50 protein-coding genes and 1 other RNA gene (2 of these 51 running past the window's edge) are annotated in these 57,671 nt (G+C 53.0%); 46 read left to right on the forward strand and 5 right to left on the reverse strand.

Annotation, left to right across the window (positions count from 1 at the left end):
• The 29 genes from addB to rnpB form a co-directional block, all read left to right on the forward strand.
• A protein-coding gene (gene addB, locus ACE5KN_RS20420; RefSeq protein WP_375526847.1) for a helicase-exonuclease AddAB subunit AddB crosses the window boundary here: on the forward strand, positions 1–705 show its 3' end. 2,802 nt of this gene lie to the left of the window's left edge; the window shows 705 of its 3,507 coding nt (coding positions 2,803–3,507); the start codon falls outside the window, past its left edge; it ends in the stop codon at positions 703–705.
• Positions 705–4,709, forward strand: a complete 4,005-nt coding sequence (gene addA / locus ACE5KN_RS20425) for a helicase-exonuclease AddAB subunit AddA (RefSeq protein WP_375526848.1) — start codon at positions 705–707, stop codon at positions 4,707–4,709. Before addB ends, addA begins: the two co-directional genes overlap by 1 nt.
• 29 nt (positions 4,710–4,738) lie before the next feature.
• Positions 4,739–5,923 carry an exonuclease SbcCD subunit D gene (locus ACE5KN_RS20430; RefSeq protein WP_375526849.1) on the forward strand — a complete coding sequence of 395 codons (1,185 nt, stop codon included), beginning with the start codon at positions 4,739–4,741 and terminating at the stop codon, positions 5,921–5,923.
• On the forward strand, positions 5,920–9,342 hold the full coding sequence (locus tag ACE5KN_RS20435; RefSeq protein ID WP_375526850.1) for an AAA family ATPase: 3,423 nt from the start codon (positions 5,920–5,922) through the stop codon (positions 9,340–9,342). The genes ACE5KN_RS20430 and ACE5KN_RS20435 overlap by 4 nt, the downstream gene beginning before the upstream one ends.
• A 291-nt stretch (positions 9,343–9,633) precedes the next feature.
• Positions 9,634–10,152: a hypothetical protein gene (locus tag ACE5KN_RS20440; protein WP_375526851.1), complete on the forward strand. Its 519-nt coding sequence runs from the start codon at positions 9,634–9,636 to the stop codon at positions 10,150–10,152.
• Positions 10,153–10,266: 114 nt separating this feature from the next.
• A complete protein-coding gene (locus ACE5KN_RS20445; protein ID WP_375526852.1) occupies positions 10,267–10,632 on the forward strand; it encodes a histidine triad nucleotide-binding protein in 366 nt (121 codons plus the stop codon).
• A 109-nt stretch (positions 10,633–10,741) separates the two neighbouring features.
• Positions 10,742–10,915 carry a 30S ribosomal protein S21 gene (gene rpsU / locus ACE5KN_RS20450; RefSeq protein WP_005547957.1) on the forward strand — a complete coding sequence of 58 codons (174 nt, stop codon included), beginning with the start codon at positions 10,742–10,744 and terminating at the stop codon, positions 10,913–10,915.
• A 16-nt stretch (positions 10,916–10,931) separates the two neighbouring features.
• Positions 10,932–11,375 (forward strand): GatB/YqeY domain-containing protein, encoded by a 444-nt coding sequence (locus ACE5KN_RS20455; protein WP_375526853.1) that lies wholly within the window; start codon positions 10,932–10,934, stop codon positions 11,373–11,375.
• Between the two features lie 865 nt (positions 11,376–12,240).
• Positions 12,241–13,599, forward strand: coding sequence for an NfeD family protein (locus ACE5KN_RS20460; RefSeq protein WP_375526854.1), 1,359 nt, complete (start codon positions 12,241–12,243; stop codon positions 13,597–13,599).
• 38 nt (positions 13,600–13,637) lie between these two features.
• Entirely contained in the window at positions 13,638–14,642 is a 1,005-nt protein-coding gene (gene floA, locus ACE5KN_RS20465; RefSeq protein WP_375526855.1) for a flotillin-like protein FloA, read from the forward strand.
• 33 nt (positions 14,643–14,675) lie between these two features.
• A complete protein-coding gene (locus ACE5KN_RS20470) occupies positions 14,676–15,221 on the forward strand; it encodes a YqfB family membrane protein (protein WP_375526856.1) in 546 nt (181 codons plus the stop codon).
• Positions 15,222–15,591: 370 nt separating this feature from the next.
• Complete coding sequence (gene yqfC, locus ACE5KN_RS20475) at positions 15,592–15,885, forward strand: sporulation protein YqfC (protein ID WP_375526857.1); 294 nt, start codon at positions 15,592–15,594, stop codon at positions 15,883–15,885.
• Entirely contained in the window at positions 15,882–17,075 is a 1,194-nt protein-coding gene (gene yqfD, locus ACE5KN_RS20480) for a sporulation protein YqfD (RefSeq protein ID WP_375526858.1), read from the forward strand. Before yqfC ends, yqfD begins: the two co-directional genes overlap by 4 nt.
• A 6-nt stretch (positions 17,076–17,081) precedes the next feature.
• On the forward strand, positions 17,082–18,053 hold the full coding sequence (locus ACE5KN_RS20485) for a PhoH family protein (protein WP_375526859.1): 972 nt from the start codon (positions 17,082–17,084) through the stop codon (positions 18,051–18,053).
• Between the two features lie 15 nt (positions 18,054–18,068).
• Positions 18,069–20,312, forward strand: coding sequence for an HD family phosphohydrolase (locus ACE5KN_RS20490; protein WP_375526860.1), 2,244 nt, complete (start codon positions 18,069–18,071; stop codon positions 20,310–20,312).
• 35 nt (positions 20,313–20,347) lie between these two features.
• Positions 20,348–20,845 carry an rRNA maturation RNase YbeY gene (gene ybeY, locus ACE5KN_RS20495; protein ID WP_375526861.1) on the forward strand — a complete coding sequence of 166 codons (498 nt, stop codon included), beginning with the start codon at positions 20,348–20,350 and terminating at the stop codon, positions 20,843–20,845.
• Complete coding sequence (locus tag ACE5KN_RS20500) at positions 20,845–21,222, forward strand: diacylglycerol kinase family protein (RefSeq protein ID WP_375526862.1); 378 nt, start codon at positions 20,845–20,847, stop codon at positions 21,220–21,222. The genes ybeY and ACE5KN_RS20500 overlap by 1 nt, the downstream gene beginning before the upstream one ends.
• 50 nt (positions 21,223–21,272) lie before the next feature.
• Entirely contained in the window at positions 21,273–21,686 is a 414-nt protein-coding gene (locus tag ACE5KN_RS20505) for a cytidine deaminase (protein ID WP_375526863.1), read from the forward strand.
• Positions 21,687–21,764: 78 nt separating this feature from the next.
• Positions 21,765–22,667, forward strand: a complete 903-nt coding sequence (gene era, locus ACE5KN_RS20510; protein WP_375526864.1) for a GTPase Era — start codon at positions 21,765–21,767, stop codon at positions 22,665–22,667.
• 95 nt (positions 22,668–22,762) lie between these two features.
• Complete coding sequence (locus tag ACE5KN_RS20515; protein WP_375526865.1) at positions 22,763–22,900, forward strand: YqzL family protein; 138 nt, start codon at positions 22,763–22,765, stop codon at positions 22,898–22,900.
• A gap of 55 nt (positions 22,901–22,955) precedes the next feature.
• On the forward strand, positions 22,956–23,717 hold the full coding sequence (recO, locus tag ACE5KN_RS20520) for a DNA repair protein RecO (RefSeq protein WP_375526866.1): 762 nt from the start codon (positions 22,956–22,958) through the stop codon (positions 23,715–23,717).
• 360 nt (positions 23,718–24,077) lie between these two features.
• Positions 24,078–24,965, forward strand: coding sequence for a glycine--tRNA ligase subunit alpha (gene glyQ / locus ACE5KN_RS20525; protein ID WP_375526867.1), 888 nt, complete (start codon positions 24,078–24,080; stop codon positions 24,963–24,965).
• On the forward strand, positions 24,958–27,033 hold the full coding sequence (gene glyS, locus ACE5KN_RS20530) for a glycine--tRNA ligase subunit beta (RefSeq protein WP_375526868.1): 2,076 nt from the start codon (positions 24,958–24,960) through the stop codon (positions 27,031–27,033). Before glyQ ends, glyS begins: the two co-directional genes overlap by 8 nt.
• Positions 27,034–27,198: 165 nt before the next feature.
• Positions 27,199–27,669 (forward strand): YaiI/YqxD family protein, encoded by a 471-nt coding sequence (locus ACE5KN_RS20535; protein WP_375526869.1) that lies wholly within the window; start codon positions 27,199–27,201, stop codon positions 27,667–27,669.
• Positions 27,670–27,708: 39 nt separating this feature from the next.
• Entirely contained in the window at positions 27,709–29,529 is a 1,821-nt protein-coding gene (gene dnaG / locus ACE5KN_RS20540) for a DNA primase (protein WP_375526870.1), read from the forward strand.
• A gap of 40 nt (positions 29,530–29,569) precedes the next feature.
• Entirely contained in the window at positions 29,570–30,706 is a 1,137-nt protein-coding gene (gene rpoD / locus ACE5KN_RS20545) for an RNA polymerase sigma factor RpoD (RefSeq protein ID WP_375526871.1), read from the forward strand.
• Positions 30,707–30,935: 229 nt separating this feature from the next.
• On the forward strand, positions 30,936–31,694 hold the full coding sequence (locus ACE5KN_RS20550) for a tRNA (adenine(22)-N(1))-methyltransferase (RefSeq protein ID WP_375526872.1): 759 nt from the start codon (positions 30,936–30,938) through the stop codon (positions 31,692–31,694).
• Positions 31,670–32,785, forward strand: a complete 1,116-nt coding sequence (locus tag ACE5KN_RS20555) for a Nif3-like dinuclear metal center hexameric protein (protein ID WP_375526873.1) — start codon at positions 31,670–31,672, stop codon at positions 32,783–32,785. Before ACE5KN_RS20550 ends, ACE5KN_RS20555 begins: the two co-directional genes overlap by 25 nt.
• 87 nt (positions 32,786–32,872) lie before the next feature.
• Positions 32,873–33,272: RNase P RNA component class A (gene rnpB / locus ACE5KN_RS20560), an RNA gene on the forward strand.
• A 103-nt stretch (positions 33,273–33,375) separates the two neighbouring features.
• On the opposite strand, the gene ACE5KN_RS20565 is transcribed toward rnpB, so the two are convergent.
• Positions 33,376–34,584 carry an aminotransferase-like domain-containing protein gene (locus ACE5KN_RS20565; RefSeq protein ID WP_375526874.1) on the reverse strand — a complete coding sequence of 403 codons (1,209 nt, stop codon included), beginning with the start codon at positions 34,582–34,584 and terminating at the stop codon, positions 33,376–33,378.
• Positions 34,585–34,789: 205 nt separating this feature from the next.
• On the opposite strand from ACE5KN_RS20565, the gene pdxR reads away from it, so the two are divergent.
• Positions 34,790–36,259: a MocR-like pyridoxine biosynthesis transcription factor PdxR gene (gene pdxR, locus ACE5KN_RS20570; protein ID WP_375526875.1), complete on the forward strand. Its 1,470-nt coding sequence runs from the start codon at positions 34,790–34,792 to the stop codon at positions 36,257–36,259.
• An 8-nt stretch (positions 36,260–36,267) separates the two neighbouring features.
• On the opposite strand, the gene ACE5KN_RS20575 is transcribed toward pdxR, so the two are convergent.
• Entirely contained in the window at positions 36,268–38,169 is a 1,902-nt protein-coding gene (locus ACE5KN_RS20575) for a S8 family peptidase (RefSeq protein ID WP_375526876.1), read from the reverse strand.
• A 182-nt stretch (positions 38,170–38,351) separates the two neighbouring features.
• Here ACE5KN_RS20575 and ACE5KN_RS20580 point away from each other — a divergent pair, with 182 nt between their 5' ends.
• From ACE5KN_RS20580 to thiI, 6 genes are all read left to right on the forward strand, one after another.
• Positions 38,352–38,858: a YpuI family protein gene (locus tag ACE5KN_RS20580; protein ID WP_375526877.1), complete on the forward strand. Its 507-nt coding sequence runs from the start codon at positions 38,352–38,354 to the stop codon at positions 38,856–38,858.
• 146 nt (positions 38,859–39,004) lie between these two features.
• Entirely contained in the window at positions 39,005–39,235 is a 231-nt protein-coding gene (locus tag ACE5KN_RS20585; RefSeq protein ID WP_375526900.1) for a DUF1540 domain-containing protein, read from the forward strand.
• A gap of 51 nt (positions 39,236–39,286) precedes the next feature.
• Entirely contained in the window at positions 39,287–39,754 is a 468-nt protein-coding gene (locus tag ACE5KN_RS20590; protein ID WP_375526878.1) for a hypothetical protein, read from the forward strand.
• A gap of 179 nt (positions 39,755–39,933) precedes the next feature.
• Positions 39,934–40,614, forward strand: coding sequence for a lytic transglycosylase domain-containing protein (locus ACE5KN_RS20595; RefSeq protein ID WP_375526879.1), 681 nt, complete (start codon positions 39,934–39,936; stop codon positions 40,612–40,614).
• Positions 40,615–40,739: 125 nt separating this feature from the next.
• The gene (locus ACE5KN_RS20600; protein WP_375526880.1) at positions 40,740–41,888 is read left to right on the forward strand and encodes a cysteine desulfurase family protein; all 1,149 of its coding nucleotides are present in this window, start codon (positions 40,740–40,742) and stop codon (positions 41,886–41,888) included.
• Entirely contained in the window at positions 41,889–43,118 is a 1,230-nt protein-coding gene (gene thiI, locus ACE5KN_RS20605; RefSeq protein WP_375526881.1) for a tRNA uracil 4-sulfurtransferase ThiI, read from the forward strand. It abuts the gene before it with no gap.
• A 272-nt stretch (positions 43,119–43,390) separates the two neighbouring features.
• Here thiI and ACE5KN_RS20610 read toward each other — a convergent pair whose 3' ends face one another.
• Positions 43,391–44,092, reverse strand: coding sequence for a TerC family protein (locus ACE5KN_RS20610; RefSeq protein ID WP_375526882.1), 702 nt, complete (start codon positions 44,090–44,092; stop codon positions 43,391–43,393).
• Positions 44,093–44,262: 170 nt separating this feature from the next.
• On the opposite strand from ACE5KN_RS20610, the gene ACE5KN_RS20615 reads away from it, so the two are divergent.
• From ACE5KN_RS20615 to ACE5KN_RS20625, 3 genes are all read left to right on the forward strand, one after another.
• The gene (locus ACE5KN_RS20615) at positions 44,263–44,928 is read left to right on the forward strand and encodes a TerC family protein (protein WP_375526883.1); all 666 of its coding nucleotides are present in this window, start codon (positions 44,263–44,265) and stop codon (positions 44,926–44,928) included.
• 160 nt (positions 44,929–45,088) lie between these two features.
• Entirely contained in the window at positions 45,089–46,930 is a 1,842-nt protein-coding gene (gene typA / locus ACE5KN_RS20620; protein ID WP_375526884.1) for a translational GTPase TypA, read from the forward strand.
• A 197-nt stretch (positions 46,931–47,127) separates the two neighbouring features.
• The gene (locus ACE5KN_RS20625) at positions 47,128–48,210 is read left to right on the forward strand and encodes an LCP family protein (RefSeq protein ID WP_375526885.1); all 1,083 of its coding nucleotides are present in this window, start codon (positions 47,128–47,130) and stop codon (positions 48,208–48,210) included.
• 241 nt (positions 48,211–48,451) lie between these two features.
• On the opposite strand, the gene ACE5KN_RS20630 is transcribed toward ACE5KN_RS20625, so the two are convergent.
• On the reverse strand, positions 48,452–49,039 hold the full coding sequence (locus tag ACE5KN_RS20630; protein ID WP_375526886.1) for a YhcN/YlaJ family sporulation lipoprotein: 588 nt from the start codon (positions 49,037–49,039) through the stop codon (positions 48,452–48,454).
• 150 nt (positions 49,040–49,189) lie between these two features.
• On the opposite strand from ACE5KN_RS20630, the gene ACE5KN_RS20635 reads away from it, so the two are divergent.
• Positions 49,190–50,521, forward strand: coding sequence for a PhoH family protein (locus tag ACE5KN_RS20635; RefSeq protein ID WP_375526887.1), 1,332 nt, complete (start codon positions 49,190–49,192; stop codon positions 50,519–50,521).
• 215 nt (positions 50,522–50,736) lie between these two features.
• Here the strand turns inward: ACE5KN_RS20635 and ACE5KN_RS20640 are convergent, their stop codons facing one another.
• The gene (locus ACE5KN_RS20640; protein ID WP_375526888.1) at positions 50,737–51,819 is read right to left on the reverse strand and encodes a coiled-coil domain-containing protein; all 1,083 of its coding nucleotides are present in this window, start codon (positions 51,817–51,819) and stop codon (positions 50,737–50,739) included.
• Positions 51,820–52,138: 319 nt separating this feature from the next.
• Between ACE5KN_RS20640 and ACE5KN_RS20645 the strand changes: the two genes are divergently transcribed.
• The 6 genes from ACE5KN_RS20645 to ACE5KN_RS20670 all read left to right on the forward strand — a co-directional run.
• Complete coding sequence (locus ACE5KN_RS20645; protein ID WP_355322697.1) at positions 52,139–52,789, forward strand: RsfA family transcriptional regulator; 651 nt, start codon at positions 52,139–52,141, stop codon at positions 52,787–52,789.
• Positions 52,790–52,887: 98 nt separating this feature from the next.
• Positions 52,888–53,853: a ketopantoate reductase family protein gene (locus ACE5KN_RS20650; protein ID WP_375526889.1), complete on the forward strand. Its 966-nt coding sequence runs from the start codon at positions 52,888–52,890 to the stop codon at positions 53,851–53,853.
• Entirely contained in the window at positions 53,850–54,239 is a 390-nt protein-coding gene (locus tag ACE5KN_RS20655; protein ID WP_375526890.1) for a DUF3397 domain-containing protein, read from the forward strand. The genes ACE5KN_RS20650 and ACE5KN_RS20655 overlap by 4 nt, the downstream gene beginning before the upstream one ends.
• Before the next feature lie 151 nt (positions 54,240–54,390).
• Positions 54,391–56,088, forward strand: coding sequence for a peptide ABC transporter substrate-binding protein (locus ACE5KN_RS20660; protein ID WP_375526891.1), 1,698 nt, complete (start codon positions 54,391–54,393; stop codon positions 56,086–56,088).
• Between the two features lie 196 nt (positions 56,089–56,284).
• Positions 56,285–57,217, forward strand: a complete 933-nt coding sequence (locus ACE5KN_RS20665) for an ABC transporter permease (protein ID WP_355322689.1) — start codon at positions 56,285–56,287, stop codon at positions 57,215–57,217.
• A gap of 3 nt (positions 57,218–57,220) precedes the next feature.
• Positions 57,221–57,671 carry the beginning of an ABC transporter permease gene (locus tag ACE5KN_RS20670; RefSeq protein WP_375526892.1) on the forward strand. It continues 491 nt past the right edge of the window, so the window shows 451 of its 942 coding nt (coding positions 1–451); the start codon lies at positions 57,221–57,223; its stop codon lies off the right edge, out of view.

A 57,671-nucleotide genomic window follows, 5' to 3' on the forward strand; every position in this document is an offset into this window, starting at 1 on the left:
GAGAACGGCGTGGTGATGGAAGTGATCGGGCGAATTGACCGGGTCGATGTGGCGGAAGGAGAAGAGGGCCTGCTGTTGCGGGTCATTGACTATAAATCGAGCCATAAGGATTTGAAGCTGCACGAGGTGTATTACGGTCTTGCCCTGCAGATGCTGACTTATCTGGATGTGCTGCTGGAAGGAGCGGAGCAATGGCTGGGAGAGCCTGCTTATCCGGCCGGCACCCTGTATTTCCATGTGCATAATCCGCTGCTGCAATCCGCCAACGGCATGAGCGCCGGGCAGGCAGAGCAGGAGCTGCTGAAACGTTTCAAGATGAAGGGCCTGCTGCTGGCCGATCGTGACGTCATCGCCAAAATGGATGCGGAACTGGACAAAGGCCATTCGGCTATTTTGCCCGTTGCGGTCAAGGCGGATGGCGGTTTTTACAGCAGTGCGGCGGTGGCGAGTCCGGAGCAGTGGAAATCGCTGCTCTCCACCGTGCGCAGCAATATCCGAAATATCGGGACACGGATGACGGAAGGCGAGGTTGATATCGTTCCTTATCGCATCCTGCAGGAGACGGCCTGCGATTTTTGCTCCTACAGACCCGTATGCCAGTTCGACGACAGTCTGGAAGGGAGCAGGTATAAGCATTTGGCGAAGCCTGGAAAAGAACAGCTGTGGGACATGCTGGATAAAAATGAAGGAGGGAGGATGGAGTGATGCACATACCAAAACCGGAAGGCAGCTTCTGGAGCGACGAGCAGTGGCAGGCCATTGTGCAGTCCGGAGACGATATGCTGGTGGCAGCGGCGGCAGGCTCAGGCAAAACGGCAGTGCTGGTCGAACGAATTATCCGTAAAATCGCTGATCCGGAGCTGGGCTTCAGTGTAGACCGGCTGCTGGTGGCGACCTTTACGAAGGCTGCCGCTTCCGAAATGCGCCACAGAATCCGCGAGGCGCTGGAACGCGCGCTGGAGGACAATCCCGGAAGCGACCATTTGCGGCGTCAGCTGTCGCTGCTCGGCAGGGCGTCCATCACGACGCTTCACTCCTTCTGTATGGAGGTGATCCGGCGCCACTACCAGGCGATTCCGCTCGACCCCGGCTTCCGGATCATGAATGAGCATGAAACGGAGCTGATGCGGCAGGAGCTGCTGGAGGAGCTGTTCGAGGAGAAGTATGGCGAACACCCTGACGGCAGCGTCTTCCGTTTGATGGTGGACTGGTTCAGCGGAGAGCGGACCGATGACGCGGTATACGGGCTGGTGCAGCGTCTGTATGATTTCGCGCAGAGCCATCCCTGGCCGGAGCATTGGCTGCGGAAGACGGCTGCTGCTTTCCGTGTAAACAGCGTTGCCGAACTGGGGGCGACTTCCTGGGCCGCCAGCATCACCGCCGATGCGCGGCTTGAGCTGCGCGGCGTACACAGTCTGCTGGAGCAGGCACATGCCCTGGCCATGCTGCCGGGAGGCCCCGCGCCTTATGCCCAGACACTTGTGGACGAAATGCAAATGGTGGAAGGGCTTCAGTATTCGCTTGAGCATGAGCCCTGGGAACGGCTGTATGACACGTTTCAAACGGCAGCCTTCGGCAAGCTGAAGCCTGTCAAAAAGGATCAGACCGATGCAGAGCTGCAGGAGCGGGTCAAGTCGCTGCGGGAGCGGGCCAAGAAAGCTCTGACCGACCTGAAATCGTCCCTTTTCGGACGTCCGCCTGAGCAGTTTCTGACCGAGCTGAACGAGGCTGCTCCGCTGATGGAGGAGCTTGCGGAAACTGTTATTGCGTTCGGGGAGAGATTCCGCAGGGAAAAGCAAGGCAAGGGTCTTGTCGATTTCGGGGATCTGGAGCATTATTGTCTGCACATCTTGCGGCATCCGGATTCAACGCCGGGGCAGTTGCTTCCTTCGGATGCGGCGCTGGAGTATCAGGCGCGTTTTGACGAAGTGCTGCTGGACGAATATCAGGATACGAATACGGTGCAGGAGGACATCGTGCGCCTGCTGTCACGCTCGCAGCCCGGGAATCGTTTTATGGTCGGCGACGTCAAGCAGAGCATTTACCGTTTCAGATTGGCCGAGCCCGGCTTGTTCCTGGACAAGTACCGCCGTTTTGGCGAACTGGAAGAGCCTGGATTGCTGATTGATCTGGCGCGCAATTTCCGCAGCCGCCGCGAGGTGGTGGAGGCGGTCAATCTGCTGTTCCGCCAGATTATGAGCGCAGATGTGGCCGAGATTGATTACGATGCGCGGGCCGAGCTGGTGCACGGAGCGGATTTTCCGGAGGCTTCTGGAGAGAGCACGAATCCTTATCAGCCTGAGCTGATTCTGATTGATAAAGGAGCAGCGGGTCCCTCTGCTCAGACAGATGAAATCGAGGAGGGGACAGCCGCCCCGGAAGAAGAGCTGGCCGAGCTGGAAACGGCACAGCTGGAAGCGCGGCTGATCGCGGGCCGCATCCGGGAAATCGTCGGGGATACCGGACCTGCGCTGCAGGTATATGACAAGGGGCTCAAAACGATGCGGCCTGCCGGCTACGGCGATATTGTCATTTTGCTGCGTTCGGCGGCGGTATGGGCTCCGCTGCTGGTGGAGGAGCTGCGGCTGGCCGGCATTCCGGCGGCCGGGGAGCAGACGAAGGGTTTCTTCAAGGCAACCGAGGTCGAGGTGATGCTGTCCCTGCTGCACGTGATAGATAATCCGCGGCAGGACATCCCGCTGGCATCCGTGCTTCGTTCGCCCATTGTCGGCTTGACGGAGGACGAGCTGGCGCGGATCAGGGTGAAGCGCCCGGACGGCTCTTTTTATGACGCGGTTATGGCAGCTGCGGGCCGGAATGCCAAAGCGATTGTGGCGGCCACGGCGGAAGCGGCGGCCGCCGCAGAAGGCAGGCATGGCGCAGCGGAGAGCCATGAAGCGGCTGAATCCATGCAGAAGGCGGCGCAGGAGCAGGGAATCGACCCTGCTGAAACGAGAATGGTCGTGCTTTTGCAGCGTTTTCTGGACCAGCTTGAGGCTTGGAGACATGAGGCGGTTCAGGGCAGTCTCAGCGGCCTGATCTGGCGGGTGTATGAGGACACCGGTTATCTGGAGTGGAACGGGGGATTGCCCGGAGGCGTGCAGCGCCAGAACAATCTGAAGGCATTGTATGAACGTGCTCTTCAATACGAGCAGACGACAGCAAACCGGGGGCTGTTCCGTTTCCTGACGTTCATCTCCAGGCTGCGCGAAAACGGCCGGGATTTGGGGCCATCCGGTGTTACTGCGGAGCCTGAACAAGCTGTACGCATCATGACCATTCACAAAAGCAAGGGGCTGGAGTTTCCGGTTGTCTTCATCGCCGGAGCGGCTAAAATGTTCAACAGGCAGGACCTGAATATGCCGTTCCTTATGCATAAAGAGCTCGGCTTTGGTCCCAGATTCGTCGACAGCGGCAACAGGGTCAGTTATCCGACCTTGCCGAATCTGGCCATCCGCAGACGCTCGCAGCTTGAATTGCTCGCGGAGGAAATGCGCGTACTGTACGTTGCCTTAACGCGTCCGCGCGAGAAGATGATCATCACGGCAACCGTACGCAATGCCGCTGCGCAGGCGGCTTCCTGGGCCGGCATCAAGGACCGCCTGGAGGAGGTGCTGCCTGATTATCTGCTTGCTGCGGGCAGGAGCTATCTCGATTGGATCGGCCCGGCGCTGCTGCGCCATCCATCGGCTGCCGTTCTGCGCGAGGCTGCGGGTCTGCAGGAGGAGGAATATGAGCCTCTGAAGGCGAGTGAGGGAGAATGGATCATATCCTTGCACTCCAGGGATGCGGCGGCTGCAGGAGCGTTGGCGGGGCCCGTTCAGGAGGCAGAACTTATGCCGGACAGAAGCCGGCGCATGGAAGCGCTCAGACAGGCGGAGCCTGTACAGACTGAGGCGGCGGATCAGGCTGTCGAGTTGGCAAAGGACCTGTCCTGGACCTATCCGCATGCGATTGCGGGCCGGACGGCTGCCAATACGTCGGCAACGGAGCTGAAGCGGACTGTCGCTGGTGAGGAGCATCCTGCGGCGGAGTGGACGAATGTTCTAAGCGCGGTAAGCGGAGAACCGTCTGTACCGCAGCCTGCATTCGAAAGACTGCGGCTGCGCCGTCCGAAATTCATGGAAAACAAAGGGCTGAGTCCCACTGAGCGGGGGACGGTGTATCATACGCTGATGCTTCATCTTCCCCTTCATGGCAGCGTCGATGCCGATATCATTGAGCAAACGAAAGAACACTTGGTCCAGTCCGAAATCATAGCCCCGCAACATGCCGACATGATTGATACAGGCGAGATTGAGCGTTTCTTTGCCACCGGGCTCGGTCAACGGCTGCTCCGCTCCGCTTCCGTACAGAGGGAACTGCCTTTCAGCTACGGCTTGCCGGCTTCACAGCTGGCAAGCCGGAAGGCGCTGGACATTCACCGGCCGGGGATCTCCCTGGACAATGACACGAATCCGGCCGGACTGGAGGGAGATACGGTGCTGGTCAAGGGGATTGTCGATTGTCTCTTTGAGGATGAGCAGGGTCTCGTGCTGCTGGATTATAAAACAGACCGGATTTCGGAGTACCGGAATACGGTGGCTCTTGCCGAAATGTACCGTTTTCAGCTTGAATTGTATGCACGGGTGATGGAGGATATTCTTGGCCGGAAGATCGGGGAAAAATGGCTTTATTTCTTTGATTCGGGAGAATGCGTCCAGGTGTAAAGCTCACAAAACTTTAAGGAGGAAGAGAGATGAGGATTCTTCATACGGGCGACTGGCATCTGGGCAGAACGCTTGAAGGCCGCAGCAGGCTGAAGGAACAGGAAGCCTTTCTCGAGGAACTCGTGCGCATGGCTGAGGATCAGCAGGCGGATCTAGTCCTGATGGCAGGCGACGTCTATGATACGGTCAATCCGCCCGCAGCGGCGGAGCAGCTGTTTTATGAGGCTGCCGCGCGGCTGGCTGAAGGGGGGAGGCAGTTCGTTGCGATTGCAGGCAACCATGACCAGCCGGAACGGGTGTCGTCCGTGACTCCTCTCGTCCGCCAGCAAGGCATCAGACTGCTGGGGCTGCCCAGCCCGGATGCGGTGCGTATCACCGCGCCCAGAACAGGGGAGACGGCGGTTATCGCTGCGCTTCCCTATCCTTCGGAGGCGCGCCTGAACGAGCTGCTCAGCGAGGACGGGGACGAAGGTGTGCTCCGCGAGGCGTACAGCCGGCGGGTAGCCAGGCTGATGACACAGCTGGCTGCTTCCTTTCGTCCGGATACGGTCAATCTGGCGATGAGCCATATCTATGTGCTGGGGGGGCTGGAAACCGACTCCGAACGGCCCATTCAGGTAGGCGGAGCGTATACGGTCGATCCTTCGGCACTGGCCGTCGGGGCGCAGTATACCGCCCTGGGACATTTGCACCGGCCACAGTATGTGAAAGGGGAAGGAATCCTGCGCTACAGCGGTTCGCCGCTTGCCTACAGCTTCTCCGAGGCGGGACAAGCCAAGTCCGTGACGCTGATTGAAGCTGCTCCCGGTCAGCCTGTGCGCATTGAGGAGCTGCATCTCAGCAGCGGACGCCCGCTGGTGCGCTGGCGTGCCAGAGGAGGGCTGGAGGAAGTATATCGTTGGCTGGACGACGGGCTGGATGCGGATGCGTTCATCGATCTGGAAATAACGCTGACCGAGGCCATGTCAATTGGAGAAATCCAGCGGCTGCGCAAAAGCCGTGACGGGATTGTACATATCAGGCCGGTGTACCCGGAAATGGCCGCCGCCGAGCTGGAGCAGCAGCGCTCCGAGATCCCGCTGCACGAGCTGTTTCGCTCCTTTTACCAGCGCCAGACCGGAGGGGCCGAGCCGGATGACGGGCTTGTGCAGCTTTTCCTGGAGCTTGTCGAGGAAGACGGGGAGAACGACGGAACGGAGGAGCATGTGTCATGAAACCGATATTGCTGAAGGTGGCGGGGCTGCAAAGCTACAGGGAGCAGCAGGAAATCCGCTTCGAGGAGCTGACGGAAACGGGGTTGTTCGGCATTTTCGGGCCGACCGGGAGCGGGAAATCGACGCTGCTGGATGCCATTACGCTGGCGCTATACGGCAAGGTGGAGCGTGCCGCTGGCGGTACGCAGGGCATTATGAATCATGCGGAGGACACGCTGTCCGTCGCGTTTACATTTGAGCTGATGTCGGCAAAGGGGCCACAACGGTACCGGGTGGAACGCAGATTCAAGCGGACCTCGGGCGTGTCGGTCAGCAATTCGCTCAGCCGTTTTGTGGTGATCACCGATGAGGGCGAGCAGGTGATGGCGGACAAGCTGGCAGAGGTGACGCGCTGCGTTGAGGACGTCATCGGCCTGAAAATGGATGATTTCACGAGGGCTGTAGTGCTGCCCCAGGGCAAATTCGCCGAATTCCTGTCCCTTAAGGGAAGTGAGCGGCGACAAATGCTGCAGCGGCTGTTTCACCTGGAAAAGTATGGTGACCAGCTGGCGCAGAAGCTGAGCCGCAGAGTCAAGGACACGGATGTGGCCTTAAAATCGCTGGCGGCGGAGCAGCAGGGGCTGGGCAACGCCAGTGAAGATGCCCTGAAGGAGGCGGAGCTTCGGCTGCGGCTGGCAGTGGAGCATGCGCAGTCCTCACGCGTTCAGTTTGAGGCGGTATCGCGTGAGGCGGAAGCCATGTCGAAGATCCGCGACCTCGAAATGGAGCGGCAGCGCAGGACGGAGGAGCTGCGGGAGCTGGCCGTCCGCGAGCGTGAAATGGCTGCGCTTGAGAAGAAGCTGAAGCAGTCTGCCGCAGCCTGGGCGCTGCAGCCTGCGCTGGAGGACTGGAAGCAGGCTTCCGCGGAAGCGGTGGCACGCGAGTCCTCTGCCGCCGCCGCGTCTGCGCTGGCCCGTGAGGCTGAAGAGAAGACGGAGCAGGCTGTGCAGGCGGACGAGCAGGCAGGCCGGGAGCTGGCCGCTGAGGAGCCGCGCCTGCTGCTGCGGATCGACCAGCTTGAGCAGGCGCTGGAGCTGCAGAAGGAGACGGACGCGCTGCGGACGGGCCGCGATCAGCTTGCCGCCCTGCTTGCCGAGGCCGAGACGGAGCGTAAACGCCATGAGCAGGAGCTGCAGAAGGAGCGGGAGCTGCACAGCCGCGGGCTGAACCGGCAGAAGGAGCTGCAGGAGCAGCTCAAGCAGTCCGAGGTGAAGGCCGAGGAGCGGCGTCTGCTGCAGGAAGCAATGCAGCGGCTGCAGCAGCTGAAGACGGCAGAGGAGCAGCTGCGGGAAGCCGAAGGGGAGGCTGCGGCCCAGGAGCTGCGCATGCGCGGCGCGGCGGAGGAGCAGGCGCGAACGGAATCGGAATTCCGGCAGGCGGAAGCTGCTCGTGCCGGTGTGTATCAGGCGGCGATGCAGCAGGCCGGCGAGCTGGTGCGGCTGGAAGCGGACTGCGCCCGCGAGCTGATGGCGCTTGCTGCGGCGGAGGAGACGCTGCGCAGCGACATCCGGGCCGGCGAGCTGCGCCGGCTGGCGCAGGATCTGGCGGCAGAGCTGCATGACGGCGAGCCCTGCCCGGTCTGCGGCTCGCTGCATCACCCTGCGCCGGCACAAGCGGCCGCGGGCAGCGGCGACCATACCGCCGCCGACGGCCTGCAGCGGCTGCGCGCCGGCCTGCAGGAGCTGCGGCTGGAGCTGCGCCAGCAGCTGCATGAGCGGCGCAGCCTCGTGGCGCAGCTGCAGCCTGCCGGCGGCGAAGCCGCCCTGCCGCAGGCCGAGAGCGCCGCGGGCGCGGAGGCGGCCGTGCAGGAGCCGCAGGCCGCTGCGCACGCGGCGCATGGCCTCGCGGCCTGGGAGGCCCGCTGCGGCGCGCTCGAACGCGCGGCGGCGAAGCTGGCCGCGGCCGCCGGGCCGCTGCGCGAGCAGGCCTCCGCCCTGCGGGAGGCGGAGGCCGGGCTGCAGCAGCGGCGCATCCGGGCGGCGGCGGAGCACGAGGCCGCCGCCGCATCGCTTGCGCAGGCGCAGCGCAAGCGCAAGAGCGCCGCTGCGCGCACGCAGGAGCTGCGCAGCGGCTGGCAGCGCGAGCTGCCCGGCGTGGAGCCGGACAGCGCGGAGGAGCGGTATCGCGCCATGCAGGAGCGCGATATGCGCGCCGACGAGATCCGGTCGAAGCTGGAGATAAGCGTGACCTTCCTGGAAGAGAAGGCCCGCAGCGTGCAGCTCAGCGAACTAGCTGTCGTCGAAGCGGACAAGCTTATCATTGCACGCCGGGCCGAGCTGGAGGGCAAGGACGCGCTGCTGCGCGAGAAGGCGGAGCGGCTGCACGCCTGGATCGGCGATGGCAGCGCCCAGCAGCAGCTGGATGAAGCGAGAAGCAGGCTTGCGCAGTTGAAATCGCAGGCGGACACCTGCAGCCGGCTGCGCAAGGAAGCCGAGGAGCACAAGCATGAAACCGCCAAGGCCTCCGTTATGGCCCGCCAGGCTGCGGATTCCGCGGCGGAGCGCAAGGTTGCGGCCGAAGCGCGCTGGCTTTCCCAGCTTGACGCCTCGCCGTTTGGCAATGAAGCTGAAGTGCTGGAGAGCAGCATCCCGCCGGAGCAGGCGGCCCTGCTGGAAGCGGAGGTTAACGGCCACCGCGAACGGGAGAAGGAGGTTGCGTCCCATTTGCGCCACCTGGAGGAGCGGCTTGCCGGGACAAGCTGGTCCTCTGAGGAGTGGAATGCCTGCCTGATCAGGCTGCGGGAGAGCCGAGAACAGGATGAAGAGGCGCTCAGGAACAAGGCCAAGGCGGAGCGCGATATGGAGGATTTGCAGCAGCGTCATGTCCGCTGGATGGAGCTTGAGCAGCGGCGCGGTCATCTGCAGCGTGAAGCGGAGAAGCTGTCCAAGCTGCAGTCCTGTCTGCGGGGCAATGCCTTTGTCGAGTATGTCGCTGAGGAGCAGCTTATTCAGGTCAGCCAGGCGGCTTCGCGCAGGCTGCGCTTCCTGACGAAGCAGCGCTATGCCCTCGAAGTGGATTCCGGCGGCGGCTTTGTCATCAGCGACGATGCTAACGGAGGCATCAAGCGGCCGGTATCCACCCTGTCCGGGGGCGAGACCTTCCTTACCTCCCTGTCGCTGGCCTTGGCCCTGTCCGCGCAGATTCAGCTGCGAGGACAATATCCACTCCAGTTCTTTTTCCTGGATGAAGGCTTCGGCACGCTGGACCCCGAGCTGCTGGATACGGTGATCACCTCCCTGGAGAAGCTTCATCATGATCAGCTGTCGGTCGGTGTCATCAGCCACGTGCCGGAGCTGCGGGCCAGATTGCCGCGCAAGCTGGTCGTGCTGCCTGCCGAGCAGGCGGGGGGCGGCTCGCGGGTCGTGCTCGAAACGCTGTAACCGGAAAATGGAAGCAGCAGGGGCAGGTGATTTGTATCACAGATACAGTTTCATCACGCTGTTATAATACAGCCAAGCCGACATATTATTGACAGTCATCCCTGCTGTGGCAGCGGGGCCGGGAGTCGTGCCCGGCGCCGCTGCCACGCGCGGAGCTCGGATTGAGCGACGCGGGGATGGCCTTTTTGTTTTCCATGAGACTTGTGGGCATAGTGGCAAAACGCCCAGATCTGAATAGGATATTGCAAAGTGGGATGTGAACTTTCCTGCAAGTCTAAGGAGGTACGGAAGATGGAAAATATTGCTCCAGTGGAAAAGAAAGAGGTAAAGGAAACGAAGGAGATCTGTATGAAGCATATGCACCGTTATGTGTGCGTATGGACAAAGGACGGTTCGATGTATGACGGCATTGTGGAGCATGTGGACGATGAAAATATTTATATGGCTGTTCCGATCGGCGAAGCGAACGCAAATATGCCGCACCACGCCAATGTGCAGTATCAAGCGAATATGCCGCATACCGCCAATGCGCAATACCATGCAAATATGCCGCATACTGCGAATGTGCAGTATCAGGCAAATATGCCCCATCCAACCTATGTTCAGCCGGAAGCCAATCTGCCTTATCCTGACTGCGGTTGCGGAGGAACGCGAGCCTTTGGTTATCCTTTCTTTGGCTACCCCGGGGCGTTTCCAGGCTTCGGATACGGCTATGGCTTCGGTTACCCTTTTTATGGCAGACGCCGTTTCAACAGGCTCATCCTGCCTCTTGCCGCGCTGACAGCCATCGGTTTGCTTCCTTATTATTGAGCATCTACCTTATCAGCAGCCCGCACCCCGGAACGGGGCGGGCCTGCTGTTATTTTATCCTCTTTTTCGGTATGATAAAGTACATAATGGTTAATTCAAGAAGGGGGATACATAATGGACTGTCTGTTTTGCAAAATTGTAGAAGGCTCAATCCCGTCGAAAAAGGTGCTGGAGACGGAGGATATGCTCGTATTTCATGATATTCAGCCCGCGGCGCCTGTGCATGTGCTGATTATTCCGAAGAAGCATATCGCGTCCATGAACGAAGTGACAGAGGAGGACCTCCCGCTGATCGCCGAAATCCATCGTATTGCACAAAAGGCGGCCCAGCAGCTTGGCGTGTCCGATTCGGGCTACCGGCTCATCAATAACTGCGGTCCGGACAGCGGCCAGGCGGTTCACCACCTGCATTACCATCTGCTTGGCGGAGCCAAGCTGGGCGCTTTGACGGGTATTTCCGATTCTCACGCGGCAGGCTGAAGTCCTTTTCTTCCTATAGGTTGACACCCGCTTTAGCTTTCACCTATAATGAAAGTTGATGAACCGTGTTATTGCTCTTGGACGGTCTGGTCGGAGGGAGGGAAAACTGGTGTCTGAAACTAAAGTTCGCAAAAACGAGACAATTGATGCTGCACTTCGTCGCTTTAAGCGTTCCATCGCTAAGGATGGCGTATTGGCTGAGGTGAAAAAACGCAAGCATTATGAAAAGCCAAGCGTAAAGCGCAAGAAAAAGTCCGAGGCTGCTCGTAAGAGAAAGTTCTAGGAGGATCTGAGCTATCATGAATTTGAGCGAACGATTGAACGAAGATATGAAGCAGGCGATGAAGAGTAAGGACAAGTTCAAGCTCTCCACCATTCGAATGGTTCGTTCTACGATAAAAAACCTTGAAATAGAATTGAAACGGGATTTGGATGACACCGAATTGCTTGATATTCTGAGTCGTGAGATCAAACAACGCAAGGATGCCCTCCAGGAATTTGAAAAAGCAGGCCGCGATGAACTTGCGGAAAGCAACAGAGCGGAAATCGAGATTCTCAGTCAGTACCTTCCCGCACAGCTTACCGAAGAAGAAATTAAAGTTATTGTACAGCAGACCATCCAGGAAACCGGTGCTTCTTCGAAAGCCGATATGGGAAAAGTGATGGCGGCCTTGATGCCCAAGGTAAAGGGCCGTGCGGACGGAAAACTCGTGAACCAAACGGTTCAGCAATTTCTGCAATAAACAAAAAGAGCAGACACTCCCTGTCTAACAGGGAGTGTTTTTTCTTTTTTTAGGATTATAGAGTTATAACTCAACCTTTGCAGAGCACAAATCCCTTGAAACCTTTGTAGCTGCTGGGTTCTGAGGAATTCGAATCCCCTCCTTGCAAGTTTGCCAATTTCATGCTGAAAGTTAAGGCTTGACAGTCCAGCTGCTCGTCGATCCTGGCAAGGCGTGTGAACTCGCTGTCCGCGAGCTTTGCACCATTATCCCATTGGATCAGGTGAAGAAAACCGGAAAACCGGAACCGAAAATATGCTTTAGGCGCGTTAAAGAAAAAAACGGATCAAATGAGGTACGAAAATGCCTGTTGTTACGCTATTCAGGACCATCGAATGGGTCTATTATTTTGGGATTGTTCCTTATGGAGAAGCAGATCGGTTCAAGATCAAGAGGCGATCTTAGGAGAAAGCAGAGCGTTAGGTGGTGTGAAGCAGACCAAGAGTCTGAGTAAAAGGGATAATCATGCAAAGATGTATGGAGAGACAACAGGCATCAGGCATCAGGCAACGGACCCCAACCCAAACCCCAAACCCCAAACCCTATAGACGCCCGTCCCACTCTGGATACTAGGATCTGATCGGAGCGAATCCCCTTCTTCTTGCCCAGTTACATCCAGGCCTGTTTGCTGATTTCATGCTGCGAAAGTTGAGTTATAAAGTTTTTTTACTAGGGCATTTACACCGTTATTGTCAGGTTTTGAAACCTGTGTAAGGTTTATGACGTATGTAAATTGTTGCTGGCCTGCTGTTTTTTTAAAACAAATGGCCAATGGTCAAGTTAAGTTCTGGTAAGATGTACATAATAGCCGGAAGGGGGGAGATCGATGAATGTAAAAAAACCGGCGTTAGGCTTGAAGGCTTTGCTTGCTTTCCTGCTGTTCTTTCTGCTTCTGCTGCCCGGGGGAATCCGGATGGCAGGTGCGGCTGCAGCGGAAGGAATCGGGCCAGTATTTGTGATTCCGGTCAATCAGGAAATCGAGCGCGGGCTGGAGAATATTCTGGAACGCGGCTTCAGAGAAGCGGAGCAGTCGAAGGCTGGCCTGATTATTTTGGAAATCAACACACCAGGGGGACGGGTGGACACGGCGGAAAGGATCGGAGAGCTGATCAAAAGCAGCAGCATTCCTACAGTAGCTTACATAAACGGAAATGCCGCGTCTGCAGGAGCGTATATTGCACTGAATGCCGACAAAATCGCCATGGCACCAGGCAGTATGATCGGAGCGGCAGCGCTGGTTGACAGAACAGGTACGCTGGTGGACGATCCGAAAAGCGTTGCCGCCTGGAAAAGCATTATGGCCTCAGCCGCCCAGGCAGGTGGAAGAAACGCCTCCATTGCCGAAGGCATGGTGGATGTCAATTTGGAAGTGAACATGCCGGAAATCGGCAAGGTCAAGGAAAAAGGCCAGATTATTTCGCTTACGAGCGAAGAGGCGCTGAAAATGGGATATGCCGACCGCATTGCTTCATCTCCGGGAGAAGTGGCGAGCTGGATGGGGTTTGCCAATAACGATATTTTTCAGGTCGACAAATCGCCGGCCGAACAGTTTGCTGAATTTTTGACCCATCCTTGGATGCAGGTGCTGCTGCTATTCATCGGTATTGCAGGCATCGTGATTGAATTGCTGGTGCCGGGCTTCGGCGTGCCGGGTATTCTTGGGATATTGGCCTTTGGACTATATTTCTTCGGAAACTATGTGGCAGGCTTTGCGGGATACGAGACATGGGTGCTATTTATTGTCGGGCTGGTGCTGCTTGCGCTGGAGCTCTTCGTACCGAGCTTTGGCATTCTCGGACTGCTCGGCTCGGTAAGCCTTGTTGCCGGTGTAGTCCGGGCTGCTTATGATACGGCCAATGCCCTGTTGTCGCTCGGCATCGCTTTTGCCGCTGCCGCCATCGTGGTCGCCATTGTCGCCGTTGCGTTCAAGGAACGGGGCGTCTGGAACAAGTTTGTTTTGAAGGAGAACCTGACGGCAGACAAGGGATATTCTTCGGTGACGAACAAGGAGCGGCTGTTGGGGATGCAGGGCACAAGCCTAACACCCCTTCGCCCGGCCGGCACGGCGCTGATTGGAGACGAAAGAGTTGATGTCGTAACAGAAGGTGGATTTATAGAAAGCAACAAGTCTGTCACTGTAATCAAGGTCGAAGGCGGGCGTGTTGTAGTGAAGGAGCTTTTCTAAGAAACAAATACGTTGACAAATGGAGGTCGAGTGAGTAGATGATGAACTCAGGTTTGGTTGGTGTTTTACTGATTGCAGTTGTTGTAGTCATTGTGCTTAGTGTATTTTTCAGCTTTTTTCCGGTTATGCTGTGGATTTCCGCGCTTGCTTCGGGGGTGCGGATCGGGATTATCACCCTTGTTGCGATGCGCCTGCGTAGGGTAACGCCGAGCAGAATCGTCAACCCGCTGATTAAAGCGACCAAGGCGGGGCTTGGCCTGACGATCAACCAGCTGGAAAGCCACTTTCTGGCCGGCGGTAATGTCGACCGTGTCGTGAATGCCCTGATTGCGGCCCAGCGCGCCAACATCCCGCTGGAATTTGAACGGGCCGCCGCCATCGATCTGGCAGGACGTGACGTGCTGCAGGCAGTGCAGATGAGCGTCAACCCGCGTGTTATTGAGACTCCCACCGTTGCCGCGGTGGCCAAGGACGGAATTGAGGTCAAGGTTAAAGCGCGTGTTACCGTGCGTGCGAACATCGACCGGCTGGTCGGGGGAGCCGGCGAAGAAACGATTATCGCCCGTGTAGGCGAAGGCATCGTTACCACGGTTGGTTCCAGTAACTCGCATAAGGATGTGCTTGAAAATCCCGATTCGATTTCCAAGACTGTGCTATCCAAGGGGCTTGATGCCGGGACGGCGTTTGAAATTTTATCCATTGATATCGCTGATGTCGATGTGGGCAAAAATATCGGCGCCTTCCTGCAGACCGAGCAGGCGGAAGCGGATAAGCGGATTGCACAGGCGAAGGCTGAGGAGCGCCGTGCCATGGCAGTCGCGCAGGAGCAGGAAATGAAGGCGCGTGTCGTTGAGATGCGTGCGCGTGTGGTTGAATCCGAATCCCAGGTGCCGCTTGCCATGGCGGAGGCGCTGCGCAGCGGAAATCTGGGCGTCATGGACTATATCAATATGCAGAACATTGAGGCCGATACACAGATGAGAGAGTCGCTCGGCAAGCCGAATGACAGCTCCGGACCGAACCATCCTAATGAGCGCGGTTAACAGACGGAATCCGTGGGAAAGCGGTGATGCAGAATGATTGAATGGATAGTGCAGCACCTGTATATTGTAGCCGTCATCGTATTTGCTCTCCTGTCGTTTTTGGGAAAAGCAAGTCCGGGCAAAGAAAATAAAAGACGGAGCGGCGGCGGAATGCCGACGTTCGGAGGCCCTGCTGAAGGCTTTCCGCGCAGAGGCAGAAAGCGGGACGACGGGGACAAACCACAGCCGCAATATACGGTTCCGGACAAGGACTTTAGTGAGCAGGGATATGGTGAGATTGATCCGGCCCGGGAAACGGTAAGAAGCGCTGCCGGGGATGACCTTGATGAAGGATTATCCGCTGAATATGCCGGAACTGACTCAACGCTAGAAGGACGAATCCGCGCCATGGAAGAGGACCGGCAGCGGGTGCTGCAAAGACTGGACCGTATTTCCGGCGGTGATATGGCCGTATACGGGGAGGATGACCAGGGAACCGAGGGGCGTTCCCGTTTCCGGACGGCTGATGTCCGCAGTGGGATCATCTGGTCTGAAATCTTGTCCCCGCCCAAAGCGAAACGCCGAAGAAGAGGCGTCTAGCATTATTGTCAGGAAGAAGGGGCTTTTCCCATCAGGGTAAGGTTAGACTACAGTAAGCAAACTTACGTTACAGAAGAATCGTTTTTATTTAAAAGAGCGAGTATCGGTGGCCGGTTTTCCACCAATACTCGCTCTTTCTTCTTTCATGCGTTGGGGGATTGGAATGATAAACTGAGTATATGGGGTATTCCTGATTTTTGATTTATTACCAAGAATCAAATGAGAGTGTTTTATGTGGTTATTTTCGCATGAGTAGGTCAGCCAGAACTTCTGGTTGGCCTATTTTTGTCTGTCATGATGCAGGATACAGCTTCATATTTAACACGGATCACGCATAAGTTGTTTAGTACAGGAAGGGGGACTCACCCGAATGACCCGGATCAGCCGCAAGCTGCGCAAATGGACCAGTGAGGCGCTGGACCTGCCACAGGATATTCTTTTGGATATGCCGCGCTTGACTTTGATCGGCAGCAGACAGTTATATATCGAAAATCATCGGGGTGTCCTGAATTTTACTCCGGAAGAGCTGCTGCTTGCCCTCTCCAGCGGGAGGCTCCGAATAGGAGGCAGCGGCCTTGTAATCAGGAGCATATTGCCTGAAGAAATCAGCGTGGAAGGCGAGATTACGTCAGTCCACATTGAAAGAACGGGGGAGGACCTGTGAGACAACCGGCTTTATCCCGCCTGCGCGGTACGGTCGTTATAGAAGTGACAGGCGGTCAAGTGGAAAGCTTTGTGAATCTGCTGTCAGAACGGAATATCCCGGTTTGGGACGTCAGACCGCTGGGCGGGAGCCGGACGGAAATGAAGCTCCTGCTTCCGGATGTATTCTCCTTGCGTCCGCTGCTGCGGCGGACAGGCTGCCGGATGCATGTCACCCGCAGGGAGGGTTTTCCCTTTACGCTGGCTCGCCTTGGCCGGAGGAAGTTTTTTGCCGCAGGTGTCCTGCTGTTTTTTATAGGGGTCTATATGATGTCTTCACTGGTATGGACGGTGCAGGTAAAGGGGAATGAGAGCCTGACAACGGAGGAAGTGCTGCAGGCCGCCCGTGAGGAAGGGATTTATCCTTTTCAATGGAGCTTCCGGCTGCCCGGACAGGACAAGCTGGCCAAAAATCTGATGCGCAGGCTGCCTGACGCTTCGTGGATCGGAGTGGAAAAGCAGGGGACTGTCATTACGATTCAGGTGGTTGAAGCATCAAGGGCGGCACCCAAGCCGCTGCTTAATCCGCGCCATCTGATCAGCAATGCGGATGCCGTCATTACGGAAATTTATGCCGAGCAGGGAAGACCTGTCGTGCAAAAAAATACAAGAGTCAAAAGAGGCGATATACTCATTTCAGGTACGCTCGGGGATGAACAGAATCAGGAGCAGGTTGTGGCCAAAGGTAAGGTGCGGGGACTTGTGTGGCATGAATATGAAATTTCCACCCCACTTGTTCAGAAGAGCTCGGCCTATACCGGCGAGAGCAGAGAACGACTGTACCTTGTGCTGGGACGGCGGGCCATTCAGTTCTGGGGATACGGTCAAGAACCTTATTCCACATCGGATACAGTAACCGAATATGATCCTTTGACCTGGCGCTCTTTGAAGCTCCCTGTCGGCTGGATGACCGAAAGGGTGATGGAGACCCGCGAACAGCGGCATGAGGTGTCTGAGCAGGCTGCCAAAGAGATGGGATTGGAAAGGGCAAAGTCCCATATTTTGGCGAAATACGGGAAAGGAACGAAAATTTTAGGGCAAAAAATTTTGCATGAGAACAAAGAGAATGGTAAAGTTTATATGAAAGTGCTGTTCGAGGTAGAGCAAGATATTGCGGAAGAGCTTCCGCTAGTTTATAACCGAGGAGATTGAGGCTATTTGGCTGAACAACAACACAGCATACGAATTGCATTGCACAATGCGGGAGAGGGACAGGCTCTTTTCGGCCCGCGGGATTCTTTCTTAAAAATAATTGAAACGGAGATTCCGGCCAAGATCGATTCAAGGGCGGAGGAAATCGCCATCTACGGCGAGCCGCGCGAAGTTGAGGTTTTGGAACAGCTGTTTGACGTGCTGCTGCAGCTAATCCGTAACGGATTTGTTCTCAGTGAACGGGATGTCCATTATGCGATAGAGCTGGCGAAGGATCTGAGAGCGGATCAGCTGCTAGACCTATTCAAGGGCGAGATTACCACCACTTTCCGCGGCAAGCCGATCCGGGTGAAAACGATTGGCCAGAAGCATTATGTTACAACGATCAAAAAACGGGATGTCGTCTTTGGCATCGGGCCGGCAGGGACCGGCAAGACCTATCTGGCCGTCGTGCTTGCCGTTGCCGCGCTTAAGGAGGGCTCCGTCAAGCGCATTATTCTTACCCGGCCTGCCGTGGAAGCGGGCGAGAATCTGGGCTTCCTGCCAGGCGATCTGCAGGAGAAGGTCGACCCCTATTTACGGCCGCTCTACGACGCACTGTATGATGTTATGGGACCGGACCAAACGGCCAAGGCGCTGGAGCGCGGATTGATTGAAATTGCTCCTCTCGCCTATATGAGGGGGCGTACGCTGGATGATGCGTTCATTATTTTGGACGAGGCCCAGAATACGACGCCAGAGCAGATGAAAATGTTTTTGACGCGCCTTGGCTTCGGCTCCAAAATGGTCATTACTGGGGATGTCACCCAGATTGACCTGCCGCGCGGCAAGAGATCGGGGTTGATTGAAGCGAAAAATATTTTGAATTCCATTGAGGAGATCGGGTTCGTGCAGTTTGCGGATGAAGACGTTGTGCGCCATTCCCTGGTTCAAAAAATCATTGTAGCCTATGACCGTGCTGCCGAAAATCAAGTATAGAGAGGGATTGTCTCTATGGCTCCGAAAGAACTGTCGAAAGGCACCAGTAAAGTGACCCAGTATAGAATGAACGGATGGAAGTATAGCGTGGCTACACGCTATCTTCTGTTTTTGTTTTTGGTGATTCTTTTCTATGTCAGTCTTGCTCCGCGTCTGCTTCCCGAACGTTATGATATCCGGGTAAATACGCAAAGCGAGAAGGACATCGTCGCCCCCATGCAGCTGCCGAACAACAAGGCCACACTGCAGGCGCAGGAGCAAGCTGCCGAAAGAGTGCAGGATATTTATACCATTGTGCCGATGCGCAACGACAACCTGGTGACATCCATATTGGACCGGATTGACCGCCTGAATCAGGATGACCAGGTTTCGCATGCGGACAAGGCTGCCATTTATAAAGAGGAAATCCCGCAGCGTGCAGCGGATTTTGTAAATAATTTCGTCAACAACAGCAAAAAGGCGGATGCCTATCCGGACAAGCTTCTGGATGAAGTGCTTGAAAAGACGAAAGAACAAACCTACAAAATTCCCGAGGAAACCTTCATCAAAATTCCGCGTCTGACCTCGGACAATATTACGGAAATGAAGCCGGTTGCCCGCGAGATCGTCACCAGGCTCATGAATGACCAGATTTCGGATGCAACGACGGCGAGAGCCAAGGTAGCCGAGCTGGTGAGCACCAGCTCGCTGAGCGACCGCACCTCCCGTGAAGTCGTACAGGAGCTGGCAAGGCTTGCTGTAACGGCGAACAAGTTTTATGATGATGAAGCGACGAAGGCTGCCAAGGTCGAGGCGCGTGAAAATACGCCCACCGTATATATCGACCAGGGGGAGATCCTTGTCCACAAGGGTGAGATCATCACCCAGGATATTTATACGCTGCTTGATGAGAACAATTTGCTCAAGAACGAGATTAACTATTGGCCGCAGTTCGGACTGCTTATGCTTTCCTGTCTGTTGGCGCTCGGATTGCTTGTGTTCATCCGGCAGTCGGATTCCCGTCAGTTTAAATATAATAATGCGCAGCTTCTTATGCTTGTACTCATTTTCATCATCACCATCGTCGTTCTGCTTCTGGCACATACCCTGCAGACGAGTGAACGGTCTTACATAGGGTATTTTGCCCCGGTGGCGATCGGAGCGATGCTGGTTACGCTGCTGCTGGACAGATCGCTTGCGTTTATATGCACGGTCATCATCAGTATACTGTCCAGCATCATTCTCAATGCACGGCAGGGACAAATTTTTGATTTTAATTACGGCTTTTTTACGTTTGTGGTGTCCCTTACCGCCATTTTCACCATTCACCGCGCCAGCCAGCGTTCCACCCTGTTCAAGGGATCGATTATGGTATGCATTTTTGGGGCCTTGTCCGTGCTCTCCCTTGTGTTAATAGATAAGGGAAGCTGGAACCAGCTGAGCACGCTCTATTCGATCGTTGGGGCCATTGCCGGCGGGATGCTTACCGCCATACTGGTCATCGGGCTAATGCCGTTTTTTGAGTCCACATTTGGCATTTTGTCGGCTCTCAAGCTGGTGGAGCTGTCCAATCCGAACCATCCGCTGCTGCGGAAGCTGCTGACGGAGACGCCTGGCACCTACCATCATAGCGTTATGGTCGGCAACCTGTCCGAGGCGGCCGCGGAAGCGATTGGAGCCAACGGATTATTGTGCCGTGTCGGCTCATACTATCATGATGTAGGGAAAACGAAACGCCCTTCGTATTTTATTGAGAATCAGAACGGAATGGACAATCCGCATGATTCGATTGATCCCAAGCTCAGCAAGTCAATCATCATTGCCCATGCCAGGGACGGTGTGGAAATGCAGAAGGAATACAAGCTTCCGAAGCCGATCAGGGATATCGCAGAACAGCATCATGGGACCTCCTTCCTCCACTTTTTCTATCACAAGGCTTTAAGACAGGCTGAGGAGCGCGGGGTGGAACCGGATTTCACGGAGGATGATTTCCGTTATCCGGGGCCCAAAGCCCAATCCAAGGAAGCGGCCGTAGTAGGCATTGCCGACAGTGTTGAGGCTGCGGTAAGGTCGCTGCGGAAGCCGACGGTTGAGCAGATCGAAACGATGATCGGAAAAATTATTAAAAGCAAGCTGGATGATCAACAATTCAACGAATGCGATCTGACGATGCGCGAGCTGGACATCATCTCGCAAACGCTGAAAGAAACCGTTATGGGCATCTTCCATTCCCGGATCGAATATCCGGAGGAAAAACCGAAGGAAGAAAAAGTGCAGTAACTGGAAAGATTGTCGAGCAAAAAAGGAGCGTAAACATGAGCCTTCAATTGGCATGGAGCAATGAACAGGAAGTTTTGAATATCAATGAATCTTTTATTTCCACTCTGGAGACCATCCTGCGTAAAGCGGGAGAAGCCGAAGGAGTACATGATGGCGAAGTTGCGCTAACCTTTGTTACAGATGAGCATATTCATGAGCTGAACAAGCAGTATCGCGGCATCGACCGCCCGACGGATGTGCTTTCCTTTGCCATGAATGAAGAGCTGGAGGATGAGCCGGAGATCGTCTATGAGATCGGGGAAGGAGACGCTGAGCCGGATTTCCCCGAGGTGCTTGGCGATATTATTATTTCCGTGGAGACGGCGAAAAGGCAAAGCGAGGAATACGGCCATTCGCTGGAAAGGGAGCTCGGTTTTCTGTTTGTTCACGGTTTTCTGCATCTTCTGGGTTATGATCATCAGGATGAAGCCAGTGAAGCGGAGATGATGTCCAAGCAGGAGGCTGTGCTCGCGGAAGTGGGGTTAACGCGCTGATGAAACCGCCCCATTCGTGGAGATCGACATTTCGTTATGCCTTGGAAGGGATCAAGTATGCCCTTCGCACGCAGATTAATATGAGGGTGCATGCTGTCATATCTCTGGGTGTAATCGCGGCGGGTATCGTGTTTCGTATCTCCCGGATGGAATGGCTGTTTATTCTGGCGGCCTGTGCTTTCGTAATGGCTGCGGAGTTGTTCAATACTGCTGTCGAAGCTGTCGTGGACCTTGTCAGCCCAGAAGCTCATCCGCTGGCCAAGGCCGCTAAAGACACCGCCGCCGGAGCTGTGCTGCTGGCTGCGGTTTTTGCTGTCATTACAGGGGTTGTTGTGTTTTATGAACCATTGTTGGCCTTGCTGGGACATTTGCTGTAACTTGCTTCGCAGTGAATATATACAATTTAAACGGTGGGGAGTCGGTCAGAATGGATCCAATGTTGTTAATGCAGGAAGCTGTCAAAGCGCGCGTGAAGGCTTATGTGCCCTATTCAGGATTCAGTGTGGGCGCTGCGCTGCTGGATGCCGAAGGTAAGGTCCATCATGGATGTAATATTGAAAATGCCGCTTACGGGCCGAGCAACTGTGCCGAACGTACGGCATTGTTCAGCGCGGTGGCTCAAGGGCACAAGCCCGGGAGCTTCAAAGCGCTGGCTGTGGTCGGAGATACAGAGGGCCCCATTTCCCCATGCGGTGTGTGCAGGCAGGTGATCGTGGAGCTTTGCCCCCCTGACATGCCCGTTTATTTGGGCAATTTGAAAGGGGATATACGGGAAACCACCCTTGCCGAGCTGCTGCCGGGAGCATTTGGCCCATCCGATTTGGGTAAAGAGCGGCCGTAAATCAGGGTACTATCAAAGTTAACAGGTGCTATCAAAGATAAGAAGAACACACGGACGCTGTGCGTCGGAGGAATGAATATGAGTAAAGCAAAATTCAGATCAGGCTTTGTCGCGATCGTCGGCAGGCCAAATGTCGGCAAATCCACCTTGATGAACCATGTGATCGGCCAGAAAATCGCGATCATGTCGGATAAGCCGCAAACGACCCGCAACAAAATACATGGAGTATACACCACGGCGGACATGCAAATCGTGTTTCTGGATACGCCCGGCATTCATAAACGGCAATCCAAGCTTGGTGATTTTATGAACCAGACGGCCCTTAACACGCTCGGCGAAGTCGAAGCCGCTCTGTTTCTGGTAGACGCATCGGAGGGCATGGGCGGAGGCGACCGCTTCATTGCCGAACAGCTGAAAAAGGTGTCCACGCCTATCATTCTCGTGATGAACAAAATCGACAAGATTGAGCCGGAAGCGCTGCTGCCGCTGATTGAAGAATACCGGAAGCTGTATGATTTCGCCGAAATCGTGCCAATCTCGGCCAAAATGGGCAACAATGTGAATCGGCTGCTGGAGCAGGTCGAGAAATATTTGCCGGAAGGCCCACAGTATTATCCGGAGGACCAGGTAACGGATCATCCCGAGCAGTTTGTTATTGCCGAGCTGGTCAGGGAGAAAATTTTGCATATGACCCGGGAAGAGGTTCCCCATTCCATAGCCGTCATGATCGAGGACATGCGGGCGGAGAGCAATGGTGTGGTTCATATCTCGGCTGTCATCTATGTGGAACGGGATTCGCAGAAAGGCATTATCATCGGCAAGCAGGGCGCCATGCTTAAAGAGGTGGGCAAGCAGGCGCGTCAGGATATCCAGAAGCTGCTGGGGTCGAAAATTTTCCTTGAGCTGTGGGTCAAGGTGAAGAAGGACTGGCGCAATCAGGAGCGAGTGCTGCGTGATCTTGGCTTCCATCGCGACGCCTGATCACAGCCATTTATTGCATGGCATAGTTTCCCGGTCAACGAGCATCCTATCTTCGTAAATGCAGACGTCATTTCCGAATGAAAGGATGAATACGAATGCGAGATTTTTCGTGGAAGTATTTTATGATGACTGGAGATGTCGATGCGTATTTGCTTTATAAAGAAGCTGCCGTACTGGGAGAGCAGATGGCGGCTGTAACGGAACCGGACGATCAGGAGGAAGCCGCAGAATAGGCTTTGCCGGTAAGAAGGCTTTTGCAGTGTGCAAAAGCGTATGGGGGATGGGGAAATGCTTTACAAATTGGAAGGCATCGTCATCCGCAGTATGGACTACGGCGAGGGGAATAAAATCATAACGCTGTGCACTGAACACGGCGGCAAGGTCGGAGTGCTCATACGCGGCGCGAAAAAGCCGAAGAGCCGCCATGGCGCGCTGGCCCAGCCGTTTACATACGGGCAGTATGTTTTTTTTCGAAATACGGGGCTGGGGACGCTGAACGCCGGGGAGCTGATCGACTCCCATCATGGACTCAGGGAGGACATCTTCAAGGCCGCCTATGCATCCTACGCCTGCGAGCTGCTGGACAGGGTGCTGCAAGACGAGGATACGGGGGCTTTCTGGTTCAGGCAGATCAAGGCCTGCCTTGAAGCGTTGGATAGCGGCAAGGACCCGCAGGTCATCATTAGCATATATGAGCTCAAGATTCTGCAGGCTGCAGGTTATGCCCCGCAACTGGATAATTGCATTTCCTGCGAGAGAGAATGCGGCCAGCAAGAGACAGAGGAATGGATCAGCCCGAGTCTGGGGGGCGTGCTTTGCAGAGCCTGCAAGCATTTTGATCCTGCTGCCGTTCTTGTGACTCCCCGCGCGATGAAGCTGCTTCGCCTTTTTGCCCGCCTGGATTTGACCAGGCTGGGCAATGTGAATGTCAGCGAGGCGACGCGGAATGAGATTAAAGGGATTATGCGCAAATTTATGGATGCACAGCTCGGTATGCAGCTTAAATCCCGCAATTTTCTCGATCAGCTGGACAAGTATGATATTCAGTAATAAATTTTCAGTTTGACTAATATGTTAGTATTGTGTAATATGTATTGTAATTATCTCTTAAATGAGACATGCAAAGATCGGGAAAGTAGCTGATTGATCTACCCTTCAAGCGAGTCAGGGACGGTGGAAGCCTGGCGGGAACCATCAGTGAAAGGGCACCCGGGAGCATGAATGACACGGAAAGCGGATTGCAGACTCCCTTACAGGAGCTGCAGTCAAGTAGGGTGGAACCGCGGGAGCCAGCTCTCGTCCCTACGTCTGTACAGGCGTAGAGGGACGGGGGCTTTTTCATATGCCTGCCCGTGCTGTACCTTACCTGTACGCTCCGCAACTACTTTATTGGAAAAGAGGCATGTATTCATGAATTTTCAGCAGATGATTCTGACGCTTCAGCAGTTCTGGGCTGAACAAAACTGCATCATCGTGCAGCCTTATGACACGGAAAAAGGCGCCGGTACTATGAATCCGATGACCTACCTTCGTTCCATCGGGCCCGAGCCGTGGAATGTCGCTTATGTGGAGCCTTCCCGCCGTCCGGCTGACGGGCGTTATGGCGAGAATCCGAACCGGCTGTACCAGCATCATCAGTTCCAGGTTATTCTGAAACCTTCGCCGGACAATATCCAGGAGCTGTATCTCGAAAGCCTGCAGCGTCTCGGCATCAATCCGCTTGAGCATGACATCCGCTTCGTGGAAGACAACTGGGAAGCTCCGACGCTCGGCGCATGGGGACTTGGCTGGGAAGTGTGGCTGGACGGCATGGAAATCACCCAGTTTACCTATTTCCAGCAGGTTGGCGGTATTGACGCCAGCCCGGTAGCGGTTGAGATCACTTACGGTATGGAGCGGCTGGCATCCTATATTCAGGAGAAAGAGAACGTATTTGATCTGGAGTGGGTTGACGGGGTAACCTATGGTGACGTGTTCCATCAGCCTGAATACGAGCATTCCAAGTACACCTTCGAGGTGTCGGACGTGAAAATGCTGTTCACACTCTTCAATATGTATGAGGAAGAGGCGAACAAGGCGATGGCTCAGCACCTGGTGTTCCCTGCATACGATTATGTGCTGAAATGCTCCCACACCTTCAACCTTCTCGATGCGCGCGGGGCGATCAGTGTTACCGAGCGTACCGGTTATATTATGCGCGTGCGCAACCTGGCCCGCCAGGTGGCGGCAACGTATCTGGAAGAGCGCGAGAAGCTCGGCTTCCCGCTGATGAAGAAGAGAGGTGCGGAGCATGTCTAAAGATTTGCTGTTTGAAATCGGTCTTGAAGAAGTACCGGCCCGCTTTATCCCTGCTGCCATTGCCCAACTGAAAGAAAGAATGACCCAATGGCTGGACGGCTCGCGAATCGCCCACGGCGTTGTAGAGGGCTACGCAACGCCGCGCAGATTGGCTGTGCTGGTCCGCGATGTGGCGGAGAAGCAGGAGGATGTACAGGAGGAAGTAAAAGGACCTTCGCGCAAAATCGCACAGGATGAGCAGGGGAACTGGAGCAAGGCCGCGCTTGGCTTTGCCCGCAGCCAGGGCGTTGATCCGGAACAGTTCACCTTTAAAGAGCTGGGCGGGGTAGAATACATTTACGCAACCAAGAGCAGTGTCGGCGTTCCGACCTCAGAGGTGCTGGCGGAAGGATTGACAGGCATTCTGCATGCCATGACGTTCCCGAAATTTATGCGCTGGGCATCCTATGATTTTAAATTTGTAAGACCGATCCGCTGGCTTGTGGCCATGTACGGAACCGATGTCATCGGCCTGGAAATTGCCGGCGTCAAGGCGGGCAACGTTACGCGTGGTCATCGTTTTCTTGGGCAGGATGCAGAAATCGCCGAGCCCGCCGCTTATGTGGAGACATTGCGCGGACAGCATGTCATCGCCGATATCGAAGAGCGTCAGCGCATGATCCTGGAGCAGATTGAAGCTCTTGCAGCGGAGAAGGAGTGGAAAATCGCTGTAAAGGACGATCTGCTGGAGGAAGTGCTCTTTCTGGTTGAAACGCCGACGGTGCTGTTCGGCACGTTTGATCCTTCCTTCCTGAGCATCCCGCAGGAAGTGCTGATCACGTCCATGCGCGAGCATCAGCGTTACTTCCCTGTGCTGGATGACAAAGGAGAGCTGCTTCCTTATTTCGTGACCGTCCGCAACGGCGGCAAAGACTCGCTGGATGTCATTGCGAAAGGGAACGAGAAGGTGCTGCGCGCACGCTTGTCGGACGCGAAATTCTTCTATGAGGAAGATCAGAAGCTGGAAATCAAGGATGCGGTCTCCAAGCTGGAGAGCATTGTGTTCCATGAAGAACTGGGTACGGTCGGCGATAAGGTGCGCCGGGTGCGCCGCATTGCCGATATGCTTGCCCAGAAGCTGGGCGCGCCTGCTGATACGGTGGAATCCGTCAGCCGTGCTGCCGATATTTGCAAATTCGACCTTGTCACCCAGATGGTCTATGAATTTCCCGAGCTGCAGGGGGTTATGGGAGAGGATTATGCCCGCAAGGCCGGAGAAAAGGAAGAAGTGGCAAAGGCGGTATTTGAGCATTACCAGCCGCGGTTTGCGGGTGATGACGCTCCTTCGACGCTGGCCGGTGCCATTGTCAGCATTGCGGATAAGCTGGATACCATCACAGGCTGCTTCTCCATCGGCATCATTCCGACCGGTTCCCAAGACCCATACGCATTGCGCCGCCAGGCCGCCGGCATTGTGCAGATTGTGCTGGAACGCGGGCTGTCCGTCGGGTTGTCCGACCTGTTCGGAATCGCACTTGACATTCATCAGAATTACGGCAACATGAAACGCTCGTCCGAGGAAGTGCGTAAAGACCTGTATGAATTCTTCGGGCTCAGAGTGAAAAAATTACTATCTGAATCGCTGCGCTATGACGTGGTCGACGCAGTGCTCAGCGCGGGTTATGATGATGTCGCTTCCGTTGTGGCGCGCGGTTCTGCATTAATGGATGCGGTTCAGACCGGTGAGGCCTTCAAGAATACGGTGGAATCCTTCAACCGGGTGGGCAATCTGGCAGCCAAAGCTGTGCATGCATCCGTTAATCCGGAAGTGTTTGCGGAATCCGAAGAGAAGAACCTGTATGCTGCCTGGCAGGACGTGCATCAGCCTTACCTCGATGCGCTCAGCAGACGCCAGGCTGCAGAAGCTCTGGCTCTTGCGGGCCAGTTGACCGGAGCCGTAACTTCATTCTTTGATTCCGTCATGGTTATGGCCGAGGATGAAGGAGTCCGCAATAACCGGCTGGCGCTGCTGGCTGCCATCCAGGGGGATCTTAAGCAATTTGCGGATTTCTCAAAGCTTGTCTGGTAGAAGCAAGATGCAGTCGTGTCTCCAGAGTAGGAAGATAGAGGGATAAATAAAATACGGAACGATGCTGCTGACGCATCGTTCCGTATTTATGGTTTTAGAATTATAAATTTTCAGCGAAATAAAGCACCCGTTAGACGTTTTTCAGAAAAAGCGGGGTGAGAAGCGGTGAATCTGAGCAGCAGGCGTATTGTCGTGGACGGGGATGCCTGTCCGGTCAAAGCGGAAATCGCGGCAGCCGCAGCCCGGTTTCAGATGGAGGTTATACTGGTATCTTCCTTTGATCACCTTTTAAAAGGCGGCGCTGGCATAACGGTAGTAACCGTCGACCGCAGCGATCAGAGCGCAGATCTGTATATTGCCAATCATGTCCGCCGGGGAGATATTGTGGCTACTAATGATTACGGGCTGGCTGCGCTGGCGCTGGCGAAAGGCTGCAGCGTGATTTCCTTCCGGGGGGCGCTGTACAGTGACGATTCGATTGATTTTATGCTTGACCGGCGCCATATTTCCGCCAGGGAGAGACGGCGCGGGCGTTATGCCAAAGGACCTAAAGCCTTTACGGAAGAGGACCGAATAATATTTCAACATAAATTGACAAAACTTTTAACGAGTTTGCAGGAGAATGGGTTGGAATAGCGAATATATTTACGTGCTAAAGAGATGAAGGTGGTTGGAATGAGTGCCGGACATGGTAACATACCGGAGAATATCATTGAATCGGTGCTGCAGCAGCATGATATCGTGGACACGGTAAGCAAGTACGTGCATTTGACCAAGCAGGGGAAGTATATGAAAGGCCTCTGCCCTTTTCATTCTGAGAAAACCCCTTCTTTCACGGTGACGCCCGAGCGTCAGATCTTTTACTGCTACGGCTGCGGCAAGGGTGGAAATGCCATCAAATTTATGATGGAAATCGAAGGACTAACCTTTCCCGAGGCTGTCAGATCGATGGCGGAAGAGAGTCATATCCCGCTCGGGGATTGGCAGAGCCGCGAATCGGCTCACCAGCATCCCGAGGTGGAGCGGCTGCTGCAGGCATACGAGGTAACTGCAAAGCTGTATCATTTTCTGCTTAAAAATACGGAGCATGGCAAAGCCGCAATGGAATACCTTCGGTCACGGGGATTTACAGACAAGATGATCGACCAGTTTCAGATCGGTTATGCTCCCAACCGTTGGGATACGCTTGTTCAATTTTTGGAAAAACGTTCCTTTGAGCTTGCGGAAATGGAAAAGGGCGGACTGCTGTCGGCCCGTCATGAACAGGGGGGTTATGTAGACCGCTTCCGTGATCGTGTCATGTTCCCGATTTGGAACCGGAACGGCAAGGTGATAGCCTTTGCAGGCCGGATCATCGGAGAAGGGCAACCGAAATACCTTAATTCGCCGGAGACCCGCTTGTTTAACAAAAGCCGCACGCTGTACAATCTTCATCAGGCTAAGCCGGCCATCCGCAAGCTGGGACAGGCAGTTCTTTTTGAAGGATACGGCGATGTGATCGCGGCCTGGGAAGCCGGGGTTCAGAATGCGACGGCGGGAATGGGCACGGCGCTGACCGAGCATCAGGCCACGATGCTGAAAGGGCTGTGCGACGAGGTGATCATCTGTTACGATGGCGACTCTGCCGGACAAGCCGCCGCGCTGAAAAACTTTCCTATACTGGAGAACGCGGGGCTGCACGTGAAGGTCGGACTGTTGAATGAAGGGATGGATCCGGATGATTTCATCCGCCAGCACGGGAGCGACCGCTTCAAACGGCAAATCATTGACGGCGCCGTTTCAACGGTTAAATTTAAGCTTATATATCTGAGGAAAAACCATATACTGCTAGAAGAAGAAGGAAGGATCGCATATTCCCGTGAAGCGCTCAAGATTATCGCGCCCTTATCTTCTCCGACAGAGCGTGAGGTTTACCTCCGCGAGGTATCCTCGGAAGTCAAGGTGGATTATGAAACACTGAAGCAGGAGTGTAATTTGCTCAGGCAGTCGCTGCAAAAAAAACAGCAGGCAGGGGATAATAACGAGAAAAGGTGGAATAATGGTAGGCATAAAAAGGGCCACATACCGACACCGAATTTGCTCCCCGCCTACCATGCGGCTGAACGGAGGCTGCTGTCCTGGATGCTTCAGGATGCCGAAGCCGCCCGATACGTTGAGGACCACCTGGGGGATGCCTTTAATATTGAGGATTATGCGGCAATCGCCGCATATCTATATGCATACTATGCACAAGGCAAACCGCCGGACTCCAGCCGGTTTATCGCTTCCCTCCATGATGACCGTCTTGAAAAAACGGTCAGCTCCATCGTCATGATGGATACACCGGGAACATGGTCGCCGGAAATTTTGGATGACTGTATCCGGGAAGTGAAGAAATATCCGGTGCAGCAGATGCTGGATCGGAAGAGGGAAGAGATGGTTGCGGCCGAACGTTCCGGTGATTTTCTGGAGGCAGCCAAAATTGCAAGTGAGATTATAGCCCTAGAGAGACAATAAAAGGTAGGTCGGATGTTTCTAGGGAGGAGGGAGTCGAAATATGGCGAATGATCAGCATACTGAACTAGAAACGGAATTAACGCTGGATCAGGTGAAAGATCAGTTAATTGAAGTAGGCAGAAAGAGATCTTCTCTGAATTACAAAGACATCATGGAAAAACTGTCGCCATTTGACCAAGATCCCGAACAAATGGATGAGTTTTACGAGCAGCTTGGCGACTTGGGAATTGAGGTTGTCAACGACAGCGATGAGGATCTTGCAACCATACGCCAAAGCGATGATCCGGATAACAGTAATGACAGCGACGATTTCAATTTTGACGATGACCTGAGCCTGCCGCCGGGGATCAAAATCAATGACCCTGTCCGCATGTACTTGAAGGAGATCGGCCGCGTCCCGCTCCTGTCTGCGGATGATGAGGTGGAGCTGGCAAAACGGATTGAGAAAGGCGACGAAGAAGCGAAGCGCCGTCTGGCGGAAGCGAACCTGCGTCTCGTGGTCAGCATCGCCAAGCGTTATGTGGGCAGAGGCATGCTGTTCCTGGATTTGATTCAGGAAGGCAACATGGGCTTGATCAAGGCTGTTGAAAAGTTTGACCACAGCAAAGGCTACAAATTCAGTACTTATGCGACCTGGTGGATTCGTCAGGCCATTACGCGCGCCATTGCCGACCAGGCCAGAACGATCCGGATACCTGTTCATATGGTGGAAACGATCAATAAGCTGATTCGCGTGTCGCGCCAGCTGCTGCAGGAGCTCGGGCGTGAGCCATCGCCTGAAGAAGTGGCGGCTGAGATGGAGCTTAGTGTAGAAAAAGTGCGGGAAATCATGAAGATCGCCCAGGAGCCAGTTTCCCTTGAAACACCGATCGGAGAAGAGGACGACTCGCATCTTGGAGACTTCATTGAGGATCAGGAGGCGCTGGCGCCTGCGGATGCTGCCGCCTATGAATTGCTCAAGGAGCAGCTTGAAGATGTGCTGGATACGCTAACTGAACGGGAAGAGAACGTGCTTCGCCTTCGTTTCGGTCTTGATGATGGCCGTACCAGAACACTGGAGGAAGTCGGCAAAGTATTCGGTGTTACGCGCGAACGGATTCGGCAGATTGAAGCCAAGGCTCTGCGCAAGCTTCGTCATCCAAGCCGGAGCAAACGTCTCAAGGATTTTCTCGAATAGCGTTGTAAGCGGACCTTCTGCGGCTTGAGTGCAGAGGGTCTTTTTGCTTTTCATTCACCGATTGATCCCAGGCAGATTTTACTTTCTTTTGTCATATTTTCCTTGATTTGTTTTATTGGGTCTTATTTTAGCTCTTTTCCATCCGTAATGCAAATCATGTCTGACGTTCTGCCTGCCGGGGAATGCTATGTTTTTACAATAGAAAAAAATGGATTGTGTGGGTGGCTTCATGAAATTATCACAGCGATTGCAGTATATATTGGAACAAATCCCGCCCGGCAGCGTGCTGGCCGATATCGGGTCGGATCATGCACTTCTGCCGGTAGCGGCTGTATTAAGCGGAAGGGCGTCCAAGGCGGTTGCGGGCGAGGTTAATGCCGGACCGCTTCGTGCGGCCAGGAAGCAGGTGGCGGATGCAGGTCTTGCGGACAAGATTGATGTGAGGCACGGCGATGGTCTGCAGGTTGTAGAGTCCGGCGAAGCTGACGTCATAACGATAGCGGGCATGGGAGGCGCGCTGATCGCAACCATTCTGGATGAAGGAACAGGTAAGCTGTCAGGCGTTCGCCAGCTGGTGCTTCAGCCTAACGTTGGAGAGGATATGCTGCGAAACTGGCTGCTTCACTCCGGCTGGGTGGTTACAGGAGAGCATATTCTGGAGGAGGACGGGAAGATTTATGAGGTTCTGACCGCGCTTCCTGAATTCCAAAGCCCGCTGTCACAGGAAGAGCTGTATGCGCCGGTTCAGCTCGCAGGGGACTGTACGCTGGATTCCGGCCTTCTTCTCCGCATGGGCCCCCACCTGGTAAAAGCCCCGAACGAAGTTTTCTTTAAAAAATGGCAGGGAGAGATTGCCAAGCTTCAATCCGTGCTGAAGCAGGTGGAGCGTTCAGAGCTGGAGTCCGCGCGCGAGAAAAGAGAAGAGCTGCGGCGGCAGATCGAACAATTGGAGGAGGTGCTTGCATGTTTGCAAAAGGACAAACCGTAATTCAATATATGGAACAGCTGGCTCCCAAGCATCTGGCCGTGCCGGATGACAGAATCGGACTTCAGCTTGGCAGCCTGCAGAAGGAGATCAAGCAGGCGCTGATTGCCCTGGATGTGAATGATGAAGTGGTGGAAGAGGCGATTAGCCTTGGGGCTGATTTGATCATCGCTCACCATGCGATAATTTTCCGGCCCTTGAAAACACTGAACACCGACCACCCGGCAGGCAAGCTGTATGAGAAGCTGATCAAGAACGATATCGCTGTTTATATCAGCCATACGAATCTGGATACGGCCGAGGGTGGCATGAACGACTGGATGGCCGAGGCAATCGGGATTGAAAGCTCCGGTACGCTGGAAGATGTGCATACAGACCAATTGTTCAAGCTGGTTGTATTTGTGCCCAAAACCCATCATCAGCAGGTCCTGGACGCCGTTCTTGGAGCCGGGGCAGGCCATATCGGCAATTACAGCCACTGCAGCTTCAATATAGAGGGCATTGGCACCTTCGTTCCCCAGGAGGGGACCAACCCGTTTTTAGGGCAGCAGGGCAAAATGGAGCGGGCAGAGGAGATCCGGCTGGAGACCGTAGTTCCTGCAGGCATACGAAGCAAGATCATTCAGGCGATGCTGAAAGCCCACCCTTATGAAGAGGTAGCCTATGACCTGTACCCGATGGATCTGAAAGGCCGGACCTTCGGGCTGGGACGTATCGGTAAATTGAAGCAGTCCTGCACGCTGCGGGAGTTTGTGAATGTGGTCAAGAAAGGGCTGAATGTGCCCCATGTTCGTGTTGTGGGAGACCTTGACCGGGAGGTTAAAAAAGCGGCTGTTCTCGGCGGCTCCGGCAGCCGTTATGTGAACAAAGCGCTGTTTAAAGGCGCCGATGTCATTGTAACCGGAGATATTGACTATCATACCGCGCATGACGCGCTTATGGCCGGGATTGCGGTCATTGACCCCGGACATAATGCCGAGAAGATCATGAAGGAGCAAACTGCGGGCTGGCTTCGCGCCAAGCTGGAGGAAAGCCGCTATCTTACCAAGGTGCATGCCTCGGCAGTGGATACGGAGCCATTCTGTTTTATGTAATTTGTTTTGGCATGCAGAGGGCAGATTTCCAGATAAAATGATCTTGTGCAGCTTGCCCAAAACCTGTATACTATACAATGTTGTGCGAAAGTTTGACAGACAATCGCTGGCGGCGCAAGCCGCGAGAGGAAAGTCCGGGCTCCACAGGGCAGGATGCTGGATAACGTCCAGTCAGCGCGAGTTGAAGGATAGTGCCACAGAAATGGACCGCCGATGGCCGCCATGCGGCACAGGCAAGGATGGAACCGAGGTGTAAGAGACCCCGAGGAACGCTGGTGACTTCGTTCCTGGTAAACCCCATCTGGAGCAAGACCTAATGGGACACAGCTTCTTCGAGAAGCAGCCTTAGCCCGAGGCGTGTCCGGGTTGGTCGCTGGAGCCGTGCAGCAATGTTCGGCCTAGATAGATGATTGTCACTTGAGGTGGGAGGGTAGTTCCCGTTTGGACCACGAAGAGTACAGAACCCGGCTTACGGAAAACTTTCCAAACTGCAACATTTTATACCTTTCTAACTTATGAACAACCTATATCAAACAAGGCCGTGCCTCCGGAATTCCGGTTGGCGCGGCCTTGTTTTTGGTGTATACGATTTAAACGGATACGGAAGCGGCGGCATAGCTGCGGAAAGCGCGGTCCAGACGTGCGATGGCCTCTGGCAGCAGATCCGGGTCCGTATGGGTGAAGTTAACCCGCATCCGGTTATAACCCGAACCATCGCTATAGAACACCTGACCAGGCACAAATGCCACTCCTTCGCGAACAGCATGCTGCAGCAGAACGTCGGCTTTAACATGCTCAGGCATCTGGACCCACATGAACATGCCCCCCTGCGGTTCTATCCAAGAAGTGTCTTCCCACTTGCGGTCTTTCATTAAAGAGGTCATTTTAAGCATACGTGCATGGTATTCAGCGGATACCGTGCGGATATGGCCCTGCAGGTCAAAGAAGCCAAGCAGCTCGTAAAGCGCACGCTGATCGATAAGACTGGAGTGCAGGTCCGATGCCTGCTTCGCTTTGGCAGCAATGCGGATAATGGACGCGTCAGCCATCACCCATCCGGTACGGACGCCAGGAGCTACGGTTTTTGAAAATGTACTGGTGTAGATTACATTGCCAGTGTCTCCGTACTGCTGATCGATAGAGAATAGGGACGGAAAATTAATGTCTGGATTAAACTTCACCTTCCCGTAAGGATCGTCCTCAAAAATGAGCACCCCGTGCTTGCGGCACAGTTCGACTACGGCCTCACGGCGTTCCAGACTCCATACATTGCCTCCGGGATTAGAGAAGGTAGGAATGACATAGACAAATTTCGGATGGTGACGGAGCAGCTTGGCTTCCAAATCGTCAGGCAGCATACCGTGTTCATCCGTTTCTACGGCGACGGGGACAGCCTGGTACGACTGAAATACCTGCAGGGCGGACAGGTACGTAGGCGCCTCGACAAGAACCACATCTTCCGGATCCAGGAAAATACGCGCAATCAGATCAATGGATTGCTGTGAGCCTGTCGTCATAAGCATTTCATCGGGTTGTACCCGGCAGCCGTCAGCGGCCATTTGTTCGCAGAGACGCTCGCGCAGCGGCAGAAAACCTTCGGTCAGGCCGTACTGCAGCGCCGTGCCACCACTGCTTAGCGCCCGCTCGTACGCCTCGCGTACCGCCTCAACAGGGAAAAAGGCCTCAGCCGGGAGACCGCCGGCCAGTGACAGGATGTCTTTGCCCTGAGTCACTTTCAGAATGTCTCTTACAGCGGATGAACCCAAGTGATTTGTCATGGTTGAAAAACGGTGTGTCAATATCATCATCTCCTGAACGGGTTACGAAACAAGTGTTATGTACTGTACTGATTTTCCGTTATATTATAAGGTATAAAATAATGAAAACCAGCAGCCATAATCGTAGGTTTCTGCACTTGAATCATTAAATTTTTAGTAGTATACATGGGATCGTGTATAACAGTAAAGCTGCCAGTATAACAGCTAATCGCCGGAGGTGAAAGGTTTGCATATCGAATTAAGCAGGCACAGCAGCACCAAGCTGTATTCGCAAATTGCCGTTACCCTCGGAGACCGGATACGGTCAGGACTTTTAACACCTGGCACGAAGCTGCCCTCCGTCCGGAATTTGTCCGCTCAGCTGTCCGTAAGTCAGGTAACAGTCAGCAAAGCTTATGCCGAGCTGGAGTCGGAGGGGCTGATTGCCTGCTCGCAGGGAAAAGGGTGTTACGTATCCGCCGGAGCCGGGAAGGATCAGACAGGGGATGAAGCAGACCTTTCCTGGCAGCTGTCGCTGATGGATTATCTGCCCCGAGCCCAGCTGTGGCATCATTTCAACCATGTTCTGCCCGCACGTTATCAATTTCATAAAGCCGCCATCCAGGAAGAGCTGCTGCCAACCCGCGAAATCGTAGCCAATGCTTATAAAATGCTTTCGGATGATCCAGCCCTGATGGCGAATTACGGCTCTTTTTCCGGGGATTTTGGGCTGCGGAAGGCACTCGCGTCTGTGCTTAATGGGAGCGGGATGAGCGTAACGGCCGAAAATCTGCTGATTACAAGCGGAGCTCAGCAGGGGATCGATCTGGTGGCCCGCACCTTTGTAGGTCCGGGCGACGTCGTCTATATGGAGGCCCCGAGCTATACCGGGGCAATTGATGTGTTTGCCAGCAGAGGCGCCAAAATCATTATGGTCCCTATGGACGAAGAGGGGATGAGGGTGGACATGCTGACCAAGCTGTGCGATCTGAACCCGCCCAAGCTCATCTATTGCATCCCTGCCTTTCATAATCCCACAGGGGTGACGATGAGCGTGAGAAGACGCCGTCAGCTTGTAGATTTGGCGCAGAGCTATCACTGCCTGATCGTGGAGGATGACCCCTTCTCCAGCCTTTATTTCAACGAGCCGCCTCCTCATCCGATAAAATGCCATGACCAGGCCGGCCATGTTATTTATATAAGAAGCTACAGCAAGACGCTTGCCCCAGGCTGCAGAATCGCCTGCATGGCTGCGCACGGAAGCGTGCTTTCCCGGCTGATTGCCGCCAAATCAACGACAGACCTCGGCAGTCCCATGATGACGCAAAAAGCGCTCCAGCCGTTTATTGAAACGAGACTGGAGCAGCATATGGAACAGCTGCGAACCGTTTTGCGGCGCAGGCTGCAGCTTGCTTTAACGGTGCTGCGAAAGCATGCTCCGGCAGAGCTGAGCTGGAATGTGCCAGAGGGCGGGTTAAACCTGTGGCTTAAGCTGCCGGCGTATGCAGACCCGGTATCGCTTGAAAGGCGCGCCGAGCAGGCAGGTGTGTCCTTCCTGCCCGGAGGTGTATGTTATGCTGGCGAAGCAGACAGCCGCCATATCCGTGTTTCCTTCACCTATCCGGCGGAAGACAAGCTTCAGGAAGGGTTAAAGCTGCTGTGCAGCCTCATTGCCGAAAGCCGCACGGCTTCTCCGGAACGTAAACCCGTCCTGTAAAGCTGCGGTTACTCATCGAATCTGCGCAGAATGGACTCCAGCTTGCTGCGCAGATGCTGCGGCCACAGCTGAAGCGGAGCGCCTTCGCCTTGCGCTGCGCTGAGCGCCTTGTACGAGTCGATTAATCCGTATCCGAAATATTTGTCATGTCCCGCCGCGCCCAAATCAATCACGTTATTGCGTAAAATATCCATCACTTCGGTATTCTGCAGCTCCGGATTCTGCGAGCGGATCAGGGCAGCCACGGCGGCGACGTGAGGGCTGGCCATGGAAGTTCCGGACAGGGCGGCGTATTGGCTGCCCGGAAAGGTGCTGGCGATATTCGTTCCGGGCGCGGCTACGTCGATATAATCCCCATAGTTGGAATAGGAGGCCCGCTTCATGGATGAATCCGTAGCGGCGACGGCCAATACTTCAGGATATGCCGCCGGATAGCCCGGCCGCTCCGTATTATCATTGCCTGCTGCAGAAATAAGCACGACATCCTTGTTATAAGCGTATTTGATCGCATCATGCAGAAATTGCGAATCTGCGTAGTTGCCCAGGCTCAAATTAATGACCTTGGCGCCGTGATCCGCAGCCCATATGATGCCTTGCGCAACGGAATAGGTTGTACCTGAGCCGGATTTGTCCAAAACTTTCACAGGCATTATTTTGTTGTACCATGTAATGCCTGCCACGCCTTCATTGTTGTTGACCAGCGCCGAAATAATGCCTGACACATGCGTGCCGTGACCGACATCATCATAGGGCTTTTTAGCGGGATCAATGATATTGTAGCCTTGAACGAACTGTCCCTTCAGATCCGGATGATCCAAATCCGCGCCAGTATCCACAACAGCTACCTTGACGTCCTTGCTGCCTCTGGACAAATTCCAGCTTCGGTTTGCTTCGACGGCCGGCAAATTCCATTGGTACCGCAAGAAAAGGATGTCATTGGGAATGGATACAGCATTGGCATTCTTTGCCGTTTCGTCATTGGTCAAATACATGTAATGAGGCTCCGTGTAGAGCGGATTCCATTTTTTATCGAAATACTGCTTCAATTGCTGGTAATTCATGCTGTTGGAGCGAAAGATGTAGGTATCCCCGAGCTTTCGTCCTTCCTCTTTGCAGTGCAGGTCACGGCGGATTTGTTCCAGCTGCTTCGTTCCCGGCTGATTCCGGAAGCGGACGACGATTTCATTTTCGTAAAAATGGCTGGCATTTTCATTGTCATGGCCGGTTTTGACGGTGATATCCCGCAGTGTGTTTGGGTAAACGGACTCAACCTTGAAACGCCCTTCGCGCGGATAGGGAATCATTCGCAGATTGCGCCGCTGATGCTCCTCGACAGCGTTAAGCACCTGTTCGTTAAACAGGCCGATCACAGCATGTTTGCCGTCTGCTGAAGGCTCAGCAAGGATGAAGTAACGGTCCTTTCCGGCCAAAAGCGATGGAGATTCATACGATTTGCCGCGCTTCACCGCTTCTTTGGCGGCTTGAATGCCCGAACGGACAGCCTTGGCCTGACCGGCTGTATCCCGGTTGAGATTGATTCCGGCAATCTGGCGGGAACGGCCGTTGTGTCTGTCCACCCAAATGAGCGCGTGCAGCTGACGATGGCTTTTTTTCATGTCAGCCCCGTATGCGGAAATGCTGCCGTCGCTGCTGCTGTTGAGTGCGGCAAGCATAGAATGAAGATGGCCTTTTGCATCATGTCTGAGCAATTTTCTGGTCGCGTTGATATCGCCTGATAAAAGCATCTTTTTCATTCCCATTTCCGTACCCTGCCTGTCCGGTGTACGCACGGAAAGAGATCGGGGGGCTTGCGGCTTCTGCCTGCTGTCGTTCCAGGGAAGGAGTATACCAACAATCAGCAAACAGGCGGCAATTCCTAAAGTTGCTTTAATCCATCGATGACGGGACATGTCAGGTCCTCCTGTAAATCGAAATTTGGGTACGCTTAGCGTGGGAAGCTTCGCAGTTTTTTATACCGTTTGTCCGGCATTTATGGTAGGATAATTACTGAAATTAAGGGTTGGTGTTTAAACGGGATGAAACCGGGTAAACCGATATTGAAGGAATTGATCAGAGGGGGAGAGCTGCATCTATGTCAGCAGTCAATGTACAAAAATTATGTGAGTCCACACGGGAGAAGTTAACATTTGCCATCGGGCGGATTGAATCGTTTCTGAATGAGCATGCCTTGCCGCAGCTGAGCGCGGAACAGGACGAAGAGACGGTGCAGTATTACAAGGGATTTCTATCGGATCTCCGGCACCTGCTTGTTTTTTCCGAAGTTTCTTACGAAAAGCTGGGCATTGCTTTGCGTCGTGCCAATTTTGATGTCGATTTCGCCGAAAAGGCTCTGTATAATGTGTACCATGACTGTGTGAACAGCTTCTTCTATCCCAAGAACGAATCCTATGTAGAAGACGGTCGTTATGCTTATACAGGACAGGACGCCATACGCTTCCGCAAAAACGTTCTTCCTGAAGTGCGGGCGGTTATTATGGACATCACCAAAACCTATGAAGAGCTTCGCGACGATCTTACCTATTATGAAAGCGACTATCTGACCCAACGCCGGATGCAGAGCCGTCGCAGTCACGCTTGATAAAAATGTAAAGCCGCTGATGGTTAGACCAGGTAAACTGGTATACCGCCAGCGGCTTTTTTTGTGCATGTTTGTTATCAACTCCCATGCTGAATATGGCATACAGGCAAGCTGGAGAGGACATAATGAGCCTTGAGGTGATGAATATGAGCCAACAGGACAATCCCGCTGTCCGGTGCAGTGTAACAAACTGTCATTATTGGGGACAGAACAATATCTGCAAGGCAGACGTCATCATGATTGACATTGACCGCCATGCAGACAGAAAGCTGCAAGAGGAATACGCAGGGGAAACGTTTAGCACCACTGAACGCGAGTACGCGGATAATTCCGCGGCCACCTGCTGTCACACCTTTACACCGAAAAAATCAAAGTAGTCCAGACCGCTCTGTTACCCCTTACACAAAATGCGGAGGTGCAGCAAACTTATGGAGGAAAATAAAGGGAAGAGTAAAATTTCGGACAAGCGCTCGTCCAGAGCTCTCGTAGTGCGTGACCGCGTGGATTATCCGCGCATGGATCACCAAGAGGAATATGCGACTGATGTGGCCCCCACTAAACTGGCTAAAGGCAAAACAGGGCAAGAGGTAAGCGGCACAAAAGGCAGTACTGCAGATCATCGGGAGGAATATGCGGCTGAAGTGGCTCCCGCCAGACCGGTTGAAGACAGAAGGGAAGCAGAGAATACAGGTACCATTGGTAACACTGTAGGCTATGCAGGTATAGCGCTGGGGATTCTGGCGTTGTTCATGTGGTCCATTGTGCTTGGCCCGATCGCAGCCATTCTTGGCTTCTACTCCTTCTTTAATGGCAAGAGAACCTTGGGCGGATGGGCGATCGGCCTTGGGCTGGTGGCGACGATCAGTTATTTCGCATTTATTCCGTTTGTTCGATAGATTACAGTTCAGAAAATTCAGAACGGAGCAGCTCCTCCCAAAAGGGACGGGGCTCTTTTTTTCGACAAAACCTCTGGCAGACACTAACAAAAAGTTGTATCATAAGCATTAATGCTGTATGCTCACATATGTTTATTACCATTGCTTATACTATCTGTAAAGAAAGTTGGGAATTATACATGCAAATCGATCCGAGCGTGTCGAAGCAAGCCGTCGATATGCAGTTGGCGAATAACACAAATTCGAGCACAGCCCGGAACAGCGGCTCCGACTTTGCCAATTTGATCGCCCAGGTTGAACAGCAGCCGGAAGAGGCTGCACCTCAAGGCGCAGTGACAAAAGAGAACGGTCTGCTGTGGCTGCAGCTTGGCTCGGCCGCAGGATCATCTCCCTACACGGCTCCACTGGACAACACGGTATCCTCAGGGGAAGCATTCAGCCTGCCTCCCGCATTCGAATCGCTGATTTCAGCGGCCAGCACAAAATATGGAGTGCCTGAATCCCTGATCAAGGCTGTCATCGATACCGAGTCCTCTTTTAACCCGAATGCCGTCTCTTCGGCAGGGGCAAAAGGGCTGATGCAGCTCATGGATGCGACGGCTCAGGGGCTTGGAGTCAGCGATCCGTTTGATCCCGCGGAGAATATCGACGCAGGTGTCCGCTATTTGTCCTATCAGCTGAAGCGCTTCGGCGGACAGGAGAATATGGCGCTTGCAGCTTATAATGCAGGTCCGTCCAAGGTAGAGCGCCTAGGAATATCCAGTGACGCGGAGCTGATGTCCGTGCTGGATCAGCTGCCGGTTGAGACACAGAATTATGTGGCTAAAATTCAAAACGCCCGTACTAAATTTTCTGGCTAGAATGTGATGAACGAATATTTCTGTACCTGATGAGGTCCGCCAAAGGATCAATACGGGGAAGCCGGCTTGGACGAGCGCTCCTCTATTGGTCTTTTTGTTTTGGCAAGAGAAAAGGAGGCATGAAGTTGTTATACTTTGATCACGCGGCAACGACCCCTCCATATGAGGAAGTTGTTGAAACGGTCGCCGAACTGATGAGAAAACATTACGGGAACCCGTCTTCCCTGCATAAATATGGCGAGGAAGCGGGCCAATTGCTCAAGAGGGCCCGTGAAGTATGTGCTGCCGCCCTGGAGGTTAAGCCAGGGGAAATTATTTTTACATCAGGGGCGACTGAAAGCAACAATCTGGCTGTGAAGGGGGCAGCGGTGCAATACGCATCACGAGGCCGTCATCTTGTTACAGCGGCGACTGAGCATCCCTCCGTATTCGAGAGCTGCCGGCAGCTGGAGAAAATGGGGTATGAACTGACCGTGCTGCCAGTGGATGAAGAAGGGCATGTCAATGCCGAGCAGGTTGCAGCCGCCATTCGTAAAGACACGGTGCTGGTCAGCATCATGCATGTCAACAATGAAACGGGGCGCATTCAGCCCATTCATGACATCGGACCGCGTTTGAAGGCGGAGTTCCCCAAGGTTCTTTTTCATGTAGACGGGGTACAAAGCTTCGGCAAGCTGCCGGTTCAGCTCAAGGATTGGGGCATTGACCTGTTCAGCCTCTCCGGCCATAAAATCCGTGGACCGAAGGGCACGGGGCTGCTTTATGTAAGGGAAGGGGTAAAGCTGTCCCCGCTGTTGACCGGGGGAGGACAAGAATTTGACCTGCGGGCAGGCACGGAGAACGTCCCGCTGATTGTAGGCTTGGCCAAGGCGGTACGGATGGCTGCGGAAGGACGTGAACGGTTTGCGGCAGCTGCATCCGGATGGCGTGACATCATTGTGGAGGCCGTGAGCCAAAATCCGGCGCTTGTGCTGAACAGCGGAGCTGAGGCTCCACATATCGTGAACTTTTCCCATCCGGGGATGAAGGCGGAGGTTATGCTGCATACGCTGGAGCTGCTTGGCGCGGCCGTATCGACCAAATCGGCCTGCTCCTCCAGTCTCGCTGAGCCAAGCCGGGTGCTGCTTGCCATGGGCAGAAGCGGGAATGCCGCTTCGGGCGGCATCCGCATCAGCTTTGGAGACAGCCACACGGCAGCAGAGGTGCAGCAGCTTGCCCTGGCCATACAGGAAATGACGGCACGGCTGAAAACAGTTGAAAGGTGGGAAAGATAATTGAATTATGATATGTTACTGCTGCGCTTCGGAGAGTTTACCCTTAAGGGGAGGAACCGCGGACGGTTTGAAAGAGCTGCGGTGTCCCAGGTAAGGGCGCTGCTTCAGAGCTATCCCAAGGCAGAGCTGAGCCATGAGTTCGGACGATTATATGTTACATTAAACGGGGAGCCGTATGAGCAGATGATTGCCACCCTGCAGAGGGTGTTTGGCATCACTTCCATCAGTCCCGTTAAGGTTGCGCCGCTGGATATCGAGGAGATTGCTTCCGTAGCGACCGCTCTTATTCAGGAGCTTGCACCCGCTGAAGGGACGACCTTCAAAGTGCACGCGCGCCGTGTATGGAAGGATTTCCCCCATTCCTCGCAGGAAATGAATCACCTGGTTGGCTCGCCTGTGCTGCAGGTTTTTCCTGCACTCAAGGTTGATGTCAGGAACCCTGAGCTGGAGCTGCGGGTGGAGGTAAGACAGAAGGGGGCCTATGTATTCAGTGAAGTGATTCCGGCAGCAGGCGGATTTCCGTACGGTACGAATGGCAAGGCAATGCTGCTGCTGTCAGGAGGCATCGACAGTCCGGTTGCGGCGTGGTCATCCATGCGCAGAGGCCTGGAGGTCGAATGTGTTCATTTTTACAGCTATCCCTACACCAGCGAGCTGGCAAAGGAAAAGGTCATCGATCTCGCTAAAGTACTGGCAGGGTATTCGGGTCGGATTAAGCTTCATCTGGTGCCTTTTACGGAGATTCAGACCTCCTTTACCCGTACGGGTCAGGATAATATGATCATCACGCTCATGCGCAGATCCATGCTGCGGATTGCGACGAAGCTGGCAGAGCGCGCAGGCGCGCTTGCGATCGTTACCGGTGACAGTCTTGGCCAGGTGGCGAGCCAGACCCTGTCAAGCATGAACGTCATCGGACGCGCTACAGACCTTCCGCTGCTGCGCCCGCTGGTCATGATGGATAAGAACGAAATTATTGATATCGCGCAAAAAATCGGGACATATGAGCTGTCCATTTTGCCTTATGAGGACTGTTGTACCCTGTTCGTGCCCAAGTCACCGACAACCAATCCGAATTTGGGAGTTGTGGAAAGGGTGGAGGCATCCCTGCAGGAGCTTCCGGCCATGATTGATCAGGCGGTTGAGGCAACGGAAACGCTCGTCCTGGAGGCTAACGGCAAGGTGTGGGGACGCAAGGAGGAAACGGTTGTACGTGAAGAATGGTTTTAATGACCCGGGACTCCTCCTTTTGCAAGCTGCTGGAAGACGCTCCGATAACGAAGCATCCCTCCAACCGCTGTTGACCCTTCGGGCCAAAGGCGGACGCTCCGCTTTTCCGGGATTGCTTCGTTCTCTCCGCTACTTCGTGCTCATCCATCAGGCAAAAAAAAGAAACCCGTGTCATTGAAAGACTGGGTTTAGAGTTTGAAAAAAGCTTTCGTATATGGCCGAAAGCTTTTTTTGCTTTTTTTGTTCTTTTTGCTCTGTACGTGCACGGCATCTTAAGAATAAGATCGTTTCCCGTTGCCTTTTTTTTGCGCGGCTCTGCGGTTGGCCAGATATCCGGCGAGGAGAATCCCGACGATGACCGCTGCTATAAACAGGATGCGCAGAGCGGGATGCTCTGTAAAATAGGGCTTGATTCTCGTTTCCTCCGTAATCATATGGGAAGCGGTATATCCAAGCACGGCGGCCCCTACGTATATGATCCATGGGAAGCGGTTGATCAGCCTGATAAACAGGGTGCTTCCCCATACCACGATCGGCACGCTGATCAGCAGCCCGATGACCACGAGAACGAGATGCTGCTGAGCGGCACCTGCCACGGCAATCACATTATCCAGGCCCATGGCGGCGTCGGCCACGACAATTGTACGCACAGCCTGTCCGAGCGTGGCTCCTGCGGCAATTTCCGTATGCTCATCCTCCTGATCCACCAGCAGCTTATAGGCGATCCAGATCAGCAGCAGCCCCCCGGCCAGCAGCAGCCACGGAATCTGAAGCAGCCACAGCACAACAATGGTCGCCGCAATCCGGACCAGCACAGCTCCGCCGGTACCATACAGAATGGCTTTCTTTTGCGTTTGCGGCGGCAGCCTTCGTGCAGCCAGCCCGATGACAATCGCGTTATCTCCTGCCAGCATGAGGTCAATAAATACAACGTTTACCAGCAGCAGAAAAAATTCAAGGCTAAAATAGTCCACGATGTTTGTCACTCCTTTTACTGAAACAAAAATCCTCTATCAATGTCCTTCAAGGAATCCGGACTGCGTTTAGCGGTAACAAATCAGTTCATTATAGTGCCCAAAACTCGGAGAGTCAAGCATACCCCGGCTTGTTCAAGCATACAGCTAGGGTGGAGGTGTTTGTACATATGGAGCATATTTGGCTGCTGATGCAGATTTTGATGGTTAATCTTGTCCTGAGCGGTGATAATGCAGTCGTAATAGCCCTTGCCAGCAAAAATCTGCCTGTAAAGCAGCGGCGCCAGGCCATTTGGTGGGGATCATTGGGGGCCGTTCTGCTGCGCTGTGCGTTAACGTTTGGCGCCGTTCTGCTTCTGGGAATACCTTTTATACAAGGGGCGGGGGGACTGCTGCTGCTGTGGATTGCTTTTAAGCTCCTTTTTGACAATGGAGGGGAAGAAGGGATCAAGGAGGCAACCACGGTAGGCAAGGCGGTGCAAATCATCCTTGCGGCCGATTTTGTCATGAGCCTCGATAATGTGCTGGCTATCGCTGCCCTGGCGGATGGAGATTTGGCCATCATCGTGATCGGTATCGTGCTCAGCATCCCGATCGTTGTATGGGGAAGCACATTAATCTCGTCGCTGCTGCAGCGCTTCCCTTTTCTTGTATTGGCAGGCTCCGCCATTCTGGCCTTTACGGCTGGTGAAATGATGATGAATGATCCGTTCTTGCACGGAATTCTGGATGGCTTTTCCTATAAAATGCATCCTCTGCTGCCTGCCATTCTGTGCGGAGGAGTAATCGCGGCAGGCACATGGCATATGAGCCGCCTCCGTTCAGGCAGGGAATAGTGTACATTTCACTCTAGACTCTTGATTTCTACGATATATAAACTATAATATAAGGGATATGGTACAGCGTCGGAGTGTTTCCCGGCGCTTATTTTGTGAGGCCTGCTTTACAATTAAAGAGAGAACACCATTTGACATACGGAAAGGATAAGAGCAAACCATGCATGCAAGAGAGAACATTCGCAATATTGCGATTATTGCCCACGTTGACCACGGCAAAACGACCCTGGTTGACAAACTGCTTCAGCAATCCGGAACATTCCGCGAGCATGAAGCGGTTCAGGAACGCGCAATGGATTCCAACGATCTGGAGCGCGAACGCGGAATTACCATTTTGGCCAAAAATACGGCTATTACGTACAAGGACTATTTGATTAATATCGTGGATACGCCGGGGCACGCCGACTTTGGCGGTGAAGTGGAACGGATTATGAAAATGGTTGACGGGGTGCTGCTCGTCGTTGACGCCTATGAAGGCTGTATGCCGCAGACCAAATTCGTGCTGCGCAAAGCGCTGGAGCAGAATCTTACGCCGATCGTCGTGGTCAACAAAATTGACCGCCCTGCGGCCCGTCCGGCCGAGGTTATCGATGAAGTGCTGGATCTGTTCATCGAGCTTGGCGCAAATGATGACCAGCTTGATTTCCCGGTTGTCTATGCATCCGCTTTGAACGGCACATCCAGCATGGATCCCGACAAGCAGGACAGCAACATGGAAGCATTGTACAACACGATTGTGGAGCACATTCCCGCGCCTACCGAGAATGTCAACGAACCGCTGCAGTTCCTGGTTACTCTGATGGATTATAACGAGTATCTGGGCAGAATCGCAGTTGGGCGCGTGAACCGTGGAGTTGTCCGCCAGGGCCAGCCGGTTGTGGTCATGATGCGTGACGGTTCCTCCAAGACGGCCCGTATCGAGAAGCTTTTCGGCTTCCAGGGGCTCAAGCGGATTGAGACGGAGGAGGCCGGCGCGGGCGATATTGTTGCCATTGCCGGGATCAAGGATATCAATATCGGGGAAACGATTGCCGATCCGAATAAGCCGGAAGCTCTGCCCGTTCTAAAAATTGACGAGCCTACGCTGCAAATGACGTTCCTGGTGAACAACAGCCCGTTTGCGGGCCGTGAAGGCAAGTGGGTCACCTCCCGTAAGCTGCGTGAGCGTCTGCTTAAGGAATTGGAAACGGATGTAAGCCTCCGGGTGGAGGATACAGACAGCCCAGATGCCTTTATCGTCTCGGGACGCGGAGAGCTGCATCTCGGCATTCTGATTGAGAACATGCGCCGCGAAGGATACGAGCTGCAGGTGTCCAAGCCTGAAGTTATCGTGAAGGAAATCGACGGCCAGCGCATGGAACCGATTGAACGCCTGCTGATCGACGTACCTGAAGAGAGCATGGGCGCTGTTATGGAAAGTCTGGGCAGCCGTAAAGCGGAAATGGTCAACATGATCAATAACGGAACAGGACAGGTCCGACTGGAGTTCCTGATTCCCGCCCGCGGGCTGATCGGCTACAGCACACACTTTCTGACCCTGACCCGCGGCTACGGGGTGATGAACCACGCGTTTGACAGCTACGGTCCTGTAGTTGGCGGGCAGGTTGGCGGCCGTCACCAGGGTGTGCTTATTTCGACGGAAACGGGAACCTCCACCTTTTATGGAATGCTGGGTGTGGAAGACCGCGGCACACTGTTCGTTGAGCCGGGAACCGAAATCTATGAAGGCATGATCGTAGGCGAGCATACCCGCGACAACGACATTGTCGTTAATATTTGTAAAGAAAAGCAGCTGACCAACGTCCGTTCGGCTACCAAGGATGAAACGGTTAAGCTGAAAACACCGGTGATCTTCTCGCTGGAGCAGGCGCTGGAATATTTGAATGATGATGAATACTGTGAAATTACGCCGAAATCGATTCGCCTGCGCAAGAAAATTTTGAACAAGAGCGAACGCGAACGTGCGGAGAAGCATCGCAAAATGGCTCAGGCTAATTCGTAATCGTCGAAACAACGGAATGCCTGGCGTTGAGCGACAGATTCCACAGCTTGATGTTAAGGGCGGCGGGTCCTTCCGGGGGCTGCGCCGCCCTGCTCATTTTCGTGAGAGACAATACATTATTATGCTGACCTATTGACCCGACCTGTTGCTGGCAACCTGACTGTCTACTAAATTTTATGTGAAAAAGGTGTGGAACCATGAGCAATCCCCAAAGCGGGCTGCCTCCGCGGAAATCCTCCGGGAAAAAGCCCGTTAAAAAGCAAAAAGCGAAAAAGAAGAATAGCTTTCTGAAATCATTTATGTTGTTTGTACTGATTTTGCTGATTGTCGGTGTGGTTGCAGGAGGAGTTTACGCTTATTACATCAGCAGACAGGTTGAAGCCGTGCTCGATACAGGGATCGACAAGGAGGTTCCGAAAACGGAGCTGGCTGAGGCCAAACCGTTGACCGTGCTGCTGCTGGGAACGGATTATCGTCCCAAACACCAGACTTATCTGTCGGACGTGGTTATGGTCGCAACCTTAAACCCGAACACCAAATCGGCTACGCTGGTTTCTTTGCCCCGGGATACGAAGATTGAGCTTGACGGCTATCATTCCCGCAAGCTGAACGAATATTATCCGATTTTCAAATCCAAAGAGAAAGAAAGCGGGGCGTCGGCTGAGGATGAGATGAAAACCCTGATCAGCAAATATATGAACATCGATATCGATTATGTGACCGCAATTAACTTCCAGGGATTCCGCGATATTGTGGACGAGCTGGGTGGAGTGAACGTTACTGTCGACAAAAATATGTGCTACAGGGATAATGCGGACGGCACCAATATTAACCTGACGGCGGGGGACAAGCATCTGAACGGGGATGAGGCGCTGGATTTTGTACGCTACCGCAAATCCAACTGCAGCCCGAGAACGGCACCTTCCGATGATTTTGACCGCAACAAAAGACAGAATCAGGTGCTGCGTGCTCTGATCGATCAAATGCAGTCGTTTGGCGGCATTGCGAAGCTTGGCAATGTGATCAAAGCGGTGGATAACAATTTGACGACAGATATTGAATCCCAGCAGATGAAAAACTTGCTGACAACCTACTGGAATATTTCCAAGGATGATGTGAAATATCGGCCTGTAGGAGGAACTTGGCGCAGCCCGTATGTCTATATTAATGAAGAAGAACTGGCTGAGGCGAGACAGGCTTTGAAGGACGAAGAAGACGGTATCGCGGCGCCTTCTACGGATAGTGGCACGGCATCTGCGGAATCAACCGAAAATCCGTAATCTTGGTAGGTGCTGTCTGCATATGATATAATTCAGTAGAGCCATCAAGCAAGACTCTAGGGTGTTGAAGGAGGCAGATGTATGTCCGAATCCGTAAGACATGTAACCGGGTCGCTGTTTCATCAGTTCTCTCGAATGGAGCAGCTTTCACCTCCGCAATGTGCCGGACTTCCGTGCCTGCGAGCTGTAGCGAAACTGGACAGCCAAATTTTTGCTGCCATAAAAAAAGCCTAGTGAATAATCACTGGGCTTTTTGTTTTGTTTGTACGCTCTGCTTGCTATTGTGTCCGGAGGAGGCTGGTGCCTGGGAAGCTTTTTTGCCTGTTGACATTTGCGGAATGATGCGGCCTATAATGTCGGCCAATTCATTGCCGAATCCCTGTACGGGGTAACCGCCGCGGATATCGTGAGCCATTTCGGCAAGCCGGTTATTGATGTCCGCGTCGGCTGTGACGAGGGTTCGCAGGCCGTGCGGGTCCTTGTCCAAAGCTTCGGCTACCGAATATTTAATGGTGCCGACCCGCGAGCGGTCCATCTTGCCGTCGACGTTAATGCCGACAATGGCTGTTTTTCCGAGCACGACGCAATTGGCATCCTTTACGCCTTGCACACGGCGGGCCAAATCAGCGAGATGATCCGCTTGCACCGTTGCATTTGTCTTCGGCACTGCAGCATTCTGCTGACCGTTCAGGTTGCGGGCAGTTTGATTGGCGGCCTGCCGGGTTGTCGGTTGGCCTGTTGTATCGGTTCTTGCGCTTCGGTCGCCGGAAACACCGCATCCGCTTAACAGAAGTACGGAAATGGCTGATGCCGCAATCCATTTGTTCATCTCAAATCATCCTTTCAGGAGGAATATGCTTGCTTAAAACTGCAGTAAACCATCTTTAAACTTATTGTGTCCTGCATGGTTCGTATTATGTGGAGCTGCAAAGAATTCCAATGATCACACATCGATGATGCCGTTTTGGAGGGGATTGGAATGAAGAAGATATTTGTTCTGGATACCAATGTGCTGCTGCATGATCCGAGATCGATATTTGCCTTCCAGGAGCATGATGTTGTAATCCCGGCTGTTGTTTTGGAGGAAATCGATTCGAAAAAAAGAAATGCGGATGAGATCGGCCGCAATGCCCGCAATGTGTCGCGCTTGCTGGACGGTCTGCGCGAACACGGACATTTGCACAGCGGTGTTCCCCTTCCTCAAGGGGGGAGGCTTACAGTTGAGCTGAACCATCGAAGTTTTCTCAAGCTGCAGGAGATGTTCGGGGAGATCACGAACGATAACCGAATTCTTGCTGTAGCATTGAATTATCATCTGGAGGAGCAGGACAAGGAGGAGCCGGCCACAGTCGTTTTGGTCAGCAAGGATGTGCTTGTGCGGATCAAGGCGGATGTGCTTGGCTTGATGACGGAGGATTTTTTATCTGACCGCACTGCAGAGCCGGATGAGCTGTATCACGGTTGTTCCACACTAAAGGTTCATCCATCCGTGATCGATGAATTCTATTCCTTCCGCTATTTGGCTGTGAAGCCCCTTCATCTGCCTTATGAGCTGTATCCGAATGAATTTGTCATTCTGAAAGATGAGATGGGGACCAATAAATCAGCACTACTGAAAGTAAATAAGGAAGGCAGCAGGCTGGAACCACTCTACATGAGCAATGATGCCGTGTGGGGGATCAGCGCCCGCAATGCCCAGCAAAGAATGGCGCTTGAACTGCTGCTGAATGACGATATACCGCTCGTAACGATTACCGGCAAGGCCGGAACGGGTAAAACTCTGCTGACGCTCGCCGCAGGATTAATGAAGGTCGAGGATGAACGGAAGTACAAGAAACTGCTGATTGCCAGACCCGTGGTACCTATGGGCAAGGACATCGGTTATCTTCCCGGCGAGAAAGAAGAAAAGCTGCGGCCATGGATGCAGCCCATCTATGACAACCTGGAATATTTATTTGATGTAAAAAAATCCGGGGACATTGATAAAATTTTAATGGGACTTGGAAGTATACAAGTGGAGGCACTGACCTACATCCGCGGCAGATCCATCCCAGGCCAGTTTATCATTATCGATGAGGCGCAAAACCTGTCGCGCCACGAGGTGAAAACCATCGTCTCCCGCGTAGGGGAAGGCAGCAAGATTGTATTGCTGGGGGATCCGGAGCAAATCGATCACCCGTATCTGGATGCCGCAAGCAACGGATTAAGCTATGTGGTGGAGAAGTTCAAGAAGGAAAACATCAGCGGCCACATTACCCTTGAAAAAGGGGAGCGTTCCATGCTGGCGCAGCTGGCGGCGGATTTGCTGTAGTTACTGGATGTATTATTTCCCAAGCAATGATAAGGAAAAGAGCGAGTACCGATGGTCGAATTTCCACCTGTACTCGCTCTTTTTCATTTCCGCCTTTGCACCCGAATTTCTACCGCTATAATAATAATTGGAATTCGGGGGCAACAGCGATTGTAGGAATGGTTCGTTTTTGGAGCGTATTAGAACAGCAAAAAGTGAAACTACCGACGAAGGATCTACAGGTTCAGCTCCAATTGAACCTTAAGCTGCCGAGGGAGCGTTTCGACACCAGTCGCTTTGACATACGGCAGCAGCATTTGCGGATAAAAGCCGAGATCAAACTGCTGCTCCAGATTGCTGCGGGTCGTATCAGGCAGCTCCAGTCCGTTGAATACAAGTCTGTCCACATGAAAGACGATGGCATTTTTCGGAATATTCTCTAGTGTATAATGACCCTTGATCAATAACTCCATCGTTCCGCTTTTCCCCTGCACGGTAATGCCGTCCTGCTCAAAGGTGAAGCCGAATTGCTTGAACATCTCGTCTCTCGACTGCAGGAAGCGGTTAAATTCATCTTGCTGAATCGTAATGGTGTATTTCTTTCCGTTAGTGACAATTGCGCCTTTCTGCCCCTGAATAAATTGTGGCAATCCTTCCATCGCTGCAGCCAGCGCTTTAAAATGCCGTCTGACCTCGTACAATCCGATATTTTCCCAATAGGATGTCATTTCTTCAATCAGCCGCTTGAGCGTTTCGGAATCGCTGCTTCCGTTAACCTGCTGGTCCACCTGTTCCTGCAGCGCCGCGACGCGGGTTCGCTGGGTGATCAGTTTGCTTTTCATATCCTGCAGTTCCGCCGCTGCTATCGCCGTCTGCCGCTCAAGCTCGGTAATAGAGGTGTATCTTTGCTGGTAAGCGGTCAATATATCCTTGTCGCGGCTAATAATGATCTGATAATAATCGATCAGCGTCAACGCTTGTCCGAGATTTTTTGCGCCCAGCAGGATACTGAGCAGCTGATCCCTATCCCCCATATAATATGAACGCAAAACAGCGCCTGCCCGCTCCTGATGCGATTGGATCTGCTCCCGCTGAATGCTGAGCTGTGTCTGCAGTTCCTGCTGTTTATGCTGTGTTTCTGTCTGCTTCAGCCCGATCCGCTCGATTTCCTGATCAATTTCCACGATGGAGAGGCTATCCTGCAAAATTTTTCTCGTTTGTTCATCAATAGCAGCCGCTTTCACGGGAAGGCTTATCCATAAGGACAGGCACAGGAAGATCGCAGCCAGTTTTATGGTGATGTGCTGTTTTCTCCTCAACACGAAAAACTCCTTTTACATCTTCGTTGTTTCTAAAAAACCAACCTCATTTTGGGTTGCAGTATTTATTCATGTATATGCTGCCGTCTATGTTTCTAGGCTTCCTCTATTGTAAAACAGAAGCCGGAGACTTAAAACTTAAAACTCTGGAAATCAGGTATGAGCCCCCGAAATTTAGGGAATACATTTTAGTATCAATAGATTCTATGAACTCTACGAGAGGCATAGGATTGAAATGAGCAGCTTTTATACCTTATTCACTACCGGCTTTCCGGTTCATGAAGACGGTAATTTAGGATGTTGTTAGGAGGGCTTTAGCATGACAGCAGTTAGACAGGATGCATGGAGCGCGGAGGATGATCTCATCTTGGCGGAAGTCACGCTCCGCCACATCCGTGAAGGGGGGACACAGCTTGCAGCTTTTGAAGAAGTAGGGCAAAAGATTTCCCGGACCGCCGCGGCATGCGGCTTCCGCTGGAACAGCTGTGTTCGTAAAAGATATGAGGAAGCGATTAGTATCGCAAAAGCCCAGCGGCAGAAGCGGAGTTATATCCGCAAGCAAACTCCTGTAAGCATGTCCCAGATTACGGCATTTTCGGGACTTGATCAAGAGGAAGGCGCGTACCAGGAAGATTCGGCAAGCGAGGATTCTTTGTCCATCGATGCGGTCATCCGTTTTCTGCGCCAGTGGAAGGGTACGATACAGGAAACCCGCCGCCAGATGAAAATGCTCGAAAAAGAGCTGCGGGAAAAGGAAGAAGAACTGAATGAGCTTCGCCTCGAGAATGAACGGTTGTCCAAGGAAGTAAACGAGGTGCAGACCGATTACCGGGTGGTCAACGATGATTATAAGGCGCTGATCCAGATCATGGATCGAGCCCGCCGGCTGGCTTTCCTGAATGAAGAGGACGAGGAACTGAAATCCAGATTTAAAATGGATGCCAACGGAAACCTTGAGCGTATTGAATAAAACGGGTTCAAAAGCCGTCAGACTGCAGCTGCAGATTGACGGCTTTTTGACTTTTGACTATGTTATATAATAATAGTAAAAACATTGGGGGAACAATCATGCGGATCGATATCATCGGGGCCGGTGCGCTCGGACTCCTCTATGCCGGCAAATTGGCCGCCGCGGGTATGGAAATCCGCTTATGGGTACGGAGGTCTGAAAGCGCGGACATACTTAGGCAGAAGGGGATTTCCATAGCAGAACCAAGCGGTGAGACTATATTTATTACATATTCTCAATTTGAAGTTCATCTGATGGATAACTGGCGTCTGATCACGGAGGCAGGCGACTGGGTGTTCCTGATGACGAAGCAGGACGGGATTCGTGAGGCGGCAGAATGCTTGGCAAAAGGGTCGGCTCATCATTTGCAAATTATGAGTATACAAAATGGAATTGGGCATACTGATACTCTCACGAAATATCTCCCCTATGCCAGCATCTATCGGGCTGTCACTACCGAAGGGGCCAGACGAAGCGGGGAGACTGCCGTGATTCATGCCGGAAAAGGCCAGACTGAGCTTGGAAGTGCGATTCGCGGCGGTGTGGTTCAGCCGTTCTCTTCGGACGGCAGGGAGAAGCTGCTTGCGGACAGGCTGACGCAGGCCGGGCTTGAGACACGTCTTTCTGAAAGTATCGATAAGAGCATTTACCGCAAGCTGCTGGTCAATGCTGTCATCAATCCCCTGACAGCGATATGGAGGGTGCCTAACGGAGAGCTGTTATCTTCTCCCGAACGAATGGATCTGCTGAGACAGCTGTATGATGAAAGCATCCGTATCTATGAGGCTTGCGGTATAGGCTGGGAGGCGGAATGGTGGGAAGAGCTGGTGCAGATCTGCAGGAGTACGGCGCCCAACCGTTCTTCCATGCTTGCGGATGTGCTTGCGGGCAGGCGGACCGAGATCGAAGCAATAAACGGCCAGTTCATCAGGCTTGCTCAGGAGTCGGGTGTGGACTCGCCGCTTCACAGGACGGTCAGGGACATCATCAACGGAATGCAATCTGTACAGGGGGGAAACGGATGAGCGCGGTTCAGAATACTCTTGTTTTTTTAAGCTTACTGCCTATTTTCCCATTCCTGATTGTCTATGGAGTGGGGCTGTGGATTACGAAGGACAAAAAAAGATCGCTGTTAGCTGCAATTGACGTTACGACTCTTTTTCTTATTTTTTCTGTAGCGGCGCTTTTCAACATCGTCTTTGGCACGAAATTCGGGATTTATCTCATTATACTGCTGCTTCTGATCACCATGGGTTTAATTGGCGGAGCCCAAAATAGGCTAAAAGGAGGAGTCAACTGGAGAAGATTGATCCGGGCCGTATGGAGGATGACATTTGTTGGAAGCTCAATTGCATATTTGTTATTTACTTTTATCGGTATTTTTAGCTACATATTCAACTACATGTCATAATACCTCACGCAACCCTACAGAAAATGGATAAAAACATTGATTTTTTTTAAAAAAATCCTGAAATTAAAAGAATGTAATGTAGATTTTTTTGACCGCTGGTTGTATAATCTATAAACATATATACCACATTTAATTTAGGGGGATACGCTAGATGAAAAGGAAGAGCTCCTTGATCCTTTTGACTCTTGTACTGGCGCTCGGCTCACTGCTTGCAGCCTGCGGCAATAACAACAGTGCACAGAGCCCTGAAGGAACTACTACAAATGAACCGGCTGCAGCCGCAGATCAGGTACTGAACATTAACCTGATGTCCGAACCGCCGACATTTGATCCGGCACAAGCGCAAGACAGCCAGACCAACACCGTGCTGAAGACGATGTATGAAGGCCTCACAAGAATGGGTGAAGACGGCAAAGAACAGCCAGGCGTAGCAGAATCATGGGAAATTTCCGAAGACGGGCTTACCTATACATTCAAGCTTCGCGATAACGCGAAATGGAGCAATGGCGATCCTGTAACTGCTAACGACTTTGTGTTCGCATGGCAGCGTGTGCTTGATCCTTCTACCGCACCTGCTCCTCCATATGCTTACCAATTGTACAATATCAAAAATGCTGAAGCATACAACCTGACTGGCACCAAGGACTACAAAGGTCCTAAGGTTACAGATTTCAAAGACGTAGGCGTGAAAGCTGTCGACGACCACACGCTGGAAGTTAAGCTGGAAAATCCAACACCGTACTTCCTGGGTCTGACTTCTTTCTATACTTATTATCCGGTTCACAGCTCTGTGAAAGACAATGATAAATGGGCTGTCAACAAAGATACAATGATCACAAACGGACCTTTTACTTTGACGGATTGGACCAAAGGCCAAACCATCGAAGTATCTAAAAACGAAAACTACTGGGACAAAGACAGCATCAAGCTGAGCAAAATTCATATGTCTCTTGTAAATAGCGGCGCAACTGAGCTGAGCTCCTATCAAAGCGGACAGCTGGATTTCGCTGGCCATCCAACAGGCGAGATTCCAACAGATCAAATTCCGGCTGTTAAACAGCAACTGCCAAATGAGTTCCATGTTAAAGGTATCGCGAGCACGTATTACTACTTGTTTAACACAAAAGAGAAACCATTCAACAACGTGAAAGTTCGCAAAGCGTTTGCTATGGCGATCGAGCGTCAACCGCTGGTTGACAACGTTACACTGGGTGGACAGCTCCCTGCATATGGATTCATCCCGCCTGGCATCAAAGGTGAGAGTGATGAATTCCGCAACGAAATTAAGGATACTTCCTACTTTACTGAAGATTTGACGGAAGCGAAGAAGCTACTTCAGGAAGGCATGGCAGAGGAAGGAGTTACAACGCTTCCGCCAGTTACACTGATCTACAACTCCAGTGAAGCGCATCAGAAGATCGCTCTTGCTATAGCGGATATGTGGAAACGAAACCTTGGCGTTGATGTACAAACGCAAAATCAGGAGTGGGGCGTGTTCCTTGATAACCGCAGACAACTGAACTACCAGATCGCTCGTGCGGGCTGGACTGCGGACTTCAACGATCCGATCAACTTCCTGGAATTGTTCACAACAAACAGCGGCAATAACGATTCCGGTTATTCCAATCCTGAGTACGATGCTTTGATCAAGCAAGCTAAAGCAACAACTGATGCTAAAGCACGTAATGAAATTTACGCTAAAGCAGAAAAAATCCTTATTCAGGATGATCAGGTATTCGCACCAATCTACTATTACACTAACGTTTCTTTGACGAAACCAAACGTGAAAGGTATTTCAATTGATTTTAGCGGGGCCATTGACTTTACAAGAGCTTACAAGACTGAATAACTGTTGCTTTTGTATTGAAGTTTTATAGTTCCCTCGGGATATATATGTGGTTCATCCATATATATCCCGATTTTTTTGTGTACTTCGGAAGGTTACAGTTTCTTCTAACGATGAAAATAACTAGAATGGACATGCCAATTCTAATTCCGATAAAATCGAATTATGTCAAAAATGTTATGGGGGGTGTAGACGGGTAATGGCGCGTTATTTGATCAATAAGTTTGTATTTATGCTTATTTCATTATTTATTTTGATCTCGGCGACCTTTTTCCTCATGAAAGCAATCCCTGGCAACCCCTTCATGAGCGAGAAAGCGACATCGCCGGAGATTCAGGCCCGTTTGATGGAACAATATGGACTTGATAAACCTGTCTTTACACAGTATTTGATTTACTTGGGTGATATTGCGACAGGTGATTTTGGCATTTCCATGAAAAAACTGAACCAAGACGTCACTGATATTATCAGTCAAACGTTTATGGTTTCCCTGAAGCTTGGCATTGTCGCGATTGTCGTATCCATTATTTTAGGGATACTGTTGGGGATGCTGGCAGCGATGTACCACAGAAAGCTGATCGACAATGTCGCGATGGTGCTCGCCGTATTGGGTATAGCTGTACCGAGCTTTGTGCTCGCTTCGCTGATCCAGTATTTCTTCGGACTGAAGCTGGGCTGGTTTCATGTTATGGGCTTTAACGGCCCGATGGATTATGTTCTCCCTGTTGCTGCGCTTTCCGCCCAGCCGATTGCTTTTATTGCAAGACTGACACGCTCAAGCATGCTTGAAGTGCTTCATGCCGATTATATCAAAACAGCGAAGGCCAAAGGTTTGAATTCCTTCACGATCATGTTCAAACACGTGATCCGCAACGCCATCCTGCCTGTCGTTACTTATGTCGGGCCTATGACGGCGAACATCGTGACAGGCTCCATCGTCATCGAACGTATTTTTGGTATCGGCGGGATCGGTAAAGTACTGGTTGAAAGTATTACTACCCGTGATTATACGATGATTATGGGTGTGACGATTTTCTATGGCATATTATTGATGTTGGCTCGTTTTATTACGGATGTCGCTTACGTATTTATTGATCCCCGTATTAAACTGACCGGCGGAAAGGAGGGCTAACCGTTGTCTGTTAAAGAAAGCGAACTGAATCTTCAGCTCAAGCCTGAAGATTTCCGGAAAGTTGGACTGGACCAGAAGCAATCTGAAGTCATTCAGCGTGAAAGTTTATCCGCTTGGCGTGATGCCTGGCTGCGTCTTTGCCAGAACAAGCTGGCTATGACAAGTCTGTTCGTACTGGTATTGATCGTTCTTATGTCGATTATCGGCCCTCATTTGCTGCCGTATGATTTTTATACCAATAACCTGATGAACACGAACAAAGCGCCTTCAGCCGAGCATTGGTTTGGAACGGATGACCTCGGCCGCGATATGTGGGTGCGTACCTGGATGGGAGCGCGTATCTCCCTCATTATCGGTCTGGCTGCGGCACTGATCGACCTCTTGATCGGGATGATTTACGGCGGAATTATGGGGTATTTCGGCGGCCGTGTTGATGAAATTATGAACAAGTTCT

This window comes from Paenibacillus terreus, from assembly GCF_042138595.1.
Lineage (GTDB): Bacteria > Bacillota > Bacilli > Paenibacillales > Paenibacillaceae > Paenibacillus > Paenibacillus terreus.

Bases quoted from the DNA above. Each gene is read 5' to 3' on its own strand.
- addA (WP_375526848.1), top strand. From the start codon at position 705: ATGCACATACCAAAACCGGAAGGCAGCTTCTGGAGCGACGAGCAGTGG.
- ACE5KN_RS20430 (WP_375526849.1), top strand. From the start codon at position 4,739: ATGAGGATTCTTCATACGGGCGACTGGCATCTGGGCAGAACGCTTGAA.
- ACE5KN_RS20435 (WP_375526850.1), top strand. From the start codon at position 5,920: ATGAAACCGATATTGCTGAAGGTGGCGGGGCTGCAAAGCTACAGGGAG.
- ACE5KN_RS20440 (WP_375526851.1), top strand. From the start codon at position 9,634: ATGGAAAATATTGCTCCAGTGGAAAAGAAAGAGGTAAAGGAAACGAAG.
- ACE5KN_RS20445 (WP_375526852.1), top strand. From the start codon at position 10,267: ATGGACTGTCTGTTTTGCAAAATTGTAGAAGGCTCAATCCCGTCGAAA.
- ACE5KN_RS20455 (WP_375526853.1), top strand. From the start codon at position 10,932: ATGAATTTGAGCGAACGATTGAACGAAGATATGAAGCAGGCGATGAAG.
- ACE5KN_RS20460 (WP_375526854.1), top strand. From the start codon at position 12,241: ATGAATGTAAAAAAACCGGCGTTAGGCTTGAAGGCTTTGCTTGCTTTC.
- floA (WP_375526855.1), top strand. From the start codon at position 13,638: ATGATGAACTCAGGTTTGGTTGGTGTTTTACTGATTGCAGTTGTTGTA.
- ACE5KN_RS20470 (WP_375526856.1), top strand. From the start codon at position 14,676: ATGATTGAATGGATAGTGCAGCACCTGTATATTGTAGCCGTCATCGTA.
- yqfC (WP_375526857.1), top strand. From the start codon at position 15,592: ATGACCCGGATCAGCCGCAAGCTGCGCAAATGGACCAGTGAGGCGCTG.
- ACE5KN_RS20490 (WP_375526860.1), top strand. From the start codon at position 18,069: ATGGCTCCGAAAGAACTGTCGAAAGGCACCAGTAAAGTGACCCAGTAT.
- ybeY (WP_375526861.1), top strand. From the start codon at position 20,348: ATGAGCCTTCAATTGGCATGGAGCAATGAACAGGAAGTTTTGAATATC.
- ACE5KN_RS20500 (WP_375526862.1), top strand. From the start codon at position 20,845: ATGAAACCGCCCCATTCGTGGAGATCGACATTTCGTTATGCCTTGGAA.
- ACE5KN_RS20505 (WP_375526863.1), top strand. From the start codon at position 21,273: ATGGATCCAATGTTGTTAATGCAGGAAGCTGTCAAAGCGCGCGTGAAG.
- era (WP_375526864.1), top strand. From the start codon at position 21,765: ATGAGTAAAGCAAAATTCAGATCAGGCTTTGTCGCGATCGTCGGCAGG.
- ACE5KN_RS20515 (WP_375526865.1), top strand. From the start codon at position 22,763: ATGCGAGATTTTTCGTGGAAGTATTTTATGATGACTGGAGATGTCGAT.
- recO (WP_375526866.1), top strand. From the start codon at position 22,956: ATGCTTTACAAATTGGAAGGCATCGTCATCCGCAGTATGGACTACGGC.
- glyQ (WP_375526867.1), top strand. From the start codon at position 24,078: ATGAATTTTCAGCAGATGATTCTGACGCTTCAGCAGTTCTGGGCTGAA.
- glyS (WP_375526868.1), top strand. From the start codon at position 24,958: ATGTCTAAAGATTTGCTGTTTGAAATCGGTCTTGAAGAAGTACCGGCC.
- dnaG (WP_375526870.1), top strand. From the start codon at position 27,709: ATGAGTGCCGGACATGGTAACATACCGGAGAATATCATTGAATCGGTG.
- rpoD (WP_375526871.1), top strand. From the start codon at position 29,570: ATGGCGAATGATCAGCATACTGAACTAGAAACGGAATTAACGCTGGAT.
- ACE5KN_RS20550 (WP_375526872.1), top strand. From the start codon at position 30,936: ATGAAATTATCACAGCGATTGCAGTATATATTGGAACAAATCCCGCCC.
- ACE5KN_RS20555 (WP_375526873.1), top strand. From the start codon at position 31,670: ATGTTTGCAAAAGGACAAACCGTAATTCAATATATGGAACAGCTGGCT.
- ACE5KN_RS20575 (WP_375526876.1), bottom strand. From the start codon at position 38,169: ATGTCCCGTCATCGATGGATTAAAGCAACTTTAGGAATTGCCGCCTGT.
- ACE5KN_RS20580 (WP_375526877.1), top strand. From the start codon at position 38,352: ATGTCAGCAGTCAATGTACAAAAATTATGTGAGTCCACACGGGAGAAG.
- ACE5KN_RS20585 (WP_375526900.1), top strand. From the start codon at position 39,005: ATGAGCCAACAGGACAATCCCGCTGTCCGGTGCAGTGTAACAAACTGT.
- ACE5KN_RS20590 (WP_375526878.1), top strand. From the start codon at position 39,287: ATGGAGGAAAATAAAGGGAAGAGTAAAATTTCGGACAAGCGCTCGTCC.
- ACE5KN_RS20595 (WP_375526879.1), top strand. From the start codon at position 39,934: ATGCAAATCGATCCGAGCGTGTCGAAGCAAGCCGTCGATATGCAGTTG.
- ACE5KN_RS20615 (WP_375526883.1), top strand. From the start codon at position 44,263: ATGGAGCATATTTGGCTGCTGATGCAGATTTTGATGGTTAATCTTGTC.
- typA (WP_375526884.1), top strand. From the start codon at position 45,089: ATGCATGCAAGAGAGAACATTCGCAATATTGCGATTATTGCCCACGTT.
- ACE5KN_RS20625 (WP_375526885.1), top strand. From the start codon at position 47,128: ATGAGCAATCCCCAAAGCGGGCTGCCTCCGCGGAAATCCTCCGGGAAA.
- ACE5KN_RS20630 (WP_375526886.1), bottom strand. From the start codon at position 49,039: ATGAACAAATGGATTGCGGCATCAGCCATTTCCGTACTTCTGTTAAGC.
- ACE5KN_RS20635 (WP_375526887.1), top strand. From the start codon at position 49,190: ATGAAGAAGATATTTGTTCTGGATACCAATGTGCTGCTGCATGATCCG.
- ACE5KN_RS20645 (WP_355322697.1), top strand. From the start codon at position 52,139: ATGACAGCAGTTAGACAGGATGCATGGAGCGCGGAGGATGATCTCATC.
- ACE5KN_RS20650 (WP_375526889.1), top strand. From the start codon at position 52,888: ATGCGGATCGATATCATCGGGGCCGGTGCGCTCGGACTCCTCTATGCC.
- ACE5KN_RS20655 (WP_375526890.1), top strand. From the start codon at position 53,850: ATGAGCGCGGTTCAGAATACTCTTGTTTTTTTAAGCTTACTGCCTATT.
- ACE5KN_RS20660 (WP_375526891.1), top strand. From the start codon at position 54,391: ATGAAAAGGAAGAGCTCCTTGATCCTTTTGACTCTTGTACTGGCGCTC.
- ACE5KN_RS20665 (WP_355322689.1), top strand. From the start codon at position 56,285: ATGGCGCGTTATTTGATCAATAAGTTTGTATTTATGCTTATTTCATTA.